This is a genomic window from Mycolicibacterium peregrinum (assembly GCF_001665625.1).
GTDB classification, from domain to species: Bacteria; Actinomycetota; Actinomycetes; order Mycobacteriales; family Mycobacteriaceae; genus Mycobacterium; species Mycobacterium peregrinum_B.
In genome coordinates this window covers 57,672-114,819 of record NZ_LZSY01000021.1, presented here as the reverse complement: position 1 = coordinate 114,819, position 57,148 = coordinate 57,672, and the positions used below count along the sequence as shown (strand labels likewise).

Below are 57,148 nucleotides of genomic sequence, written 5' to 3'. Positions count from 1 at the left end.
CCAGCGCGCGCCGATACAACGGGTCGAAATTTCGCGCCGCGGCCACGCTCTCGACTGCGCTCACCAGGTCTGCCCGGCAGGCCGGTGAATGCAGGACCGGCCACTGGTCGGCGATCTCGTCGACCATCGTGTGGTTGAGTCCGTCGATCGTCGTCCTCGACGCGGCCAGGTCGGGTGCAGTCACCGGCGCGGTCGCCGGATCCAGTTTCCATTGCGAGAACAGGCCGTACTCCACGGCGACGGTCGCGTCGATCTGATCCCGGAACACGTCACGCACGTAGGCCGGGTCGAGGTGGCGGCTGTCGGCCTCGGCGGTCGTGGCCTCGATGACCTGTTGTTCGCGTTTCGGGTCCTCGATCAGTCCACCGGTACGGAACTTGTTGGCGGCCACCGGGTCCGCCGTCTGCAGTCGCTGCGCGGCGGCATCGACGAGCGGCTGCAGCGGGCTGGGTTCCTGCGCCCGGGCCGGCGGCGCGATGGACAGAGCCATCAGTATCAGCGCTCCGGCCGCCGCGATTCGGAACATCAGAGCTTCGCGAAGCAGGCGTCGTCAGAACCGTCGTTGGGAATGGACGCGTTCTGACTGGAGAACTTGCCGACCACTCCGGTGTCGGTCACCAAGACGCTGTCGGCGTGGATCCCTAGCGGGTAGGCGTCGTTGAGCTTCGTCATCAGAGCGTCGAGCGCCGTCTGCACGGTCTCCTTCTCGAACGGACCACTGACGTCGGTGATCTGCAGGTCCAGGTTTCCGTCGTTCACCACGGGCTTGGCGGTCACCTTGGTGTCCCCCACCGCCTCCATGGTGATGGTGCCCGCAGCGGGGTCCGTGCTCACATCGGTCACCAAAGAGCCGACGCCCGGCAGGTTCTCGGCCACCGTGTCCTTGATCCCGGCCGCCGTCCAGGTCAATGTGGCGTTCAACGATCCGATGGTGCCCTTGGAGTCCGAGGTGCCCTGCAACCTGATGTCGGACAGCGCCACATCCGCGGTCATCCCCTTGGCGGCCTGCACCTGTTTGCCGCCGGTCTCCACGGAGATGTTGGTGTAGTGCCCGGTGATGTGCTGCCACAGGAACGGCGGGTTCACCCCGAAAGAAACCGAGGCGTTGTCCTCCACCACACATTCGGCGACCGAGACGAGCAGGGAGCTCGCCTTGTGACGGGCGAACAGTTCGCCGCCGGTCAGCCCGATCACCACCAGGGACACCGCGATGACGACGATGAGGATTATCGCCTGCGGACTACGCCATTGCGACGAGCGTTTCGCCGGTTGTGGCTCCTCCGGTGCAGCAGGCGGCTTGGTCGGCGGTGGTCCCGCCGGCCGGGCCGCCGCCGGTGGGCGGGGCTTTGTGATCTTCTCGGTCGCGGCTTCAGGGGGCTGACGGCGCGCCCGGATCTGCTCGGTCGCAGGCTCGGGCGGCTGAGGACGGGCCCGGAGCTGCTCCGTCGGCGCCTCGGGCCGGCCGGGACGAGGCAGCCGCCGGGTGGCCGGGTCGGGCGGCGGCACAGGGCCCCGGCCTCGCCGGCCGGGTTCGCCGGGGCGTTGCGGCGGTGTCGGCATCACCGCAATTCTGCCTCATCACCTACTGCGTCAGACGTGTGGCACGCCTGTGGGTTCGCTCCTCATTCCTGGTTCGCTGCCACCGCCGGCGCCACCGCGTCCGGCTTTTGTTGCAGGTCAGCAGGATTTGCAGTGGCCGCTGCCGAAATCGACAGAGCCGCGGTCACCAGGCAGGCCACTGTGTACCAGAGGCTCCCGGTGGGGTCGCCCGCAGCGGTGAGGCCGTCGACAGCGCCGAAGTAGGCCGGCAGGGCCGTCAGCCACAGGACGGTCATGACGGCCAGGTACACCGCCGCGTAGCGCAGGATGAGCGGATTGGAGTACCGCACGGTCGCAGGATCGCGGTCCTTGCGCAGGCTCGACCATTGACCGAACAGCACCGGGATCGCCACCAGGACGAGCACCACGAGTTCGGCGGCGTAGATGAACCCACCGACCGTGGTACTCCCCGAGATCGACGTACCCACGGTGGCCGGCAGGGGCAGCACGGCGGTTCCGATCGAAGCCAGGACACCGACGACGATGGTGCGTCCCACGATCTGCAGCCCGGTGAAGGTCTTGCCGTCCTGGACGTGCCGGCCGACGAACAGCTGCACACAGAACGCCAGCGACATCGGCCACAGCGCAGCGAACACCACGACGCTGGGCAGCGGTACCGAATCGAAGAACGGCTGGTTCATCGGATGATCCAGCGTCCACTCCCACCACCGGAGCTGCGGCCCGATGTGGTCGAAGATCTCGTAGAACGCGTGGTGGACGAACCCGACGCAAATCGCACCGATGAGCACACCGCGGCGGCGGAAGACCCCGAGGATCCGGACGATCTCGTAGGCCACCGTCGCCATCATCGGATAGATCGCGACGATGTAGAGCGGCAGCCGGCCCCACAGGAAGTCGACGGTGAACACGTTGTGCGCGAACATCGTGTCGACGTGCTCGGCGATCCCGAATGCGCCGGGGAAATACAGCGGCGGTTCGATGATCAGCAGGTACGCGATGGCGCCGAACCAGAGCACCAGGTTGGTCGGATCGTTGTGCCGGCGCAGCCGCACGATTGCGTACACCAGGGCCAGCACCGCCCCGACGATCACGGTGAGCTCGAGCACCGGCAGCGTCCAGTTCTCCAGCCCGAACGGGTTGCGGAACTCGACCAGACCGCCTGCGGTGTCACATGAAAAGCCCAGGCGCTGCGCCAAACCCGAGAATGTCGGAGTACACAGATCAGACATCGGCCGTGCTCGCTTTCTGCGCCGTGGCATCACCTGCGGTGTACCACTGGGTGACCTCGTAGCCGTCCTCGTAGCGCTGGAACCACTCGTCGGCCAATGCCGGCAGTTTCTCGTGGGCCGGATTGTGGCCCGGGACCTGGCTGCGCACGACACCGGTCAGGGCGGTCAGCATCTCGCGCACCGGCAGATGCGCGAACGCGTTCGCGACCGGCCCGTCATACGGGGTCTTGGTGAACGGAAGCTTTTGCAGCAGAGCCTTTCTCCGCGCCTGCATACCGAACATCGACACCGCGTCGATCTGGCGCTCTTCCAGCGGAACGTGCTTGTTGAAGCCTTCGGTGGCGATCTTGAGCACCGCCCAGACGTGTTTGAAGATCGACGGCGCGACCCGCATCCGGTACCACGGATCGTCGGCCACCGCGTCATAGATGATCAACGCCGAGCTGCGGTGCTCGACCTCTTCGACGAAGTGCCACAGGAACAGTGAGGCCACCCGGTCGTCCCCCGGAGCGAACAGCGTGTCGTCATGGTCGAGCATCAGCTTGAACACCGGGGTGAACGTCGCCTCCAGGTCGGCGGTGTAGGCCAGCCGGTATTTCAGCGGCGTCTCGGCAGTCAGGTCGTCGAATGCCTTGACCACGTCGTCGAGGGTCTCCTTGAGACCCGGGTAGGTCTTGATCAGGCCCTTGGCGTGCTGGCGGTGGGCCATCGCGTGCTGGCCCTCCTGCCGGACGAAGGCCTGAGCCTCCTCGGCCACCTCCGGGTCGGTGATGAATGGCATGGCCTCGGTGATCATGTGGCCGATCATCTTCTCGAAGGCAATGGCCAGGAACGACACCGCGTTGGCCATCGACGAGAACGCCGGGTTGGTCTCGTTCCACAGGAAGGGGACGCGGTGGTCCGCGAACGCGAACCTCATCTTCCGCACGATCAGATCCGTCATCGGTGCCACCTCAGCTCGTCCAAAGTAATCATACAAACAACGCCGTCTTTGTATGATTACTACACGCGGCTGCGGCCCGTCAACGGCGGGTGGCGATATCCTGCAGGAATGTGGCTGGCCAGGAATCCGGACCGTGGCGCGTAGGCGCGGGTGGGACGGGCGACCGCCCGGCAGCGACGAGGAAGCCTCCGAACGCATCGTGGCCGCCGCTGTGCAGCTGATCGCCGAGACGGGGACCGGGATCAGCATCGCCGACGTCGCGGCATCACTCGGCGTCATCCGCCAGACCGTGTACCGCTACTTCCCCACCGCCGAAGCACTGATGCACGCGGCCGCGATCGCCTCGGTGGAAGGCTTTCTCGACCGGCTCGCCGAAAGCGTGCGAGGGATCACCGATCCCGCCGAGGCGATGACCGAGGGCGTCATGTTCACCCTGGAGGAAGTCACCCGGATACCGCATCTGCGGATCATGCTGTCCGGACCGCAGGCCGCCGCGAGTTCGGTCAACGTCGCCTCCGGCGAAGGTCAGGCCTTCGGCATGCGGATGATCACCCGGTTCGACGTCGACTGGGCGAAGTACGGATACGACGAATCCGCGCTGCGCGAGCTCGTGGAATTCACCCTGCGCACGATGCTGTCCTTCTTCATCGCCCCCAACGAACCCGGCCGCAGCCGAGAAGAACTGCGGCGCTTCCTCAGACGCTGGCTGGGCGGCGCAATTCTGGCTCAGCCGACCGATGGCGCGCAATGACCTCGCCGAACACCGCCGGGATCAACCGGTTGAAGATATCGGCGCGCTCCCACTGCAGGAAGTGGCCGGCACCCGGAACCACCAGCGGCCCAATGCGATTGAGAAACGCCCGCTCGGTGCGGGGCACGAAATCCTCGCCGACCACATGATCTTCGGGTCCGTACAGCACCAGGGTGGGCACCTCGACCGCAGCCATCAGCGGGATCTCGGCCATGGCGCGGCCGTAGGCGAGTTGATACGACGCCCACCCCGCCCGTAGCCGCGCTTCGTCGGCGAACGGCTCGGTCATGAAGTCCACCTCGGACTGGGTGAACGCGTAGGCCGAGCCCCACAGCCGGTTGGTATACATCGCCGCCACCCACTGCCTGCGAGCTTCCGGAGTGGGCAGCATCGCGGCGAGCTGGTCGGGGAAGGCGCCCTGCATCCAGCGGTAGTCACCGGTGGGATCGGCTGCGCCGCCGACGAACCCCGGATGTTGGGTGCCGATTCCCGAGTAGTCGACTCCCATGGGCGGCACGGTGTTGAAAACACAGAAGTGAGTGACGAATCCGGGATACCGGTGGATCAGGTCGGTGCTGACGACGGCTCCGACATCGCTGGCCGCGATCAGGCAGGACTCGTGGCCCAGTTGGTCGTGGACCAACGCATACAGGTCGCGGGAGTACGTGACGATGTCGTGCTGATCGTCGGGCGGGATCGCACTGTCGCCCATGCCGCGCAGGTCCGGGACGATGACCTCGAAGCCGGCTGCGGCCAAGGCCTCGATGTTGCGCCACCAGATCCGCTTCGTCTCGGGGTACCCGTGCACCAGCAGCAGGGGCACACCGCCGACGCCCTCGCGGACGTACGCCAGCGAAACCCCTTCGGCGACAGCGGCAGTGTGGATTCTGAACGCGTCAGCGGCCGGCGCCGCAGGCTGGGCCGGGCGCTGACGCGGGTCGTAACGGAAATCCGCCATGACGAAAGACCCTACTGATCAGCGGGTCCCACGCACCAGACGACCCGGACGGGCCCCGGTGTCCACCCCGTGCCTGCGGGTGACCGTCCCGCTGACGATCGTCGCGTCGTAACCGCTTGCCCCCTGCACCAACCGTTTTCCGCCGGCAGGCAGGTCATAGGCCATTCTCGGCGCATGCAAGGTCAGGCCATCCAGGTCGATCACGTTGACGTCGGCCTTCTTGCCCACACTGATCACGCCGCGGTCCGACATACCGTAGAGCTGCGCGGTGTCGTGCGACTGCTTGCGGATCACGTACTCCAGCGGCAGCTTCTCGCCACGATGACGGTCACGGGCCCAGTGCGTCAGCAGGAACGTCGGGTACGAGGCGTCGCAGATCATGCTGCAGTGCGCGCCGCCGTCGGACAGACCCAGCACGCCGGCCGGATGCGTCAGCATCTCGCGGATCGCATCGTGATTGCCGTCGGAGTAGTTGAACATGGGGTACATCAACATGGCACCGGCATCGGCCTCGAGCATCAGGTCATACATCGCGGCCAGCGGGTCCATGCCGCGCTGCTTGGCGATCGCCGCGACGGTGCGCTCGTCGGTCGGCTCGTAATCCGGCGGTTCACCGATGTGGTACAGGCGGTTTGCCGCATTCTGCGCCAGCATGAACATGCCGTCGAAGAGCTTGCTGGGATCGATCGGCAGGTCTTCCTCGGCCAGGATCGCCGCGCGTACCTTGGGGTCGGCGAGCCGCTCGGCGAGTTCCTCGCGCGTGCATTCGGCCTGCAGTCGCCGGTAGGTCGGGCGGTGGGTGAAGGCATGGTGACCGGGGAAGCCCAGCAGCATGCCGAATGGCCGCGCCGCCACCTGAGGGAACAACCGGCTACCCGCTTTGTGCGCGGCCGCCGACAGGTCAAGCTGCTCGCGCCACAGGTTGGGGTCGGCGTCGACCTGGATCAGGGCGAAGCTCAGCGCACAGTCGATCTCCTCGCCGAGCCGACGCATCCAGTCGAGTTCCTTCTTGGGTGCGACGATGTCCTCACCGGCGGCACCTTGGGGAGCCAGCTCGAAGACCGCCGCGCCACCGGCCGCGGTGGCCCGGCCCAGCGCGAACAACTCGTCCTCGGCGGCGAAGGTTCCGGGCACCGGCTCGCCGTCCATGGCGGTGTGCGCGATGGTGCGCGACGATGAAAAGCCAAGCGCTCCAGCTTCGATGGCCTCCTGCACCAGTTTGGCCATGGCCTTGATGTCATCAGGTGTCGCCGCTTCGTTGCGGGCGCCGCGCTCCCCCATCGCGTACGCCCGGATGGCGCCGTGGGCGATCTGGGTGCCCATGTCGACGGCCAGCTCACGCTTGCCGATCACGTCCAGGTATTCGCCGAACGTCTCCCAACCCCAGGTGATGCCCTCGGTGAGCGCCGTGCCGGGGATGTCCTCGACGCCCTCCATCAGGGAGATCAGCCATTCCTCCTGGCCGGGACGCACCGGTGCGAAGCCGACACCGCAGTTGCCGGCCACCACGGTCGTGACGCCATGGTTGCTGGACGGTTCGAGCACGGCGTCCCAGGAGACCTGGCCGTCATAGTGGGTGTGAATGTCGACGAAGCCGGGGGCGACGATCTTGCCTGTGGCGTCGATGGTTTCGGCGGCGTCGCCGGCCAGTGCCGGGTCTTCGGCGCCGCGCCGATGCACCTCGACGATCTTTCCGTCCTTGATCGCGACGTCGGCGGTGAACCGGTCCGCACCGGTCCCGTCGACGACCGTACCGCCCGTGATTTTGAGATCGAACACGTTTTTGCTCCCTTGAGGCGTGGAGGCCGCTACGGTCGCAATGTAACACCGTTACATTGCGACGTCCCGAGATTCTCCTTCTCAGTGGGAGGTGCCCCATGACCCACAGCTCAACTGACACACACCCGCGGGCTGATGCGATCGGCGAACCGCCGGCACGCCCCACCCGGGTGCCGGCCGAACGCTATACCTCGCCCGCGTTCGCGCGCCTCGAAGTGGAACGGATGTGGCCGCGGGTGTGGCAACAGGCCTGCACGGTCGATCATGTGGCCGACCCCGGCGACTACTTCGAATACCGTTGCGGCCCCTACTCGGTGCTGATCGTCCGCGGGGACGACGGGGAGTTGCGCGCCTTCCAGAACGCGTGCCGCCACCGCGGCAACACCCTGTGCACCGGTGCCGGCTCCTCACTGCGGGAACTGAAATGTGGCTACCACGGCTGGACCTGGGATCTGGCCGGTGTGCTCAAACGGATTCCTAACCGCAAGGGGTTCGGGTCGGTGCACATGTCCGAGTTCCCGCTGGCGCCGGTGCAGGTAGACACCTGGGAACGGTTGGTCTTCGTCAACCTCGACCCTGCAGCGATGCCGCTGGCCGACTACCTGGAAGCGGTCCCCGGAGACATCGCGTGGTGCGGGCTCGGCGACTTCCGTTGCTACGCAACGATGACCATCGATGTCGACGCCAACTGGAAGACCATCGCCGACGGGTACAGCGAGACCTACCACGTTCAGACCTTGCATCCCGAGCTGCACCGGTGCATGGACGACGTCTACGCACCCCAGACGATCTGGGGCCACACGGGCAAATCCGAATCGCTGTACGGAGTGCCGAGCCCACGGCTGTCCGGCGCGCTGAGCGACGAAGAGGTGTGGGACGCCTACGTGTACACCCAAGGCGCGCTGATGGGCGTCGCCGAGGGCACCCCGTTCCCGTCGGACCGGCAGTCCCCCGGCCAGTCGGTGGCCGACGTGATCGCCTCGCAGATCAGGGAATTCGCAGCAGGACGCGGCGTCGACATCAGCTGGGCCAGCACCGATCAGGTGATGTGCCTGCACCAGTACAACATCTTCCCCAACCTGACCCTGCTCGCCAGTGCCGATCACCTGACGGTGATGACGTCGTTGCCGGGATCGGATCCAGACCGCGGGCAACTGGTGATGACGCTGATGGCCCGCATGCCGGCCCATGCTCCGCGGGTAAACCCGACCGACGTCCGGATGGGCGCCGAGGAGGCGCACCCCGGCGCGGTGATGAGCCAGGACATCGCCGTGCTCACCGGCCTGCAGCGCGGATTGCACCAGCCGGGCTTCACCCACCTCGTCCTGTCCGCCGAGGAGCGCAGAATCATCAACATGCACCGCAACCTTGAGCGCTACCTCGACCTGCCGGACGCCGAGCGCATCGCCGAGGCGGAAGCCGGCAAATGAGTCCGAAACCGAAGCCGATCGACGCCGACGTCATCCTCGATGCGGCAGCCGATCTGATCGAGAAAGACGGGGTGGAAGCGTTCTCGATGCGGGGGCTCGCCGAGCGCATCGGCGTGGCCGTCACGTCCATCTACTGGCACGTCGGGGGCCGCGACGCCCTCTTCGACAGTCTGGTCGACCGTCTGCTGACCGAGATGGCCGGCCTGCCCATGCAGGGTGACAGCCCCGTGAATCGAATTGCCGCACTGGCCCGCAACCAGCGCAGCCTGCTGATCCGGCACCAGCATCTACTGGCGATCGCCCACGAGCGGGACCGCACCCCGACCTTGTTCCTGCCCGTACAACAGCGGCTCGCCGCCGAACTGGCAGAGCTGAATGTCACCGGAACACGGGCCGCACTGGTGCTGCGCGCCGTGCAGGTGCACGTGATCTCGTCCGCGGTGATGCAGTTCTCGGCGGTCCGCGGCCCCCGGCATCAGGAGGAGGATCCGTCCCTGTGGACCGCCGACTGGCCCGATCAGGCGCTCGTCGCCGCCCTGCAGTCTCCCACCGACTACGACGCGGTGTTCGAGTACGGCCTCGACGCCCTGCTGGCACCGCTGAGGCCGGTCAACGGCCGGGTCAGGGCAACACGGTCTTCATCAGCATGACGTTGTAGGCCGACCACAGCGACAGGTTGTAGTACAACTCCTTGCCCGTCGACCACGGATGCAGATACGGCGCGTAGATGCCGCCAGGGATCTGCGACGACGGCGCGATCAACTGCTCAGGCCCCCACGGGCCCTGCGGCGCCGGCGCGGTCCGCATCACCACATCGTTCATCCCGTTGCCGTACAGCACCAGGTACTGCTTGAGATACGTGTTGTACTGGGCCGACATCTCGCTCACGGGACCAGGGATCACCGGCGTCGCCGCGGCCGGGTTGCCCGGTACCCAGGCGTTGTTGTCCGCGTTCCAGTACTCGTACTTGGTGAGGTCCGGGATGAGTCCCGGAGCCACCCGCGCGATATAGGCCGAGCCGCCGCGTCCGTTCGGCGTGCCGAACGTGTAGATGTACGGATCACCGGGACCCGGTTTGAGGAACGCACCCATCTGGAAATTCTCGTTGCCTCCGCCGGGCGGCCGGATCGTCCCGGGGTACACACCCCAGTTCTCACCGTTGTCCGGCGACATCGCGATCGCCGAGAAGTTGGTCGACCACGCGCCGGGACTGTCCCAGTTCCGGATCGACATGAAGTTCAGATATTGATTGCGCCCGACCGAGATTCCCGCCGTCGGGATGATGCCCGTCTCCTCTGGCGCCCGGCCGATGCTGTTGATGATCTGCTTGGAGATGCCCTGGCGCCACACCGGAGAACCGGAGTACTTGTTGGCCACCACACCATCGGGCACGGCGACGGTATTCGACAGCGATCCGTCCTGACTGCGGAACAACGCGTTGTACCGCCACTGTTTGCCGGGAATACCGCAATAGCCGTTGGTGTCGCCGAAGGCCATCAGCACCTGCCGGTTCACCGGATCCCCGTTGTCCCACATGATTCCGAGGTCAGTTCCGGTGATGGCGAAGCGTTTGATCGTCTGGTTGGGGCTGTCGGGACCGGTCACCCAACCCACGATCGACGTGCCAGGAGGCGCACCCGGGGCTGGTTGGGCCGCTGGAGCCGGAGCCGGCTGAGGCGCCGCGGGAACCGGGGCCGGCTGAGCCGCATTCGGGACCGGCTGAGCGCCACCAGGATTGGGTGCCGGCACGACGGCCGCTTTCTGCCTGACCTGTCCGGAGTTCGGCATCAGCGCCTTCAGAAGGGCCAGTGGCAACTGCCCGAGCTTGGGCAGCGGAGCCCGGTCGTTGGCCCCGGCGGGCATATGCCCGATCGGGCGGTTGAGCGGGGCGAGCCGGGACGGCTTGGGAATCTGGAAGGCCTGGTTCGGGAGAGGTTGCGCGGCCGCAGCGGCGCCTTCGCAGGGTTCGGCCGATGCCGATGGCGCCACCCCGACGGCGACGACGAGTCCTATTGCGGCCGCCGCTGCCATCGTCGAAGCACCTCGAGGACGTCGCGACATGTCACACCTTCCCAATGCAGGGACGTCGACATGACGTCACAGTTGGCTGATGTGACGTTAGTGATCAATGGTGTCGATGTGACCAGTGATGCACCGATAGGTATCGTCCCGTGACCGTGTCGCAACCGACCCGGCGTGTTGCTTTCGACCGGGAAATTCGATGTCAACCGCGCGGTACCGCCCGGCGCACCCACGAACACTCCCCACGGGCGAGCGTTCCGCACTACGGTGGGAAGTGGTGGAACTATCGAAACGAGCGAGAGGGATCACCATGGCAGGAACATTCGATCCGAAAAAGGGCGGCAAGTTCGAGCCCACCACGAAGGCCAAGCCGCCGCCACCTCCACGGCCCGGCGGCAACAAGAAGTAATTAGGCGAAACTGCCCACGTGCGAGCGCTTTCAGCTCACACGTGGGCAGTTCCGTTTGCAGATCAGCTACAGACTTGAACCAACCGGAAAGGCCCGGTGGCACATACCGACGGCGGACCGTATCCGCCATAACCCCAACCAGCCCCGTAGGCAGGAGGCGGGGGCGGCGGCGGACGTGTTCGATTTCGACTTCCACCAATTACGTTAGATCCGCTTATTAAGTCTGGGCTGTGTAGGCGCTTTGTGTGTTTCCGTCCTGCTGCAGAGACGCCAGGCGTCGCTTCGACGCTGCCGACTGGATGACCTGAGGCCACCAGAACCAACGGCCCAGCAGCGCGGCAATGGCAGGGGTCATGAACGACCGCACGATCAGCGTGTCGAACAGCAGGCCGAGCGCGATCGTGGTGCCCACCTGCGCCATGACCTTGAGATCACTGAACGCGAATGACGCCATAGTGAAGGCGAACACCAGACCCGCCGAGGTCACCACCGAACCGGTGCCCGCCATCGCCCGGATGATGCCGGTCTTCAGGCCACCGGACAGCTCTTCCTTGAAGCGGGACACCAACAGCAGGTTGTAGTCGGACCCGACTGCCAGCAGCAGGATGACCGACATCGCCAACACCATCCAGTGCAATTCCAGGCCGAGGAGGTGTTGCCAGACGAGAACGGACAGCCCGAATGAAGCGCCGAGCGACAGCAGCACCGTGCCGACGATCACCGCTGCCGCCACCACGCTGCGCGTGATCAGCAGCATAATGATGAAAATCAGTGACACCGCGGCGATTCCGGCGATCATCAGATCGTAGAACGACCCGTCCTTCATGTCCTTGTAGGTGGCCGCGGTACCCGCCAGATAGATCTTGGAACCCTCCAGCGGCGTGCCCTTGAGTGCTTCCTTGGCCGCCAGCTTGATCGGCTCCACATGGTTGACGCCCTCCGGCGTCGCGGGATCGCCCTCGTGACTGATGATGAACCGCACCGACTTTCCGTCGGGTGAGATGAAGTTCTTCATGCCGCGCTTGAAGTCCTTGTTGTCGAAGGCTTCCGGCGGAAGATAGAACGTATCGTCGTTGCGCGCCTCGTCGAAGGCCTTCCCCATCGCTGTCGAATTCTCTTGCATGGCAGCCATCTGATCCTGCTGGCCGGCCTGGGTGGCCCGCTGCGTCAGCATCATGGTCTTCATGGACTTCATCGACTCGATCTGCTCGGGCATCAACGCGGCCAGCTGCGGCATCAACGTGTCGAGGTGCTCGAGGTCAGGCACCAGTTCCTGGACGTCGTCGGTCAGGGGGTCGATCCCGTCGAGGGTGTCGAACATCGCCCGGACCGACCAGCACAGCGGAACGCTGGAGCAGTGCGGTTCCCAGTAGAGGTAGTTGCGCAGTGGACGCAGGAAGTCGTCGAAATCGCCCAGATGGTCCCGCAATTCGGCAATGTCGAGAGTCATCGTCTTGGTCTTGGCGACCATCGAGTGGGTGATGTCGGCCATCTGCAGGGTCAGCTGCGACATCCGCTCCATCGTGTCGATGGTCTTCTGCATCTCGTCGGCCTGAACCAGCATGTCAGCCATCCGGTCCTGGTTGTACTTCCGGTTCATCGTGTTGGTGGTGCCCTGGCGGCTGAGCAGGAACGGGATGGACGTGTGCTCGATCGGCCGGCCGTTGGGTCGGGTGATGGCCTGCACCCGGGAGACTCCGGGGACCCGGACGATCCCCTTGGCGATCTTGTCGATGACGAGGAAGTCTGCGGGGTTTCGCAGGTCGCGGTCGGTCTCGATCATCAGCAGTTCCGGATTCATCCGCGCTGCGCTGAAATGCCGTTCGGCAGCCTGATATCCGACATTGGCGGCCAGATCTGACGGTAGGTACTTGCGGGCGTCGTAATTGGTCTTGTAACCCGGCAGCGTGAGCAGGCCGATGAGGGCCAGGCCCAGCGTCGCGGCCAGAATCGGGCCGGGCCACCGGACCACCGCGATGCCGACCCGGCGCCAGCCGCGCGACCGGATACTGCGTTTGGGCTCGAAACGCCCGAACCGGCTGCCGATCACGATGACTGCCGGGCCCATCGTCAGCGCGGCGATCACCGCGACGAATGTGCCCACCGCACATGGCACTCCCATGGTCTGGAAGTACGGCAGGCGGGTGAAGCTCAGACACAGCATCGCGCCGGCGATCGTCATACCGGACCCGAGCACCACATGGGAGGTACCGCGGAACATCGTGTAGTACGCGGTTTCCCGGTCTTCACCGGCGCCACGCGCCTCTTGATAGCGACCGATCGCGAAGATCGCATAGTCGGTTCCCGCCGCGATGACCATCAACGTCAGGAGATTGACCGCGAAAGTGGACAAACCGATGATGTCGGTGTGCGCCAGGAACGCCACGATGCCGCGGGCCGCACCGAGCTCCATGAAGACCATCAGCAGCACCAGGATCATGGTGGCGATAGAGCGGTAGACGATCAGCAACATCACCGCGATCACCACGAGCGTGATGGCGGTGACCCGCGCGACGCTCTTGTCGCCCGCGTGGTGCTGATCGGAAACCAGCGGCGCTCCGCCGGTCACGTACACCTTGATCCCGGCCGGCGGCGACGACTGGTTGACGATGTCGCGCACCGCGGCCACCGAATCGTTGGCCAGCGTTTCGCCCTGGTTGCCACGAAGGTAGACCTGGACGTAGGCGGACTTGCCGTCATTGCTCTGTGCGCCCGAGGCCGTCAGCGGATCGCCCCAGAAGTCGGCCACATGTTGCACGTGGGCGGTGTCGGCCTCGAGCTTGTCGACGATGCCGTCGTAGTAGTGGTGTGCGTCGTCGCCCAGGGGTTGCTCGCCTTCCAGCACCACCATGGCGTTGCTGTCGGAATCGAACTCCTGGAAGTCACTGCCGATCTTGCGCATGGCGATCATCGCCGGAGCGTCTCTGGCACTCAGACCGACGGTGTGCTCCTCGCCGACCTTCTCCAGCGGCGGGACGAGAGCATTCGTCAGGACCGTCAGGGCCACCCAGCCGAGCAGGATCGGCACGGCCAGCACGCGGATGAAGCGGGCGATGCCCGACCTGTCCGGTCCCGTGCTCGTTTCCGTTGCCTTGGTCTGCACAACCCGCCCCTTCGATCAGGCCACTGTCGCCCGGTGGGACAGGTCGCAAGCGATACACATTCGCAGTCGCGCGTAATATACCTAGCCTGTCAAAGTGTCAGTGTCAATAATCACTTCGCGGGTCCACTGACAGCTACCTCACAGCTACGCCGCATCCGCTCCCACGGCCAGGTCATCAACGCCCACACGATCAGCACGATGACGACCTCGGCCAGCAGATACACCGGCCAGGGGCCCAGCACATCCAGCAGTGACGCGGTGGGCGGCTTCCTGTTGAGGTAGCCGTAATTGGCCCCGGTGATCGCGTTGAAGGCGAAGGTGACGGCTCCCCACGCGAGCGTCGCGATGACCGCGAAGCGGTAGTCACGCCACCGTGGTCGCATCCCTCGCCCCCAGGTGAGATAGATGGCCGCCCACACGACGAGCACGTGGAGCGCGAAGAACGTGAGGAACAGGTGATGGGGGAAGTCCGGAGCACCGTCTTTTGCCGTGCCGATGTCCGGCGTGATCAAAGCCTGTGAACTCAGGACCAGGCCCCAGAAATAGGTGAGGACGAAGGCCCAATGCCGTTGCGACCACAGGGCATACGCGGCTGCCAGTTCGGCCAGGTCGCACAACTGGAGCGGCACCGAGTTGTCGATGGTGGGGTCGGTCAGCTTGTAGGCCAACGCCACGAGAAAAGCCGCGATGAGCGCAACCGCCAGGACACGGCTAAGGATTCGGGCCTGCGCTTGCGTCTGCCGCCGGCCGATCACGACCAGCAGCACCGCGCCGAGGACGAACACCGCCAGCACCACCAGGTGCGACGGGCCGTACGCCGAGAACTCGCGTTGTGCACTGGACAATTCGATCAACTCCCCCGTTTCATCGCAGGGAACGATTACCCATGATCGCAGGTGGGGACGCGTCTCTGCGCTGAAAACGAAGAAGGGCCGCATCTCTGCGGCCCTTGCCTCGTGGACTACCTAGACCCACCCGATTCCGGCAGGCGGTGCGGACGGCGCGGGTGTCGACGAATCGGACCCGGGTGGCTGCGTTCCGTATCCGGGTGTCGCCGGGCTGTACCCCGGCGCTGGGGCGTACCCCGGTTGCGGACCGTGCAGCGACGTGTCTGGGCCGGTGCCCGGCAGTGGGCCATACACCGGCGTCGGACCGGACCCTGGCAACTGGCCGAACTCAGGCAGCTGACCGTAATCCGGCAGCGCGGGACCGTACCCGGGCAGCGACTGTCCCGAGCCGGCGAGCAGCTTCGACGCGATGAATGATGCCGCCTGGGTGGTGTACACGGGGACGTAGCCCTCGGTGTGCCCGCTCCATTCGTTGCCCTGGCCCTCGTGACAGATCGGATCCATGGGGTTGCACAGGTCGATCGCCTTGGACCCGTACAGTGCGCTCTGGGTTGCTATCGATTGCTTGGTTCGGGTGCCCACGTCACCGAAGGTGGTGATCGCCACGACGTTGTCGGCGTATTCACGCGGCAGCGAATCGCCCCACGTGATGTTGCCCAGCGGGTTGCCGGCCACGATGTTGATCACACTCGCGCCCTGCGAATAACCGCCCAGCACGATCTTGGTGTCGGGACAGGAGGACAGCGTGGACTTGATGTGGGAAATCGCGTCTTTGGCGCCGTCGCCGCCGTGCAACTGCAGCTTGCTGGCCTTGTAGTTGACCCCGTAGGAGTCGATCTTCATGCCGGCGGTCTGCTTGCGCAGCGCATCGACGAGAGCATCGCCGACCCGGCCCATACCGGCCGGCTCGTCGGTGCCACGCGCGAAGACGACCTCCGCATCGGCGCAGTCGGCGGCCGCCGCTATTGGCGGCGCGGTCAGACCGACGAGTGGGATACCGGAGGTGAGAAGTGCAGCAGCGCCAAGCCCGACCCAGCGACAACCTGACCGCGCACTGCCCTGCTGAGGGCCACGTTTGCGGTGAGAAAACATGCCTCAATCTAACCCGTAACCAGGACAAGTGGACTCATGTGTGGGGCCGGCCGGCCCGGACTGCGTGGTGAAAGGGTGGTGACAGAAAAAGAAACAGGTCAGGGATTAGATCCCTGACCTGCATCTTCTCGGTGGAGCTAACTGTCATGTTCACAGTGTCTTCCGTGCCATCTGTGGGCCGCTAGTTCCGCATCGCCGAGATCGAGTGTCGTCCAAGACGAAGCTGATCTGCTGATCACGTCTCGTTGTCCTCCGCTAGACCGGGCTCGCTGAAAAATAGCCCAGATAGCGGCGGGCGGCTGTGAGACTGCTGATCTTCCTGCGCGGCCCAGGAGGCTAGGAAAGTCAGGCCTTCGTGGCTGGGAGTACCGGGTTCTGCGCTCCAGACGACGAGCTGTTGGCTGGGGTCTGTGGTGACGGTGAGCGTTTCCCAGTCCAGAATCAGTTCACCCACGAGAGGGTGGCGGATCTTCTTGATGCCGCTGGTCTGTGATGCGACGTTGTGCGCGGCCCACCATCGGCGGAAGTGCGCGTCGTTGATGGAGAGCTCGCCGACGAGTTCGCTCAAGCGCGGATCGTTGGGAGTTTGCGCTGCCTCCATGCGCAGGAATGCGACACATTCGGGCGCGACACTTTCCCAGTTTGCGTAGCGTGATCGCATCTCGGAGTCGGAGAAGACCAGACGGGCGTAGTTTCGTTGCTTGGCCGGGATCTGGGAGAAGTCGGTGAGCAGCGCGGCCGCTAGCGGGTTCCAGGCCAAGATGTCCATGCGGCGGCCGAGAATGATCGCCGGGAATTCCAGTGCGTCGAGGAGTCGTCTGGTTTGCGGCCGGATCTTTTGTTGATCTGCCCGACGTGGAAGTGCATTGCTTCTCCCCGCAAGTCCGAACAGATAGTTGCGCTGGTCATCGGCGAGACGCAGCACCTCGGCGAGAACGGTGAGAACGGGCGCGGACGCTGAGAGTCGACCTTGCTCCACCCGGGTGTAGTACTGGACGCTGATCGAGGCCAGCTGTGCGACCTCCTCGCGGCGCAGTCCCGGGACACGTCGGTGTGTTCCGTCCTCGGGCAGGCCCACGGCGGCCGGCGTCAACGCATTCCGTCGGGACTTGAGAAACTGCCCGAGTTCGCTGCGGATGGCGTGGTCGCTCATTTAGACCACGCTACTGCTGGTATTGGTGCAGCGCGGGAGAGTGTCAGGACAGCAGCGCCGACAAGGGGGTAGAGATTTTTACCCTGCATCACGCCCTGCCTGGGTAGTTAGCGTGGGTATACGGAGAGCGATCAAAGCTCGCATCGAGCATGTTGCGCCAGCTTCGATACGAGTACCCAAGGCGCCAACCCAGGAGGTGTCACCCCATGGAAACCGTGACTTTCAAGAACAAGAATGTCGATGTAGCGGCAGATATCCACTTTCCGCCCGATTTCGATCCGGCCCGCAAATACCCGGCGATCGTCAGCGCCCACCCGGTCGGCAGCTGCAAGGAGCAGACCTCGGGATCCGTATACGGCAAGGCGTTCGCCGAGGCCGGCTTCGTGGTCCTCGCGTTCGACGCGGCATTTCAAGCCGGTAGCGGCGGCGAGCCGCGCCAGCTCGAGGATGCGACCTGGCGCGTGGAGGACTTCCGTTGTGCGGCCGACTATCTGGTCACTCTCGACTACATCGATGAGAACCGCATCGGCGTGTTCGGCATGTGTGCCGGCGGCGGCTACACCTGGGCGGCTGCGATGACAGAGCGGCGGTTCAAAGCGGTGGCGACCGTGACCGGAGTCAACTTGGGCCGGTTGCTGCGCCAGGGCGACATGTCCCCGGACGCGGCCATCAAGACGCTGGAAGCCATCGCGGCGCAGCGCACCATCGAGGCTCGTGGTGGCGAGCAGCGCCTCGACAGCTCTCTGCCGCCCTCGGTTGAGAAGGCGAAGGAGCTGGGGCTCGTCCCGCCTCTGCACATCGATGTCGCCGAGGCAACCGAGTATTACAAGACACCGCGAGGTGCACACCCGCACGGCACGAACCTGTGGTCCTTCGCCTCCCTGGCACCCACGGTCTGGTTCGACGCCTACCACCTCGCAGACAAACTATTGACACAGCCGCTACTGCTCGTCGTGGGTAACAAACCAGGTGAATTCGGCGCCTACCGGGACGCGTACACCGTCTTCGACCTCGCCGCCTCACAGGACAAGGAACTCCTCGTGATCCCGGACGTGTCCCACTACGACCTGTACGACAAGCCCGAAGCGGTCGGACCGGCCCTCGAAGCACTCATCCCGTTCTTCACCAAGCACCTCTGACCGTCACCCACATCCGACCCCCGGCGGGCCTCGCGACGCGCTCAGAATCCAGGTTGGGGAGCACGCAGTGTTACGCCCGCATGGGCGCTTCTCTGGACGACGACTATCCGCATACAGAGACCTCCTTGCCGACTGTGCATCCAGTGGTACTCCACGGGTATGACACTTTTTGCTGTCGGCAAGGAGGTCTCGAATATGAAGTTATCTGGGTACTACTGGTGGAGCTGCCGGGAATTGAACCCGGGTCCTACGGCATGTCCTCGAGGCTTCTCCGTGCGCAGTTCGCTGTGCCTCTACTCGGATCTCTCAGTCACGCGAACAAGCCGAGATGACGATCCCAGTCGCTGTTTGATGTCCCCACGGGTTCCGCGACCGAACCCGTGGGTGGGTCCCTCTAGCTGATGCCAGGGTCCGGGCCGAGGGCGCTCCCGGTCTGACAGACACGCAGTCGCTTAGGCAGCGAGTGCGTAGTCGCGCTGATTGGAATCGGCGCTTAATTGGTTGCAACGACGCTTACGGTGGTCTCTTGCCTGCACCGGCACGCTTCCCTTGATTCGATGCGCGAAGTCGAAACCGATCAGCCCCTCGCATCCCTGCCGAATCTCGGCAGGACAGTCAATGGTACGCCAGACCCAACGGCGAACGCCAAGTGATTATTCCGGCGAGTCTTCGTGTCGGCCGCGACCGCCGAGCGCGCGCAAATTGCCCACCAAATACGGCGTGTCGGGCACCAGACGCGCACGCTCGCGGTGCAACGAACTACGACATGCCCTTGGCGCGGCGGCCCAACTCGCGGGTGATCTCGCGGTCGGCGTCACGCTTGGCGAGATCGTGGCGTTTGTCGTGGGCCTGCTTGCCGCGGGCCAACGCCAGCTCGACCTTGACTTTGCCGTCGGAGAAGTACATCGACAACGGCACGAGCGTGAGGTTGCCGTCGCGGATCTTGCCGATCAGGTTGTCGATCTCCTTGCGGTGCAACAGCAGTTTGCGGTTGCGCCGCGGCGCGTGGTTGGTCCAGGTGCCGTGGTGGTACTCGGCGATGTGCACGTTGCGCAGCCAGATCTCACCGTCGTCGACGGTGGCGAACGCGTCCGCCAGCGAGGCCTGGCCTTCACGCAGACTCTTGACCTCGGTACCCATGAGCGCGATGCCCGCCTCATAGGTATCGAGGATCATGTAGTTGTGCCGCGCCTTGCGATTGCTGGCCACAATCTGCTTATTGCCGGCGGGGCTGGACTTCTTGGTCGCCACTAGTTCACGACTACCTTCGTATGTAGAGCCGCAGCGTCACGTACGCGGTAATCCCGGACATCGCCAAGCCGAGGAACAGCATCCATGGTGCGCTGAAGTAGAGCACGTCAGCGTAGTCGACCCTGGCAATCAAATTCGACTGATAAAACTGGTCGAGCGCCTTCTCGAGGAACACCGCTCGCACGACTATCAGGCCCACGATGGCGATCACCACACCGATCAAGGCCGCGATCATCGCCTCCACGAGGAACGGCAACTGGGTGTACCAGCGGGTCGCACCGACCAGGCGCATGATGCCGATCTCGGTGCGCCGCGTATACGCGGCCACCTGGACCATGTTGGCGATCAGCAGCACCGCACCGACCGCCTGCACCAGCGCCACCGCGAACGCGACGCTACTGAGCCCGTCGAGCACGGCGAACAGCCGGTCGATCAGGTCCTTCTGGTTGAGCACGTTGAGCACACCGGGCTGACCCTGCATTGCCTTGTCGAATGCCTCGTGCTGCTCAGGGTCGTTGAGCTTGACGATGAACGACGCCGGGAACGCGTCCTTGCCCGCGACATCCTTGTATTGCGGGAACTTCTTGATCGCATCGTCGTAGGCCTGCTCGCGATTGAGGAAGCTCAACGAGCGCACGTCGTCGCGGTCGTCGATCATGCGGTACAGCGCCTTGCACGCTTCTTCGTCGCAGTTCGGGTCGTTGGCCGAGATGTCGTCGGTCAGGAACACCTGGCTCTCGACGCGGTCCAGGTAGATGTCGCGGGACTGATCGGCCAACCGCACCACCAGCAGACCGCCACCGAACAGGCCGATGGAGATGGCGGTGGTCAGGATCATCGCCACCGTCATCGTGACGTTGCGACGAAGTCCGGTCAGAACTTCATTGACAAGAAAGCCGAAGCGCACTTAGCGATCCATTCCGTAGACGCCGCGCTGCTCATCACGGATCAGCCGGCCGAGTTCGAGTTCGACGACCCGTTGGCGCATGGAGTCGACGATGTGATGGTCGTGGGTGGCCATCAGCACCGTGGTGCCGGTCCGGTTGATCCGTTCCAGCAGGTCCATGATGTCCTTGCTGGTCTCCGGATCCAAGTTTCCGGTGGGCTCGTCGGCGATCAGGACCAGTGGGCGGTTGACGAAGGCCCGCGCGATGGCGACGCGCTGCTGCTCGCCACCGGACAGTTCGCTCGGCAACCGATTGGCCTTGCCGGACAGGCCGACCATCTCCAGCACATCCGGGACCACCCGGTTGATCACCTCGCCACGCTTGCCGATCACCTCGAGCGCGAACGCCACGTTCTCAAACACCGTCTTCTGCTGTAACAGGCGGAAGTCCTGGAACACGCAGCCGATGACCTGACGCAGGCTCGGCACGTGCCGGCCGGCGAGCTTGTTGACGTGAAACTTCGACACCCGGATGTCACCGGAGGTGGGCGTCTCGGCTGCCAACAGCAGTCGCATGAACGTCGACTTGCCCGAACCCGACGGGCCGATCAGGAAGACGAACTCACCCTTGTCGATTTTCAACGAGACGTCATCGAGCGCTGGGCGCGCCGAAGACTTGTAGTGCTTCGTCACGCGGTCGAGGGTGATCATCACGGCACGCCAGTGTAGCGGGGCGGAACTATCCGGCAGGTCAGGCTATCGCGGCAATGTCGGGGCCACCGACTCCTGGCCGGGTAGCGGCTGCTCGGCAGGCGGGGCCGGCGCAGGCGCAGGCCCCAATGGCAACGTGATGGGCGGGAGCAGTCCCGGACCGTCCGGATCGAACACCGTCGTCCGCGGAGCACCCGGTGAGGGCGTGGTGGTGGTACTGGTCGACTCTCCGGGCACCGGCTCGGTCGGAGTGGTGGTCTCCGTCGTCGTCGGTGTGGTCGTCTCGGTCGTCTCCGGCGTCTCCGTCTCCGTCGTCGGCGTCGTCGAACGAGGGGTCTGCAGCTTGGTGCGCGGCACCCAGGTGTAGTCGGGATCGGGCACGAACCCAGGCGGGACCACCTGGGTGTCAGGCGACTGCGGCGCGGTCTGCTTGGGCCGGTACTCCTGCTGCAACCACGACAGCGCGATGAACGCCACGATCAGCACCACCGTCGAGGTGCGAACCCGACCCAGCCTGCTGCGCCAGAGTCTGTTGGCCGCGTCGGTCAGCTTGGTGAAGTCGGGTTTCACTTCTTCGACTCCTGAGCCGATGCCGGAGGCGCGGCGACCGTCTCGGCGACGGCTGCCGGATGGATGACGTCCCCGGCGGCGGCGACCGACGCGCCTGACGAGGCCACACCGGCCCGGCGCAGCGCGCGCACAACCCGTATTCGCAACCGCCTGCCCACCTCGAACTGTTTGCCCGGCAGGGTACGGGCGACCATCCGCAAGTTCACGGTGTCGACTCCGAGGCTCTCGATGCCCATCAATTGCGGCTTGTCGAGCAGCAGCTTGGACAGCTCGCCGTCTTCGGCGGCCTTCTCGGCGACATCGTTGAGCACGTCGTTGACCATGTTGAGATCGACCGTGGACGGTATCGGTATGTCGACGACCGACCGTGCCCAGTCCTTGGACAGGTTCAGCGCCTTGACGATCTGCCCGTTGGGCACGGTGTACATCTCGCCTTCGGAGGACCGCAGCTTGGTGACCCGCAACGTGACGTCCTCGACCGTGCCCTCGGCCTCATTGGCCGCAGCGATGGTCAGTCGGACCAGATCACCGAACCCGTACTGCTTCTCTGTGATGATGAAGAAACCGGCGAGCAGATCCTGCACGATCCGTTGCGCGCCGAAACCGAGGGCGGCACCGAGCACCGCAGCCGGGGCGACCAGGGAGGCGATCGGTACCGCGAGCGCATCGGTGACCTCGACGAGCACGATGATGAACAGGACCGCCACCGACACCCAGGAGATCACCGAGGCGACAGCCTGCCGGTGCTTGGCGCTCTCCGAGCGCACCAGCTGGTCGCTCTCCTGATATTCGGCGTCGATCCGGCGCACCACCCGCTGCGCGGCCCAGTTGATGAACCGCGCGGCGAGCAGGCCGCCGATCAACAACAGGGCGATGTGCAGTCCGGTGGTCAGGATCCACACGCCGATCTCGCCGACCCAGAAATCGTGCCAGCGGTCGGCGAGAGGAAGGGCGAGCACGGTATCAGTCATCGTCAATCAGTCGTCTTCATCTTTTCTGTTGCGCCATCTGATCCCTGCTTCCAGGAATCCGTCGATGTCTCCATCCAGCACGGTGGCCGGGTTTCCGACCTCGTACTCGGTGCGCAGATCTTTCACCATCTGATAGGGGTGCAGAACATAGGACCGCATCTGGTTGCCCCACGAGCTGCCGCCGTCGCCCTTGAGCGCATCCATCTCGGCGCGCTCCTCCAAACGCTTGCGTTCCAGCAGCCGGGCCTGCAGCACGCGCATCGCCGCGACCTTGTTCTGCAGCTGCGACTTCTCGTTCTGACAGGTCACCACGATGCCGGTGGGGATGTGGGTGAGCCGGACGGCGGAGTCGGTGGTGTTGACCGACTGCCCGCCGGGACCGCTGGAGCGGTACACGTCGACGCGTAGGTCGCCTTCGGGGATCTCGATGTGGTCGGTGGTTTCCACCACCGGGAGCACCTCGACGTCGGCGAACGACGTCTGGCGGCGGCTCTGGTTGTCGAAGGGGCTGATCCGCACCAGCCGGTGGGTGCCCTGCTCCACCGAGAGGGTGCCGTAGGCGAACGGGGCGTGCACGGCGAAGGTCGCGCTCTTGATCCCGGCTTCCTCGGCGTAGGACGTGTCGAACACCTCGACCGGGTAGTCGTGCTTCTCGGCCCAGCGGATGTACATCCGCATCAGCATCTCGGCCCAGTCCGCTGCGTCGACGCCACCGGCGCCGGAGCGGATGGTGACGACGGCCTCGCGCTCGTCGTATTCACCGGAGAGCAGGGTGCGGACCTCGAGGGTCTCGATCTCCTCGCGAAGCTTGGCGAGTTCGGCGTCGGCCTCGGCGACTTCTTCTTCACCACCCTCTTCGGCGGCGAGCTCGAACAGCACCGGCAGGTCGTCGACACGCTGACGCAGGTCCTGCACCCGGCGCAATTCACTCTGCGCGTGCGAGAGCTCACTGGTGACCTTCTGGGCGCGCGACTGGTCGTCCCAGAGGTTCGGATCGGAGGCCTGCTGCTCGAGCATGTCGATCCGCTGGCGCAGGCCATCGATGTCGAGCACCCGCTCCACGGTCGTCAGGGTGGTGTCGAGTGCGGCTACGGCGGCTTGGCGGTCTGGATCCACGAATGTTCAGGGTACCCGGCGGCATTTCGGCGGCAGTTCTCTCCGACTGGCGGCAGCGCAGACGATCTGTGTTTAAAGTCGGTTGGTACCCGGCCCGGCACGCCATCGGCTGGGTCTGTGACGGTTTTTCCGCTCGTAAGAAGGCAGGGTATGCGCCCATATCACGTAGCGATCGTCGGCTCCGGCCCTTCGGGATTCTTTGCTGCCGCATCGTTGCTGAAGTTCGCCGATCTACCCGACTCCGATCGCGACGTGCGAGTCGACATGCTCGAGATGCTGCCGACTCCGTGGGGGCTGGTGCGCTCGGGAGTGGCGCCCGACCATCCGAAGATCAAGTCGATCAGCGCCCAGTTCGACAAGACCGCAGCCGATGCACGCTTCCGGTTCTTCGGAAATATCAAGGTCGGTGAGCACGTCACCCCGGCCGAGTTGGCGCAACGCTACGACGCGGTCGTCTACGCCATCGGAGCGCAATCCGACCGGGCCCTGCACATCCCCGGCGAAGAGCTGCCCGGCAGCGTGGCCGCAGTCGATTTCGTCGGTTGGTACAACGCCCATCCCCATTTCGACGGCATGGCGCCCAACCTGGCTGGCGGGCGGGCCGTGGTCGTCGGCAACGGCAACGTCGCGCTGGACGTGGCGCGCATTCTGGTCAGCGACCCGCAGGCCCTGGCCAACACCGACATCGCCGACCATGCGCTGGCCTCGCTGGACACCCGCGGGGTGGAAGAGGTCGTCGTGATCGGACGCCGGGGCCCGCTGCAGGCGACCTTCACCACGCTGGAACTGCGCGAGCTGGGCGACATGGAAGGTCTGGGCGACGTCGACGTCATCCTCGACCCGGCCGATTTCGCCGACATCACCGACGAAGACCTCGAAGCGGCGGGCAAGACCGTCAAACAGAACATCAGGGTGCTGCGGAAGTACGTCGACGAGCCGCCTCAAGAATCCAAGCGGCGCATCGTGTTCCGCTTCTGCACCTCCCCCATCGAGTTACACGGCGAGGACCGGGTCGAGTCGATTGTGCTGGGCCGCAACGAACTTGTCCGCGACCCGAACGGACGCGTGGTGGCCAAGGACACCGGCGAGCGCGAGGAACTGCCGGTCCAGTTGGTCGTGCGGGCGGTCGGCTACCGCGGCGTGCCGACCCCGGGGCTGCCGTTCGACGAACGCTCCGGCACGATCCCGCACACCGACGGCCGAATCGACGGCAGCCGTAACGAATACGTGGTGGGCTGGATCAAGCGGGGACCGTCCGGGGTGATCGGCAGCAACAAGAAGGACTCGCAGGAGACCGTCGACACCCTGCTCGACGACCTTGCGACGGCCGGCGTCGACGAGCGCGGTTCAGAGTACGACGTCGAACTGGCCGAATGGCTGTTGGAACATCAACCGAAGCTCGTCACCGGTGAACACTGGCAGCTGATCGACGCGCACGAGCGTGCGTCCGGCGAGACGGTGGGCCGGCCCCGGGTGAAACTGGCGAGTGTGGCCGAGCTGCTCCGTATCGCCCACGCCTGATCAGGCCGGTGGCGGCTCCGCGGGCGCAAAGGCCCACTTGTCCGGGTTACCCGGCGAATAGACCACGGGTAACAGCGCCCCCATGGTCGGCCACTCGTTGACGTCGACGGCCATGCGCTGATACACGACGTGCTCGTTGACCGTCGGGCCGGTGATGACACCGGTGATGGTGACGAACTGCTCCCCCGTCTCGTCAGGACGCGGACTCACCCCCGTCACCAGCAACGTGCCGTGCGCCAGTTCACCGCGAATTCCCCGACGCGCCATGATCCGTGGCGCCAACAGCAGCACCAGCGCGCCGACGAGCAAGAGGAGTATGCCGATTTCCCACACCAGGCCATGGTAGGACTTTCGGCATGAGTTCCACCTCGGATGACTTGACGCTGGCCCTCGAGTTGGCCGATCAGGCCGACACACTGACCATGGACCGCTTCGGCGCCCTGGACCTGCGCATCGAGACGAAACCCGACCTGACCCCGGTCACCGACGCCGACCGCGGCGCCGAGGAAGCGTTGCGCGCATCGCTGGCCACGGCTCGCCCCGACGACACGGTGTTCGGTGAAGAGTTCGGTGGGACAACGACATTGACCGGACGCCAGTGGGTGATCGATCCGATCGACGGGACCAAGAACTTCGTCCGCGGCGTCCCGGTGTGGTGCACATTGATCGCCCTTCTCGAAGACGGCGTCCCGACTCTCGGCGTGGTGAGTGCACCGGCCCTGGCCCGGCGCTGGTGGGCGGGCCTGGGGCAGGGCGCGTTCGGTTCGTTCGCCGGGACGACCCGCAAACTGTCGGTGTCAGGCGTCGCCGATCTCGCCTCGGCAAGCTTGTCGTACTCGGACCTCACCACCGGCTGGGACGACCGCCGGGACAACTTCGTCGCACTGACCGACGCGGTGTGGCGGGTCCGCGCCTACGGCGACTTCTGGTCGTACTGCATGGTGGCCGAGGGCGCGGTGGACATCGCCTGCGAACCCGAGGTGAAGCTGTGGGACATCGCCCCGCTCGACATCCTCATCCGCGAGGCCGGCGGCACTTTCACCAGCGTCGACGGCGCCCCCGGTCCGCACGGCGGCAGTGCGTTGGCCACGAACGGCCTGGTGCACGCCGCAGTGCTGGACCGGCTCGCCGGCAACTGAGCTCACGGCTGGAGCACGTACTTCCCACGCACTCCGCCCTTGGCGACGGCGCGGTGCGCGTCGGCGGCCTGATCCAATGGCAGCACCGCATGCACCCGCGCCGGCAACTGGCCGGACGCCGCTCGGGCGAGGAGGTCGGCGAGCCGGGTGCCGTCGGGGTGAGCGACGACAGCGGCAATTGTGACGCCGCGCTCCGCCGACAGTTGCGCACTCGGCTGCACCCCGACGAACTGCCCGCCGTCGCGGACCAGCGCGAGAGCCGCCTGCTGCAGTGCACCAGCGTCGGCGACCGCATCCCAGCCCGGCTCCGCGTCGGCGGCGAAGCCGGCTCCCAGGCCACGGACGAACTGCTCGTCGCGCTCGCGGGCCAGCCCGGTCACTTTCCAACCGCGCTCCTGGGCGAGCACGACGAGGTATCCCCCGACCGCACCCGCGGCGCCGGTGACCAACAGCCGAGCCCCACCGTCCGGTGCATCGCCGAGCAGATCGAGGATCTGCGCCGCGGCTAATCCGTTGAGCGGCACCGTAGATGCCGCGATCAAGTCCAATTCGTCCGGCACGACAGCAACGTCGGCCGCCGACACCACCAGTTGCTCGGCGTGGGTGCCGTAGTCCCGGTCGAATCCGGCCACGACACCGGCCACCCGCGTTCCCACAGCCAGATCTACACCTGCCCCGACAGCCTCGACGGTGCCTGCGAAATCCCAGCCGAGTCCGGTCCAGTTCGGTTGATCGACCAGGCCTAGGTCGTGGAACACCCCGGCTGCCACGCCGAGGTCGACGGGGTTGACCGCCGCGGCGGCGACCTTCACCCGGACCTGGTCGGGACCCGGTTCGGTCAGCGGCACATCGACGATTTCGATCGAGTCCGGGCCGGCCGGGGTAGGGACGACTGCGATGCGAAATGTGGGAACGGACATGTTCATTCACTCCTGGGTCTTGTGGTGAGGTGTTGACTACTCCACGATGGATGGGTAACTCTCCAATGGGAAGTACGCACTTCCAGGTGCGTAACTCACCGGGACCGATGGGAGCCGACGTGCCGACGACAACCGCGGCCCAGAAACGGGCCCGAGCAAAGATGGAATACGACGCGTTCCTGGCGAACTGCCCCAGCCGCCAGCTGCTCGACCGCATCAGCGACAAGTGGGTAGCGCTGATCCTGGCGGCGCTCGGGGGCGACGGCCCACGACCGGAAGCCGGCGAATCCGGCGAACCACGTCCGATGCGCTACTCCGAACTCTCCCGGCGCCTGGCCGGGGTCAGCCAGAAGATGCTCACCCAGACGCTGCGATCCCTCGAACGCGACGGCCTGCTCACCCGGACCGTGACCGCAAGCGTGCCGGTCACAGTCACCTACGAGCTTACCGACCTGGGCTTTTCCTTGCAGCGATTGATGATCGGGGTCAAGTCGTGGGCCGAGGCGCACATGGACGAGGTGCGCACAAACCGCGAGCAGTACGACCAGCTCTCGGCCGCCGAACCCTGATCTGTGGCGCTGTGAAGTTGGTAACAGATGCCGTACCTTACTCCGGAGTAAGATACGGTCAGATGCGTCGCTACGACCAGCAGAGGCAGCTGACATGACCAACACCCTGCCGTCCAAGAACGGCACCCCATCCCGTCCCTCCAGCTCCGGCCGGCAAAGCGCGGTCGGACTGCACAAGCACAAGCGGACAGCGACCGACATCGGGTTGGCGCTGATCACGCCCATCGTCGGCCAGGAATTCCTGGACCGTTACGGCCTGCGCGATCCGCTGAACCGCGGCCTGAAATACGGTGTCAAGCAGGTGTTTTCGACCGCGGGCGCGGCCACCCGCCAATTCCAGCGGATCCAGGGGCTCGGCAAGGCACCCACCAGGCTGAAGGCCAGTGGGGCCGACTACTTCGACCTGACCCCCGACGAAGACCAGCAGATGATCGTCGAGACGGTCCGGGAGTTCGCCGGGGAGATCCTGCGACCCGCCGCGCACGACGCCGACGAGGCCGCGGCCTACCCCGCAGACCTCATTGCCAAGGCCGCTGAGCTGGGCATCACCGCCGTCAACGTGCCCGAAGACTTCGACGGCATCGCCGAGCACCGCAGCACCGTCACCAACGCGCTCGTCGCCGAGGCCCTGGCCTACGGCGACATGGGCCTGGCACTGCCGATCCTGGCGCCGGGCGGCGTCGCCTCGGCCCTGACCCACTGGGGTAGCGCCGACCAGCAGGCCACCTACCTCAAGGAATTCGCCGGCGAGAACGTGCCGCAGGCGTGTGTGGCGATCGCCGAACCGCACCCCCTGTTCGATCCCACCGCACTCAAGACCACTGCGGTTCGTACCCCCAGCGGCTATCGCCTGTCCGGTGTCAAGTCGCTGGTTCCGGCCGCCGCCGACGCCGAATTGTTCATCGTGGCAGCGCAATTGGACGGTAAGCCGGCGTTGTTCATCGTCGAGGCCTCGTCGCCGGGGCTCACGGTCAAGGCCGATCCGAGCATGGGCATCCGTGCGGCCGCCCTCGGTCAGGTCGAGCTCGACAACGTGGCGGTGCCGCTGAGCAACCGCCTCGGCGAGGACGAGGCCACCGACCAGGACTACTCAGAGGCGATTGCCCTGTCCCGCCTGGGCTGGGCCGCCCTGGCCGTCGGCACCTCGCACGCGGTGCTCGACTACGTCATCCCCTACATCAAGGAACGCACGGCCTTCGGTGAGCCGATCGCGCACCGCCAGTCGGTGGCCTTCATGACCGCCAACATCGCCATCGAACTCGACGGCCTGCGGCTGATCACCTGGCGTGGCGCCGCCCGCGCCGAGCAGGGACTGCCCTTCGCCCGCGAGGCGGCACTGGCCCGCAAGCTCGGCACCGACAAGGGCATGCAGATCGGCCTGGACGGCGTCCAGCTGCTCGGCGGTCACGGTTACACCAAGGAACACCCGGTCGAGCGCTGGTACCGCGATCTGCGGGCCATCGGCGTCGCCGAGGGTGTCGTAGTTATCTAGCCATCGATCCGAGCTGAAAGACTAATCATGGCAATCAATCTGGAAATGCCCCGCAAGCTCCAGGCGGTCATCGAGAAGGGCCACCAGGGCGCTGCGGAGATGCTTCGCCCGATCTCGCGCAAGTACGACCTCGCCGAGCACGCCTACCCGGTCGAGCTGGACACCCTGGCCACCCTGTTCGAAGGCATCTCGGAAGCCAAGACCATCTCGTTCGCCGGCGCCGAGGCGTTCCGCGACGACGCCAATACCAAGGGCGAGAAGGTCACCGTCAACGGCGCCAACATGTCCGCGCTGCTCAACGCGCTGGAGATCAGCTGGGGCGACGTCGCCCTGCTGCTCTCGGTGCCGCGTCAGGGCCTCGGCAACGCCGCCATCTCCTCGGTGGCCACCCCCGAGCAGCTCGATCGCCTCGGCAAGGACGTCTGGGCCGCCATGGCCATCACCGAGCCGTCCTTCGGATCGGATTCGGCGGCAGTCACCACCACCGCGGTGCTCGACGGCGACGAGTATGTGATCAACGGCGAGAAGATCTTCGTCACCGCGGGTTCGCGGGCCAGTCACATCGTGGTGTGGGCGACGCTGGACAAATCGTTGGGCCGGGCGGCGATCAAGTCGTTCATCGTGCCGCGCGAACATCCCGGGGTCACCGTCGAGCGCCTTGAACACAAGCTGGGCATCAAGGCATCCGACACCGCGGTGATCCGCTTCGAGAACGCGCGCATCCCCAAGGACAACCTCCTGGGCGATCCGGAAGTCCACGTGGAGAAGGGTTTTGCCGGGGTCATGGAGACCTTCGACAACACTCGGCCGATCGTGGCGGCCATGGCCGTCGGTATTGCCCGCGCCGCGCTGGAGGACCTGCGGGCGATCCTCACCGACGCCGGTATCGAGATCTCCTACGACAAGCCCGCCCACGCGCAGAGCGCCGCGGCCGCGGAGTTCCTGCGCATGGAGGCCGACTGGGAGGCCGGCTACCTGTTGACGGTGCGCTCGGCATGGCAGGCCGACAACAGCATCCCGAACTCCAAGGAAGCCTCGATGGGTAAGGCCAAGGCCGCCCGCGTGGCCAGCGACATCACCCTCAAGGCTGTCGAAATGGCGGGTACCACCGGCTATTCCGAGCAGACCCTGCTGGAGAAGTGGGCCCGCGACTCCAAGATCCTCGACATCTTCGAAGGCACTCAGCAGATTCAGCAGCTGGTGGTCGCCCGCCGCCTGCTGGGCCTGTCCTCGGCCGAATTGAAGTAGTTCGTCCCCCTGCCGGTTTCTCCCGGCGAGCAGACACAAAAGTGCCCGGTTTCCATGGAAACCGGGCACTTTTGCGTCTGCTCGGCCATCGGGCTAGGCCAGTGGTAGATCGAGCGCAGACCCACACATAGCGAAATCGCCCAGAACACTTGGTGTTCTGGGCGATTTCGTTTTCGCGTGTTGTCCGGCTTAGCCGAGCACCCGCTGCAGGTCCGGAACCATGGCCTGCAACTGCTGGCCCCAGTAGGCCCAGTTGTGGGTACCGGAATCCGGGAAGTTGAACACACCGTTGGTGCCACCAGCAGCGATGTAGTTGTCCTGGAAGGTGCGGTTGGTCTTGATGGTCAGACCTTCGAGGAAGGTGGCAGGCAGGTCGCCGCCGCCCAGCTCGTTGGGCTGGCCGTTACCGCAGTAGATCCAGAGCCGGGTGTTGTTGGCAACCAGCGTGGGGATCTGCACCATCGGGTCGTTGCGCTTCCAGGCGCTGTTCGGGTCCTCGGTCGGGCCCCACATGTCGTTGGCCTTGTAGCCGCCGGCATCACCCATGGAGATGTTGATCAGGAACGGCCACCAGCCCTCGGAGGGGTTCAGGAAGCCCGACATCGAACCGGCGTAGATGAACTTGTCCGGGTGGTAGGTCGCCAGGATGAGTGCGGCGGAGCCGGCCATGGACAGGCCGATCGCGGCGTTACCGTTCGCCGCGACGTCGCGGTTCGCGGCCAGCCACTGCGGCAGCTCGCTGGTCAGGAAGGTCTCCCACTTGTACGTGGTGCAACCGGCCTTACCGCAGGCCTGGTTGTACCAGTCGCTGTAGAAGCTGGACTGACCACCGACCGGCATGACCACCGACAGGCCGCTGTTGAGGAACATCTCGAACGCGTTGGTGTTGATGTCCCAGCCGTTGAAGTCGTCCTGAGCACGCAGGCCGTCGAGCAGGTACACCGCGTGCGAACCCGGCCCACCACTCTGGAACTGAATCTTGATGTCGCGGCCCATCGACGGCGACGGGACCATCAGGTACTCCACCGGCAGACCCGGCCGGGAGAATGCTCCCGCGGTCGCCGACCCGCCGGTCACTCCGATCAAGCCAGGCAGCAACAGCGCTGCCACAGCCGCCACCGTCATGCGGCGTGCCCAATGGCCACGAATCTTGTCAATGAAGGTCATACTGCGAATCCATCCGTTTCCGGTCAACTACGCCATTTGCGCGATCAGCGATAAGCATCGCCAAGCGACACCGCAGCGACCGAGTCACTGCACTGTCACGCCCGCTCGTCTGAGCCGGTGCCTCTGATGAGCGGACCGAAGAATTCAGTTGTTGCGCCATGAGTAAATCACGGGCCCATGACGGGGGAAAACCCGCGGCGCGCCGCCGAACTGCACGTCTGGGGATTTCAAAAAGTGATTCTGACTTTATCTATTACGCGCCGGCAGTCGATCTACCTGGGAAAACGGTTCGACACTCGCGACCGCGCGGACGGCGGACGATGAACACCGATACGCATCTGTTCACAACTGGTGTCCAGAGGGTTATCCGATCGTCGCCAACCAGTTTTCGAAATGCCGGGCCGGGGCCTTAGGGACAGCCCCCAAAGGGGCCATACAAAAAAGTATGGTAACTTTCGGCCATGACCTCGCCCCCCACCACGGACCGCGTCATCACCGCCGAATTCGTCGCTCGACTGGCCGATCGGGCCGGTGAAGCCGAGGAGTTGCGCCGGCTTCCCGACGCGACGGTGACCGACCTCGTCGACTCCGGCTTCACGGAACTCCTGGTGCCCGCCCGCTATGGCGGTCAGCAGGCTGATTTCCCGGCCATCCTGGATCCGGTACGCCGGATGGCCCACGGATGCACGTCGAGCGCCTGGACCATCGGCTTCCTGGCCCTGCACAACTGGATGCTGGCGCTGTTCGGCGAGCAGGCCCAGGACGAGGCCTTCGCGAGCCGCCCGTTCCTGGCGCCCGCCCCGCTCGCGCCGACCGGGCGCGGACTGCCGGCCGACGGCGGCATCCGCCTCACCGGCCGGTGGTCCTGGGCCACCGGCGTCATGCACGGCAACTGGATCATCGTCGCGGCACTGTGCAGACCCGACGACGCGCTGTATCCGGCACTGGCACTGCTGCCGATCAGCGATGTGGCCGTGGCCGACGTGTGGCACACCGACGGCATGCGGGCCACCGGTTCCAACGACGCCATCGCCACCGACGTGTTCGTCCCGGAGCACCGACTGGTGAAGGTGCTCGACATCTATTCCGGTACCGCACCCGGCGCCGGTCTGCACGACAGCAGCGCCTACCGCTGGCCGATGGTGCCCGCACTGGCACTTCTGGCGGCGATGCCGGCATTGGGCAGCGCCGAGCGGGTCACCGAGATCTATGCGCAACGCCTCGGCGAACGTGTGCTGCCCTACGAGGGCGTCATGCAGAAGGACAAGCCGATCGCGCAGGCCCACTTGGCCGGGGCGCAGGTCCGGGTGCGCGCTCTGCGCGCCCTGCTCGCCGACACGGTCGGCGAGATAGAGGCCATCGTGGCGACCGGCGACGCAGTGGACAAGCCGGTTCGCGCGCAGGCCCGTCTGGCGGCTGCACACATCGTCTCCGAATCCAAGGCGGTGATCGGCGATCTGATGGGCGCGGGCGGAGCCAGCATCCATTTTCTTTCGAGCCCGTTGCAGCGGTTCAAACGCGACGTCGACGTGCTGTCCGGCCACGTGGTGTTCGACTACGACACCAGCCGCGAGTTGGCCGGTGCGCTGGCGCTGGGGATGAAGATCCCCCGTACATCCATGATCTGAGCGAGCCGATCTGACGGAAGAGATTGATGAAGACCCTGTGGATCGAGGCCAGCCCGAAGGGGGACGACGCGTTGTCCTCCCAGTTGGCGCTGGCCTATCTGGATGCCGCCGACGCGGTCGGCGAGGTGGAGCGCCTCTCGGTGTGGGACGACGATGTGCTGCGGTTCGGCCGGGATGCGGCGATCGCCAAGTTCGCTCAGCTGTTCGGCGAGCCGATCACCGAGGATCAGCACGCGGTGTGGCAGCAGGTGCTCGCCGAGATCGAACGGGTGCGTGGCTTCGACCGGCTGGTGGTGTCCTCCCCCATGTGGAACTGGCATGTGCCGCATGCCCTCAAGGCGTGGATCGACGTCATCGTGCAGCCGGTGGCCAGCTTCACCCTCAACGAGCGTGGTGAACACGTGGGCACCCTCGGTGAGGGAAAACCGTTGCAGCTCATCCTGACCCGCAGCAGCGCCTACGATGGGCGCCACCCCGAACTGCAGGATTTCCAGAAGCCGTATCTGGAGTATGTGTTCGGGATGCTGGGCTACCGCGTCGACACCCTGGTGGTGGAACCCACCACCAGGTGGACGCCTGCCGAGCGGGAACAGATGCGTGGCGAGGCCGTCGCCCGGGCACGTGCCGCAGCGCACATCGCCGGGGCCTGACCCGCGCTCAGGTCTGGGCGGGGCTACTCGCCAAGACCTCGGTGATCGCCTCACAGAACGCGGGCAGGTCACCGGGGGCGCGGCTGGTGATCAGGTTGCCGTCGACGCAGACCTGCCGATCCACCACGGTGGCGCCGGCGTTGCTGAGATCCGTGCGGATACTCGGATAGCTGGTCAGTGTGCGGCCGCGCACCACATCCGCCTCCACAAGGGTCCACGGACCATGGCAGATGGCTGCGACGGGCTTGCCCGACTGCACGAAATCGCGGACGAACGCCACGGCGTTCTTGTCGAGCCTCAACTTGTCCGGATTCACGGTGCCGCCGGGCAGGATCAGCGCGTCGAACTGGTCGACCTTCGCCTCGGCGACCGTGCGGTCCACCGGGAACGTGCCTGCGGGTTCGAGGTCGTGATCACGGGCCTGGATTTCGCCGACTTTGAGCGACAACAGTTCGACGTGACCGCCCTCGTTCTCGACCGCGTCGCGGGGTTGCTCGAGTTCGATGCGCTCCACACCGTCGGCGGCAAGGATTCCCACCCTGCGGCCTTCCAATTCCTTTCGCATGCGAGTCCTTTCGTTGACACCGACGTGCAGCAGCGGGCGTGGACGCCCATCAAGGGCTACCCCGGCGAGTCAGACCCAAAACGCGACAGATCGTTGCCTTGTCACCCCTTGTCAGCCGCCGTAATGAAAAGTAAAGTCACTTTCAGTTTTTGCCCCGCACCTTCAGGAGTCGAGCATGGAATCATTCGTCCACCTGCGTAAAGGCAAGACCCCGAAGCGGGTGCATGCCGACCTCGACGGCCTCAAGGACGACGAACTCGGCCGCGGCGGCTTCGTCGGCCGCACCGCCAACATGTACCGGCGCAACGACCCCACCGCCTACCGCACCGTCGGCCCCCTGCGCCCCACCGATGTCTTGTCCAGTGAGCTCAAGCCCAGCGACGCCACCGACGCGCACGGCGGTCCGCTGCTGATGTTCTCCAACGCGGACTGCCAGGTGCTGCTGAGCCGCCGTAGCGAGGAGATGCCGTTCTTCGTCCGCTACGTCGACGGCGACCTGCTGTTGTTCGTGCACAAGGGCGCGGGCCTGCTGGAAACCGAATTCGGCCCACTGCGCTACCGCGAAGGCGACTGGGTGTACATCCCGAAGGCCTGCACGTTCCGTCAGGTGCCGGACAGTGGAGAGGACGGAGCGAGTACTTTCCTCATGGTCCAGGCCACCGACGATTTCCGGGTCCCGCCGGCGGGCACCCTGGGCCGCCACTTCCCCTTCGACCCGGCGCAGGTCACCATCCCCGAACCGCAACCCATCGACGATGACGGGCGGGACGAGTACGAGGTGCGCCTCATTCATGACGGCGGTCCGACTTCGCTGTTCTACCAACACAATCCCCTTGACGTGGAAGGCTGGCGGGGCGACAACTTCCCGTTCACCTTCAACATCGAGGACTACACCGTCATCACCTCCGAGAGCGTGCACCTGCCACCGACGGTGCACCTCTTCATGCAGGCCACCGGTGTGTACGTGATGAACTTCCTACCCAAACCCGCCGAGAGCGTGCCGGGCACCGAACGCACTCCCTGGTACCACCGCAACGTCGACTACGACGAGATCGCGTTCTTCCACGGCGGAACCCTCTACGGCATCCCGATGCCGCCCGGTCTGGTTTCCCATGCACCGCAAGGCGTTCACCATGGGGCGCCCGAGAAGGCGCGCGAACGCGCGCGCCGCAAGTTCGACGACTACGACCGGGTCGACTGGTCGGTGATCGCCATCGACACCCGCCGTCGTCTCATCCCGTCCGCTGAAATCCTCGCCAACGACCTGGGGCAACACTAGACATGACTGCAACCACCGAAGCACCTGTGAAGCACGAGTACGACCGCATCCCGTACCTGGTTGCCTACCAGAACAACTCGTCGGTGCGCGACGTGTACGGCGGCGTCGCCGAGCTGGTCGTACTCGAGAGCTACCTGCTGCGCCCCAAGAAGCCGTCCGACACCGTGTTGGTGTTCATGCACCCGATCGGCGGCGGCGCCTACCTACCGATGATCAACGCGCTGGCCCGCGCCGGCCACCACGTCATCTACTGCAACAGCCGGTTCCGTGGCACCGACTCGGCCCTGCTGATGGAGAAGGTGGTCGAGGATCTCGGCGAGTGCATCAAGGACGCGAAGAACCGACTCGGATACGACAAGGTGGTGCTGGCCGGCTGGAGCGGCGGCGGATCCCTTTCGGTGTTCTACCAACAGCAGGCGCAGAACCCGACGGTGACGGCAAGCCCCTCTGGCGACGGGCCCGATCTGACCAAACTGGGCTTGATCCCGGCCGATGGAATCATGCTGCTCGCGGCCCATATCAGCCGGCACGGCACCATGACCGAATGGATGGACGCGTCCATCCTCGATGAGAACGATCCCTCCAAGCGCGACCCGGAACTGGATCTCTACAACCCGGAAAACCCCAATCAGCCGCCTTACACCGCGGAGTTCCTGGAGCGTTACCACCAGGCCCAGATCGCCCGCAACCGGCGGATCACCAAGTGGGTCAAAGAAAAACTCGCCGAGCTCAAGGCCGCCGGACGTCCCGATGACGAATTCGCATTCGTCGTGCACGGCACCATGGCCGACCCGCGCTGGCTGGACCCGACCGTCGATCCCAACGATCGTCAGCCCGGCACGTGTTATCTGGGTGATCCGCAGGTGGTCAACATGAGTCCGGTCGGACTGGCGCGTTTCTGCACTCTGCGCAGCTGGCTGTCGCAGTGGAGCTATGACGATGCCAACGGTGACGCCGTCAAGGCCGGGCCGGACATCGCGGTCCCCGCGCTGGTGATCGGCAACCTGGCCGACGACGCGTGCACGCCGAGCCACACCCGTCGGCTGTTCGAGGCGATCGGGCATTCCGACAAGGAGATGCACGAGATCCCCGGTGCCAACCATTACTACTCGGGTCCGGATCAGCGCGGCACCCTGCGCCAGGCCGTCGCAATCAGCACGGATTGGCTGCACCGGCACGGATTCGGCGGGCAGGAGCGAAGCGACCGGGCACCGGAGCAGTCACTATGACGACCGGACCTCTCGACGGCATCAGGGTGATCGAACTCGGCACTCTGATCTCCGGTCCGTTCGCCGGCAGGCTGCTGGGCGACATGGGCGCCGAGGTCATCAAGATCGAACTGCCGGCCACCCCGGATCCGCTGCGCACCTGGGGACAGGCCGAGCTCGACGGGCACCACTTCTTCTGGACCGTGCACGCCCGCAACAAGAAGGCCGTCACCCTGGACCTTCGCACCGCCAAGGGCCGCGAGCTTTTTCTGGACCTGGTCGAGCGGTCCGACATCATCGTGGAGAACTTCCGGCCCGGCACCCTGGAGAAGTGGAATCTGGGCTACGACGTTCTGCGAGAACGCAACAAGGGCATCATCCTGGTGCGGGTGTCGGGGTATGGGCAGACCGGGCCCGATGCCGGCAAGGCCGGTTACGCCTCGGTGGCCGAGGCCTCGAGCGGACTGCGCCACATGAACGGGTTCCCCGGCGGTCCCCCACCGCGGCTGGCCCTGTCGCTGGGCGACAGCCTGGCCGGCATGTTCGCCGCACAGGGCGCGCTGGCTGCCCTGTACCGGCGGACCGTCACCGGTGAGGGTCAGGTCGTCGACACCGCGCTGACCGAAAGTTGCCTGGCAGTGCAGGAATCCACCATCCCCGACTACGACGTCGGCGGTGTGGTCCGCGGACCGTCGGGCACCCGGCTGGAAGGCATCGCGCCGTCGAACATCTACCAGAGTGCCAACGGCAGCTGGGTGGTGATCGCGGCGAACCAGGACACCGTGTTCCGCCGGTTGTGCGCCGCGATGGGTAGCCCCGAGCTGGCAACCGACGACAGGTTCTCCAATCATGTTGCCCGGGGCCGCAATCAGGATGAGCTGGACAAGATCATCGGTGATTGGGCAGCCAAACGCGAGCCAGACGACATCATCGAGACCCTGTCACAAGTCGGGGTGATCAGCGGGCCGATCAACACCGTCGCCGAGGTCATGCAGGACCCGCAACTGCAGGCCCGCGGCATGCTGGCCGACCATTGGGACGAGCGCGTGCAGCGCAACGTCAAGGGCCCCGGCGTCGTCCCGGTGCTCTCCGAGTCACCTGGCACGATCCGCAACGCCGGCTCGGCCCGGCCAGGCCAGCACAACGACGAGGTGTACGGCGACCTGCTCGGGCGCAGCGCACAAGACCTGGAAACCCTGCGTGCAGAGGGGGTGCTGTGACATGAACCTGCCCGAGAAGGTCGACATCCGCGAGGTGTGTCTACGCGACGGCCTGCAGATCGAGGCGCCGATTCCGTTGTCCGCCAAGGTTGCAATCCTTGAGGCCATCGTGGCCACCGGGGTACGTGAGGTGGAGGCGACGGCATTTGTCTCACCCTCGAAAGTGCCCGCATTGGCCGATGCGGCCGAACTCGCCGAGGAACTGCACAAGTTCCCCGACGTCGAGTTCTCCGCCCTGGTGGCCAGCCCCAACGGCGCCAAACGCGCCATTGCCGCGGGGCTGGGCTCGATCGAGTACGTGGTGTCCGCCTCCGACGCCCACTCCCAGGCCAACGTCGGACGCACCTCGGCCGAGGCCACGGCGCAGATCGCCGAGATCGTGGCCATCGCGGCAGACAGCAACACCTCGGTGGAGGTCATCATCGCCACCGCGTGGGACTGCCCGTTCGACGGCCCGACCGATCCGCAGCGGGTGCTCGACATCGTTTCGTCCGCAGTCGGTTTCGGCGTCAACCGGATCGCCATCGCCGACACCATCGGCACGACCACCCCGCGTCGGGTGAGCTCTCTGATCGCTCAGGTCCGGCCGCTGACCGGGGGCCTGCCACTGGGTGCGCACTTCCACAACACCCGCGGCGCGGGTCTGGCCAGTGCCTACGCGGCGGTGCAATCCGGGGTCACCCGCTTGGACGCATCGGTCGGCGGGCTGGGCGGCTGCCCGTTCGCCCCGGGAGCCAGCGGCAACATCGCCACCGAAGATCTGGTCTACCTGTTGCGCGACAGCGATATCGCCGTCGACGTCGACCTGTCGGCCGCGATCGACGCCGCACGTGTCGCACAGGAAGCCGTGGGCCACGAGCTTCCCAGTGCCCTGCTGCACGCAGGCGACCGGATCTTGAACTGAGGCGTCGATGACCGCTGCCGAGCTGGGCACCAAAGGCCGCCAGACCCGATCGGCGATCGAGCTCGCCGCGCGGAAACTTTTTGCCGAACGCGGTTTTCACGGCACCACGCTCTCGGATATCACCTCCGCCGCGGGCAAGAGTCCAGCAGTGTTCTACCGGTATTTCACCGACAAGGAGGATCTGCTGGCGGCGCTGGCCGAATCCTTCCTGCACGACGTCGTCGAGCCGTCGGGGCTGAACCTGCACCTGCCGGACTCTCCGGAGGACACCGAGTTCTTCACCACGGTCGTCACCGGCTACTGGAACATCTTCAAACAGAACATCGGCATCATGATCGCGGTTGCCCAGTTGGCTGCGACGCAGCAGCGATTTGCCGATGTGCAGAACAAGTTCCGGCGGTTCGGTGTCGACATCGTCATCGCCTCGGTGCACCACGCGCAGGACCAGGGCCACGCCCAGGGCCTACAACCGGAACACGTGGCGGCAGCCATCGCCTTGCTGTTCGAGAACTTCACCACGGTATTCGTCGGTCATTCCGGTCTCGGCATCGAGATCAGCGACGCCGAGGCCATCACGACCTTGTCCACCATCTGGAAGAGAACCCTGTACGGCTTCTGACCCGAGAAAGAGAGATCACCGTGGATTTCGCTTTGCCCGAGCATCTTTCAACCGTGCTCACCGAGATGGACGAGTTCATCGAGGCCGAGATCAAGCCGCTTGAGCGTGAGCACATGCAGTACTTCGACCAGCGCCGCGAATATGCCCGCACCGACTGGGAGAACGGCGGAGTGCCCGCCCGGGCCTGGGAGGACCTGCTCGACGAGATGCGTCGGCGTGCGGATGCGGCCGGGTGGCTGCGGTACGGCCTGCCCGCCCGGTTCGGTGGGCGTGACGGCAGCAACCTGGACATGGCGGTCATCCGGGAACACCTGGCGCACAAGGGGCTGGGGCTGCACAACGATCTGCAGGACGAGTCCTCGATCGTGGGGAACTTCCCTCAGGTGATCATGATGGACCGCTTCGGCACCGAGGCCCAGAAGGCGGACTGGGTCGAGGCGATGCTCACCGGCAAGCGTTCCATGGCGTTCGGATTGACCGAACCCGACCACGGTTCGGATGCCACCTGGTTGGAGACGACGGCAGTAGCCGATGGGGACGGCTGGATCATCAACGGGCGCAAGCGGTGGAATACCGGAGTGCACCGGGCCACCCATGATCTGATCTTCGCCCGGACGTCGGGCAGTGCCGGATCAGCTCAGGGAATCACCGCATTCCTCGTGCCCACCGACGCGCCGGGATTCACCGTCCCGTTCTACTGGTGGACGTTCAACATGCCCACCGATCACGGTGAGGTCGAACTGAAGGATGTACGCGTGCCGGCCGACGCGGTGCTCGGCGAGATCGGCCGCGGTCTGGAGGTCGGGCAGACCTTCCTGCACGAGAACCGCATTCGTCAGGCGGCCAGCAGCCTGGGCGCCGCCCAGTTCTGTATCGACCGTGCCGTGGACTACGCCAACCGGCGGATGGTGTTCGGCAAGCCGCTGGCAGTGAACCAGGCCGTGCAGTGGCCACTGGTGGAATTGCAGACCGAGGCGCAGATGGTCAGGCTGCTCGTCCGTTATGCCGCAACGCAACTGGACCAGAACCACCATATGGAGGTGTCCGACAAGGTGTCGATGGCCAACTACCGCGCCAATCGGCTGGTGTGTGAGGCCGCCGACCGGGCCATGCAGGTGCACGGCGGCATCGGATACAGCCGTCACGAACCGTTCGAGCACATCTACCGCCACCACCGGCGGTACCGGATCACCGAGGGCGCCGAGGAGATCCAGATGCGTCGGGTGGCGCAGCGGTTGTTCGGGTTCGGCAAGGCAAAGCGGTGACCAGCCCCGCCTTGCTCACTCCCCGACTGGTCGACGTCCTCACCCCGGTGCTCGGCGCCGAGGTCGCCGTCGAGAATCTGCGCGAGCTGACCGGCGGCGCCAGCCGCACCACGTGGTCGTTCGATGCGGTCACGGACTCGGCCCGGCGTGCCCTGATCCTGCGGACCGGCGCACCTGACGAGGTGCACGCCGGCATGGAGCTGGAGGCCGGCGCCCAACAGGCTGCGGCCCGGGCCGGGGCGCCGGTCCCCCACGTGATCGTCGCCGACAATTCCGTTGCCGCCCTGGGCGATCCGTTCCTGATCTGCGACTTCATCGGTGGCGAGACCATCGTGCGGCGTATTCAGCGCATGCTCGACGACGCCGGCCGGTCCCGGCTGCTCGCGCAGTGCGCGCAGGCGCTGGCCGCCATCCACCGGGCCGAACCGCCGGCGCTGGCCGGCCTCGTGGAGCTCGACCAGATTTCCCAGTGGCGCGGGCAGCTCGACGAGATGGGCGATACCACCGCCACTTTCGAATGGGCCTTTCGCTGGCTGGAAACCAACCGGCCGCCCGCGTCACCGCTGCGGCTGGTGCATGGCGACTTCCGGATGGGCAACCTGATCGTGGACGACTCGGGTCTGGCCGCGGTACTGGACTGGGAGTTGGTGCACCTCGGCGAGGTGTACGAGGACCTGGCCTGGTTCTGCATCCGGGCCTGGCGGTTCGGCGCGCCGGGCGACCTCGGCGCCGGTGGGCTGGGCAGCATCGAGTCCTTCCTGAGCGCCTACGAGCAAGCCGGCGGGCAGGCGCTGGACCGATCGGCGATCCGCTGGTGGCTCGTGCTCGCCACCCTGCGCTGGGGCGTGATCTGCCGCTATCAGGCCGAGCGCCATCTGAGCGGGCAGACCCGGTCGGTGGAGCTGGCGACCATTGGCCGTCGGGTCTGCGAGACGGAGTGGGATCTGTTGGGTCTGCTGGACGGGAGCAGCTGGTGATCAACCTGTACGGACGGCCGACCGCAGCCGAGCTGGTGGCTGCGGTCGCGGAGTTCCTCGACACCGAGGTGCGCGACAGTGAGTCGGTTGCCGCTCCGGTCAAGTTTCAGGCCCGGGTTGCGGCCAATGCGCTGCGCATGGTCGAACGCGAACTGCTGGCCGCCGAAGCCGTCCCGGTCGCCGAAGCCGCACTGAGCGGCGTCGGCTTCACCGACGAGGCCTCACTCGCGGCGGCGATCCGGTCCGGGCAGCTCGACGACCGAGCCGACGACGTCACCGCCTGCCTGCGCGTCCTGGTGCGTCAACGGCTCGCCGCCGCACATCCGGGCTACGACGAGCCGTGAACCCGTCAGAGCCTGCGGACCCGGGCCAGCCACGCCGGCTCGTCGACCCGGGCCCCGACCGGCTCGCCGATCGCCTCGGCATGCGCGGCACCCACCACGCCGCGGTATGTCGTGGTCTCCAGAGATTCCAGGTCCCAGCCTTCGGAGAAGGCCTGTCGGATGATCTCCTCGCTGACCTGGGGTCCGAAACCGCGGCCCGCGTCGGACAGCGCCAATACGTGCACCGTCGCACCCGGCCGGCACACCCGGTGCAGAGCGGCCACATAGCGGGGCCGGTCGGCATCGTCGAAGACGTGGAACAGCGCGCTGTCGACGATGGTGTCGTACCGCGGGCCCTCCGCCTCACCGAGCCGGGTCGCATCGGCGACGGCGAAGTGCGCGTCGATACCCTGCTGCGTCGCGTTCTCCCGGGCCTGGGCCACGGCATGTTCGGAGAAGTCGATGCCGAGTACGTCGTACCCGAGCCGGGTCAGCAGCATGGTGTGTTCACCGGCGCCGCAGCCGACATCGAGCACCTTGCCGCCCAGAAGGCCGGTGCGTTCCAACTCGACGATGGCCGGTTGCGGCTCGCCGATGACCCATGGCGCGGTACGGGACTCGTAGGCTTCGTCGAACAGCGAATGTGCGGGCGTGGAGTTCATGATTCGAGTCTGAAACCTGAATGACTGTTGAGGTCAAGCCCTACCCGAGGAGCCGATGATGTCCCCTACCGAAGTCGAAGTCGTCGACGGCGTCGCGCACCGATTGTTCGACGCGATCGAGCGCGGAGACAAGGCCGCGGTGGCCCAGCTGTGGGCCGACGATGTGTCGGTCTGGCACGCCGGCGACGCCAAGGACAACGACCGCACCCGTGCTTTGAAGGTCATCGACTGGTTCATCAACGCGACCACCGGGCGCCACTACGAGGTGCTCGATCGACAGTTCTTCGACGGCGGATTCGTCCAACAGCACGTCTTACACGCCGGCGCCCCCGACGGCACGTTGATCGCACTGCGGGTGTGCATCGTGATCAGAGTGGGTACCGACGGTCTTATCCACCGCATCGACGAATACTTCGATCCGAAGGACATCGCGCCGTTGTTCGCCTGAACCGAGCTGCTCACCCGATCCGAGCGAAAATTGGAGGTTTCATGGCCACGACCAGCGACATCCTGACCGTCAGCGCCGGGAACTGGATCCTGGTTCCAGACCGATCCAAGGTGACGTTCAGGAACAAGACGATGTGGGGCCTGACCACCGTCACCGGGCAGTTCACCGAATTTCGCGGTGAAGGGTCCGCCGGCGCCGGAGTGAGCGGCCAGGTGGTGATCGAAGCGGCATCTGTTCGCACCGGCATCGGGAAGCGGGACAACCATCTGCGGTCTGCCGATTTCTTCGATGCCGAGGGCCATCCGAACATCACGGTGCAGGTGACAGGTTTGGAGCCATCCGACGACCGGGTGCGGCTGACGGCGGTCCTGACCGTCCGCGGAGTGTCGAAGCCCGTCGAATTGCCCGTCGATGTGGAGGCACTCGACGACGGCGCGCTGCAGTTGTCAGGTCAGTGCGAGGTCCAACGAGACGACTTCGGCGTGTCGGGCGACATGCTCGGGATGGTCGGTCCGACGACGATCCTGTCGGGTGAACTCGTGTTCACCCGAGTCTGATGCCCTGCAACAGAATTCGCTGAGTTGACCGGCCTACGGCACCGCGCGCAGTAGCATCGGCAGCATGGCCGGCCCCGCGCCGCTGCGCCTCCTGGTGTACAGCGACAACCCGCGCACCCGCGAACAGGTACGACTCGCACTGGGCAAACGCGTGCACCCGGAACTGCCCGAACTCGAATACGTCGAGATCGCCACCGCACCGATGGTGGTCGCACAGATGGACGCCGGCGGTATCGACCTGGCCATTCTCGACGGGGAGGCCACCCCGGCCGGGGGCATGGGAGTGGCCAAACAACTCAAGGACGAGGTCGCGAACTGCCCACCGATCCTGGTGCTGACCGGGCGACCCGACGACGCGTGGCTGGCTAGCTGGTCACAGGCCGAAGCGGCGGTCCCGCACCCGATCGATCCGATCCGGTTGGGTGACGCGGTGGTGTCGTTGCTGCGCGCTCCGGTCCGATAACTTTTCCGCGAATTACCCTGTTGCCGTTGACTTTCGCGGCATGGCTACGGCCGCAGCGACACGCTGCCCCGATATGAAACGATACTAACCAAAATGTGTGGCACAGGCCGCAAACCTCGCTAGGCTGTGGGTTAGCTCACATCGACAGCCCACCCGAGGGAGCGATAAGTGGCATGAATTTATATACGCCCATCCTGGTTCTCGGAGCGATCGCGGCCGCGTTCGCCGTGGTTTCCGTGGGAATCGCGCTCGTGATCGGCCCGCGGCGCTACAACAAGTCCAAACTTGAGGCCTACGAATGCGGTATCGAACCGATGCAACCCGGGGCTGCAGGGGTGACCGGCCAGCGTATGCCGATCCGGTACTACCTCACGGCGATGTTGTTCATCGTGTTCGACATCGAGATCGTCTTCCTCTACCCGTGGGCCGTGGCCTTCGACAACCTCGGGCTGTTCGCGCTGGTGGAGATGTTGCTGTTCATGCTCACGGTGTTCGTGGCTTACGCCTATGTCTGGCGGCGAGGGGGCTTGAATTGGGATTAGAGGAACGTCTGCCCGGTGGGATCCTGCTGTCGACGGTGGAGGCCGTCGCGGGTTACGTGCGTAAGGGGTCGTTGTGGCCGGCCACCTTCGGTCTGGCCTGCTGCGCAATCGAGATGATGTCCACAGCCGGGCCGCGTTTCGACATCGCCCGGTTCGGGATGGAGCGGTTCTCGGCGACACCGCGGCAGGCCGACCTGATGATCGTGGCGGGCCGGGTCAGCCAGAAGATGGCACCCGTACTGCGCCAGATCTACGACCAGATGGCCGAGCCCAAATGGGTGCTGGCCATGGGGGTTTGTGCTTCCTCCGGCGGCATGTTCAACAACTACGCAGTGGTGCAGGGCGTCGATCATGTGGTGCCGGTGGATATCTACCTGCCCGGCTGCCCACCGCGGCCGGAAATGCTCCTGCACGCAATCCTCAAGTTGCACGACAAGATTCAGCAGATGCCGCTCGGCGTCAACCGCGAGGAGGCGATCCGAGAGGCCGAGCAGGCAGCGTTGGCCGTCACACCGACCATCGAGCTCAAGGGGCTGTTGCGGTGAGTACAGCCAACGGAAACAGCGAGGGCGCCGAGGTGATCGGGACGCGTCGAGGCATGTTCGGCGCCTCGGGCACCGGCGACACGTCGGGTTACGGCCGCCTGGTCCGCTCGGTCGCATTGCCCGGCAGTTCCCCTCGGCCCTACGGCCAGTATTTCGACGAGATCGTGGACCGGCTCGGCGAGATCCTCGGTGAGGAACGCTATGCGGTGTCCATCGAGCGCGTGGTGGTCTACCGCGATGAGCTCACCCTGGAGGTCAGCCGGGTCCAGCTGCCCGCGGTCGCCAGTGTGCTGCGCGACGATCCGCAATTGCGGTTCGAGCTGTGCTTGGGCGTGAGCGGGGTGCACTATCCCGACGACACCGACCGTGAACTGCACGCGGTGTACCCGCTGATGTCGATCACCCACAACCGCCGGATTCGGTTGGAAGTCGCAGCGCCCGATGCCGATCCGCACGTGCCGTCGCTGTTCACCATCTATCCGACCACCGACTGGCACGAACGCGAGACCTACGACTTCTTCGGCATCGTGTTCGACGGTCACCCGGCGCTGACCCGCATCGAGATGCCCGACGACTGGGTCGGCCACCCTCAGCGCAAGGACTATCCGCTGGGCGGCATCCCGGTCGAATACCACGGCGCGCAGATCCCGCCGCCCGATCAGCGGAGGTCCTACAACTGATGAGTACCGAATCCCCCGTCGTGGTGGTCGGCGGTCAGGACTGGGACGACGTGGTGGCCGCGGCCCGTGAGCATGCCGGCGAGCGCATCGTGGTGAACATGGGTCCCCAGCATCCGTCGACCCACGGTGTGCTGCGGCTGATCCTGGAGATCGAGGGCGAGATCATCACCGAAGCCCGTTGCGGCATCGGCTATCTGCATACCGGCATCGAGAAGAACCTGGAATACCGCAACTGGACGCAGGGTGTCACCTTCGTCACCCGGATGGACTACCTCTCGCCGTTCTTCAACGAGACCGCGTACTGCCTGGGCGTGGAGAAGCTGCTCGGCGTCACCGACGATATCCCCGAGCGCGCCAGCGTGATCCGGGTGATGCTGATGGAACTCAACCGGATCACATCGCATCTGGTGGCCCTGGCCACCGGCGGTATGGAACTCGGCGCGATGAGCGCGATGTTCTACGGGTTCCGGGAACGCGAAGAGATTCTGCGCGTGTTCGAGTCGATCACCGGGCTGCGGATGAACCACGCCTACATCCGTCCGGGCGGGCTGGCTGCCGATCTGCCCGACGGCGCGCTCGGTGAGGTCCGGGCGTTGCTCGACCTGTTACCGAACCGCTTGCAGGACTTGGAGGATCTGCTCAACGAGAACTACATCTGGAAGGCCCGCACGGTCGGTGTCGGGTATCTCGACCTGACCGGATGCATGGCGCTGGGGATCACGGGCCCGGTGTTGCGCTCCACCGGTCTGCCCCACGATCTGCGTCGCGCGCAGCCGTACTGCGGTTACGAGAACTACGAGTTCGACGTCATCACCGATGACCGCTGTGATTCCTACGGCCGGTACATCATCCGGGTCAAGGAGATGCGGGAGTCGCTCAAGATCGTCGAGCAGTGTGTGGACCGGCTCGAGAAGATGGGCGACGGTCCCGTGATGATCAACGACAAGAAGCTGGCCTGGCCCGCCGATCTCAAGGTCGGCCCCGACGGTCTGGGCAACTCCCCCGAACACATCGCCAAGATCATGGGCCACTCGATGGAGGGGCTGATCCATCACTTCAAGCTCGTCACCGAGGGCATCCGGGTACCGGCCGGGCAGGTCTATGTCGCGGTCGAGTCCCCGCGCGGCGAGCTCGGAGTGCACATGGTGTCCGACGGTGGCACCCGGCCGTACCGGGTGCACTATCGCGACCCCTCGTTCACGAATCTGCAAGCGGTGGCGGCGATGTGCGAGGGAGGCATGGTCGCCGACGCGATCGCCGCGGTGGCGTCGATCGATCCGGTGATGGGCGGGGTTGATCGATGAGCGCTTGCGCGAAGAGGAGACAGCACGGATGACTGACGTATTCATTCAACTGGGGCAACGCCCCGATGAAGCGGGCCCGCCGATCAACGGGCCCGCGGCATATCCGGATGAGGTGACGGCGCGGCTCACCGCCGACGCCGAGCAGATCATCGCCCGTTATCCCGAAGCCCGCTCTGCGCTGTTGTCGTTGCTGCATCTGGTGCAGGCCGAGGACGGTTGCCTGACATCGGCCGGAATCGGTTTCTGTGCCACGCTGTTGGGCCTGACCGATGCCGAGGTGGCCGCGGTCGCCACGTTCTACTCGATGTACCGGCGCACGCCGACGGGCGAATACCTCGTCGGGGTGTGCACCAACACGTTGTGCGCGATCATGGGCGGCGACGCGATACTCGATGCCCTGCAGGATCATCTGGGCATCCATGCCGGGGACACCACGGCCGATCGCCGGGTCACTCTCGAACACATCGAGTGCAATGCCGCCTGCGATTACGCACCGGTGGTGATGGTCAACTGGGAGTTCTACGACAACCAGACCCCGTCGTCGGCGCGGGATCTCGTCGACGGCCTGCGCGGCGGAACGCCGCCGGCCCCGACCCGCGGTGCACCACTGTGTACCTTCCGGGAAACCGCCCGGACCCTGGCCGGTCTGACCGACCCGCACACCCCGGGAGGTGCCCCCGGCACAGCCACGCTTGCCGGTCTGCGGGAAGCCAGGAAACGCGGCATGTCCACTCCCGAAGCGGGAGGCCCGATCTCGTGACCGCGCTGACCCCGGTACTGAGCCGATTCTGGGATGAACCAGAACCGTGGACGCTGGACACCTACCTCCGCCATGACGGTTACCGCGGGCTGCAGCGCGCCCTGGCGATGGGGCCCGACGACGTGATCGCGCTGGTCAAGGACTCCGGACTCCGTGGACGCGGCGGCGCAGGTTTCCCGACCGGCACCAAGTGGTCGTTCATCCCCCAGGGAGAAGACGGTCCGGCCGCCAAGCCCCATTACCTCGTCGTCAATGCCGACGAATCAGAACCCGGTACGTGCAAGGACATTCCGCTCCTGCTGACCACACCGCACTTTCTGATCGAGGGCATCATCATCGCGGCGTACGCGATCCGGGCCCGCCACGCGTTCATCTATGTCCGTGGCGAGGTGGTGCCGGTCTTGCGCCGGCTGCAGGCCGCGGTCGCCGAGGCCTATGCGGCGGGATATCTGGGCACCGACATCCTCGGCTCCGGATTCGACCTGGAACTGACCGTGCACGCCGGAGCGGGCGCCTACATCTGCGGCGAGGAAACCGCGCTGCTGGATTCCCTGGAGGGCCGCCGCGGCCAACCACGACTGCGCCCACCGTTTCCCGCCGTCGCGGGCCTCTACGCCTGCCCGACAGTGGTCAACAACGTCGAGTCCATCGCCAGCGTTCCCCCGATCATGGTCAACGGCGTGGACTGGTTCCGGTCGATGGGATCGGAGAAATCCCCTGGCTTCACGCTGTATTCGCTGTCGGGCCACGTCAACCGGCCCGGACAGTACGAAGCGCCGCTGGGCATCACCCTGCGCGAACTACTCGACTATGCCGGTGGCGTCCGCGACGGGCACACCCTGAAATTCTGGACTCCGGGCGGATCGTCGACACCGCTGCTGACGACCGAACACATCGATGTGCCCCTGGATTACGAGGGCATGGCCTCCGTCGGATCCATGCTGGGCACCAAAGCGCTGCAGATCTTCGACGAGACCACCTGCGTGGTCCGGGCAGTACGACGCTGGACACAGTTCTATGCGCACGAATCCTGCGGCAAGTGCACACCGTGCCGCGAAGGCACGTACTGGCTGGCCCAGATCTACGCCCGCCTGGAAACCGGTGCGGGCACCCGAGCCGATATCGACAAACTGCTCGACATCGCCGACGGCATCTTCGGAAAGTCGTTCTGCGCGTTGGGTGACGGTGCGGCCAGCCCGATCATGTCCTCGATCAAGTACTTCCGTGACGAGTACGTGGCACACCTGGACGGGGGCTGCCCGTTCGATCCGCACGCCTCGACGTTGATGGCGACCGAAGGGGCGGGTGCGTAGATGTTTCTCACCGCGAGCAGACACAAAGTCGCACTTTTACCGGGCGCGCCGTGCGAGTTCGCGTCTGCTCGCGCAAGGAAAGGGGGCCGTGCATGACGCTGGCCGAGCCGACCAAGGACACCCCGCCGGTGGAAATGGTGTCGCTCACCATCGATGGCGAACAGATCAGTGTCCCCAAGGGCACGTTGGTGATCCGCGCCGCCGAACTGATGGGTGTCCAGATCCCGCGGTTCTGCGATCACCCGCTGCTCGACCCGGTGGGGGCCTGCCGGCAGTGCCTCGTCGAGGTCGAGGGTCAGCGCAAGCCGATGGCCTCGTGTACCACCACGGTCAGCCCAGACATGGTGGTGCACACCCAGTTCAGCTCCGAAGCTGCCGACAAGGCCCAGCGCGGTGTGATGGAACTACTGTTGATCAACCACCCGCTGGACTGCCCGATCTGCGACAAGGGCGGTGAATGTCCCCTGCAGAACCAGGCAATGTCCAACGGCCGCCCCGAAACCCGGTTCGAGGACGTCAAGCGGACCTATCCGAAGCCGATCAGTATCTCCGCGCAGGTGCTCCTGGATCGCGAACGGTGCGTGCTGTGCGCCCGTTGCACCCGGTTCTCCGCACAGATCGCCGGCGACCCGTTCATCGAACTGTTGGAACGTGGTGCGCTGCAACAGGTGGGCATCGCCCCCGGCGAACCGTTCCAGTCCTACTTCTCCGGTAACACCGTGCAGATCTGCCCGGTGGGGGCGCTGACCGGGACGGCCTACCGCTTCCGGGCCCGGCCATTCGACCTGGTGTCCAGCCCCAGTGTCTGCGAACACTGCGCGTCGGGATGTGCCCAGCGCACCGATCACCGCCGAGGCAAGGTCATGCGGCGCCTGGCCGGTGACGATCCCGAGGTCAACGAGGAGTGGAACTGCGACAAGGGTCGGTGGGCGTTCACCTATGCCACGGTCGGAGATCGGATCACGACGCCGTTGGTCCGGGAGAACGGCGCGTTGCGCCCGGCATCGTGGTCAGAAGCGCTGACGGTGGCCGGGGCGGGCCTGCTGGCTGCCGCGTCGAGCACCGGTGTGCTGGTCGGCGGGCGCTGCACCGTGCAGGATGCCTACGCCTACTCGAAGTTCGCCCGGATGGTGCTGGGCACCAATGACATCGACTTCCGCGCCCGGCCGCACTCCCTCGAGGAGGCCGATTTCCTGGCCCGCATCGCCGGACAACCGATGACATTGCGTTACGCCGAACTCGAAAAGGCACCGACCGTGCTGTTGGCCGGGTTGGAGCCCGAAGAGGAATCCCCGATCGTCTTCCTGCGACTGCGCAAGGCCGCCCGTAAGAACGGCCAGCAGGTGCTCTCGGTGGCACCGTTCGCCAGTCGCGGGCTGACCAAGATGGCGGGCACGCTGATCCCCACGGTCCCCGGGGCCGAGGCGGATGCACTGGCCGCGCTGGAGACCGATGAGCGACTGCGAGGACCAGGGGCAGTGATCCTGGTCGGTGAGCGACTGGCCACCTCACCCGGCGCATTGTCGGCCGCGCAGCGCCTGGCCACGGCAACCGGGGCCCGGTTGGCGTGGGTCCCGCGCCGGGCCGGCGAGCGCGGCGCCGTAGAGGCCGGCGCCCTGCCGAACCTGCTGCCCGGGGGTCGCCCCGTCACCGACGCCGACGCGCGAGCCCAGACGGCCACGGTGTGGAACACCGCCGAACTGCCCGGCACCACCGGACGCGACACCAACGCCATCCTGGCCGCGGCAGCTGACGGACAACTCGCCGCGCTTCTGGTCGGCGGCGTCGAGGTCACCGACCTGCCCGACCCGGCCATGGCGCTGGCCGCGCTGCGCGCCACCCCGTTCGTCGTCAGTCTCGAACTGCGCGAGAGCGAGGTCACCGAGCTGGCCGATGTGGTGTTCCCCGTGGCGCCGGTGGTGGAGAAGGCCGGCGCATACGTGAACTGGGAAGGCCGGATTCGCCCGTTCAAGCCGGCGTTGCCGACGAACGCGATTCCCGACCTGCGGGTACTGCACTACCTCGCCGACGAGATCGGCGTCGACCTCGGGCTGACCGACGCCGACGCCGCCGACGGCGAGCTGGCCCGACTCGGCACCTGGACCGGAGCCCGCACCGCGGAGCCGTCGGCGACACCCGAACCACATCCGACGCCCGGGCCCGGCGAGGCGGTGCTGGCCAGCTGGCGTCTGCTGCTCGACGCCGGACGCCTGCAGGACGGTGAACCCTATCTGGCCGGCACTGCGGTCAGCCCGGTGGCGCGGCTCTCGCCCGGTACCGCCGCTGAAATCGGTGTGGCAGCGGGAGATCCGGTGACCGTGAGCACCGACCGCGGATCGGTCACCTTGCCACTCTCGGTCACCGAGATGCCCGACCGGGTGGTCTGGCTGCCCACTAATTCCCCCGGATCGGCGATCCATCGGCAACTCGGGGTAACCGCCGGCGCTTTGGTGTCGATCACGCGGGCCTCGATCGGGCAGGTCGACGCATGACCTACCCCGACCCCACCCTGTTCGGTCACGACCCGTGGTGGTTGATCCTGGCCAAGGCACTCGGGGTGTTCGTCTTCCTGCTGCTGACCGTGCTGGCGGCGATCCTCATCGAACGGAAGGTGCTGGGCCGCATGCAGATGCGGCCAGGTCCCAACCGCGTCGGACCCTGGGGTCTGCTGCAGTCGCTGGCCGACGGCGTGAAACTCGCTCTCAAAGAGGGCCTCACCCCGGCGGGTATCGACAAGCCCATCTACCTACTGGCCCCGATAATCTCGGTGATCCCGGCGTTCTTGGCCTTCGCGGTGATCCCGATGGGCGGCGAGGTTTCGGTGTTCGGTCACCGCACGGCTCTGCAGTTGACCGACCTGCCCGTGGCGGTGCTCTACATCCTGGCTGTCACCTCGATCGGGGTGTACGGCATCGTGTTGGCCGGTTGGGCGTCGGGGTCCACCTATCCCCTGCTGGGCGGTCTGCGTTCCAGTGCTCAGGTGATCTCCTACGAGGTCGCGATGGCCCTGTCGTTCGCCGCGGTGTTCCTATACGCGGGCACCATGTCCACCTCCGGCATCGTCGCGGCCCAGGACCGCACCTGGTATGTGTTCCTGCTGCTGCCCTCGTTCGTGGTGTACGTGACGTCGATGGTGGGTGAAACCAACCGGGCGCCTTTCGATCTGCCCGAGGCCGAGGGCGAACTGGTCGGTGGGTTCCACACCGAGTACTCGTCGTTGAAGTTCGCGATGTTCATGCTCGCCGAATACGTGAACATGACCACCGTGTCGGCCCTGGCCACCACGATGTTCCTCGGCGGCTGGCACGCGCCGTTCCCGTTCAACCTGATCGACGGCGCCAACAGTGGTTGGTGGCCGCTGCTGTGGTTCACCGCCAAGGTGTGGACCTTCCTGTTCTTGTACTTCTGGCTTCGGGCCACCCTGCCCCGGCTGCGCTACGACCAGTTCATGGCGTTGGGCTGGAAGGTGCTCATCCCGGTGTCACTGGTCTGGATCATGGTCGTCGCCGTCACCCACAGCCTGCGTGAACACGGCTACCACAACTGGGCCACCGGCCTGGTGACCACCGCGGTCGTGGTGGTGGCGATCCTGGCCGCTGCACTGTGGAAAGCATTGCGGGGCAGAACTGTTCAGCCGATACCGCAGCAGAGCGCCGGCGCCTACCCGGTACCTCCGCTGCCGAATGCTGGAAAGGAGGCTGTCGATGCCTAAGATGCCCAAGTTCGTCGACGCCCTGGCCGGATTCGCGGTCACCTTCGGATCGATGTTCAAAAAGCCGATCACCGAAGAGTATCCGGAGAAACCGGGACCGGTCGCACCGCGATATCACGGCCGTCATCAACTCAACCGTTACGCCGACGGCCTGGAGAAGTGCATCGGCTGCGAATTGTGCGCCTGGGCCTGTCCGGCCGACGCCATCTTCGTCGAAGGCGCCGACAACACTGCCGACGAACGCTTTTCGCCGGGCGAACGCTACGGCCGGGTGTACCAGATCAACTATCTGCGCTGCATCGGGTGCGGATTGTGCATCGAGGCCTGCCCGACCCGGGCGTTGACGATGACCAACCAATACGAGATGGCCGACGACAACCGGGCCGATCTGATCTGGGGGAAGGACAAGCTGCTGGCCCCGATGCAACCCGGGATGCAGGCGCCACCCCACGACATGGCGCCGGGCAGTACCGACGACGACTACTACCTCGGCCGGATCACCCCGCTTTCCCAGGACGCCCAGTGAGTCCCGACGTCCTGATACTCGCCGCTGAACATTCTGCGCGGACGTCGACATCGGAGGCGGTGCTGTTCTGGATCCTCGGGACGGTCGCGGTGCTCGGCGCCATCGGCGTGGTCGCCGCACCGAAAGCGGTGTACTCCGCGGTGTTTCTGGCCTGCACCATGATCGCGCTGGCGGTGCTCTATATCGCCCAGGACGCCTTGTTCCTCGGCGTGGTGCAGGTGGTGGTGTACACCGGCGCGGTGATGATGCTGTTCCTGTTCGTGCTGATGCTCATCGGTGTCGACCTGGCCGAATCCTTCGCCGAAACGATACGCGGCCAACGCATTGCGGCACTCGCGGCGGGCACCGGCTTCGGCATCCTGTTGATCGCCGGGATCGGCAGCGTGTCTGTCAGCGGGTTCACCGGGCTGGCCCAGGCCAACAGCGGTGGCAACGTGGAAGGACTGGCGGCCCTGATCTTCACCCGGTACCTGTGGGCATTCGAGCTGACCAGCACGCTGCTCATCACCGCCGCTCTCGGCGCGATGGTACTGGCGCACCGAGAGCGCTTCGAGCGCCGCAAAACCCAGCGAGAACTGGCCGTCGAACGGTTCCAGGCCGGAGGTCATCCGACGCCGCTGCCCAATCCCGGTGTCTACGCACGGCATAACGCCGTCGATGTCCCGGCCCGACTGCCCGATGGCTCCGATGCGGCGTTGTCGGTGAGCGCCATCCTGCCGCAGCGCACGATCAGTAACTCGGCCAACGGGGAGGGGTGATGCGATGAATCCCGACAACTATCTCTACCTGTCGGCGCTGTTGTTCACCATCGGCGCTTCGGGAGTACTGCTGCGGCGCAATGCCATCGTGATGTTCATGTGCGTCGAGCTCATGCTGAACGCCGCCAATCTGGCGTTCGTGGCGTTCTCCCGCATGCACGGTCATCTCGATGGTCAGGTGGTGGCGTTCTTCACCATGGTGGTGGCCGCCTGCGAAGTGGTGATCGGCCTGGCCATCATCATGACCATCTTCCGTACCCGCCATTCGGCCTCGGTCGACGACGCCAGCCTGCTGAAGCACTAAGGGCGACATGACACTACCTGTGTGGCTTCTGATCGCACTCCCGGCCGCCGGAGCAGCGGTGCTGCTGTTGAGCGGCCGACGGTCCGACCGGTGGGGGCATCTACTGGGTTGCGCGACCGCGCTGAGCGCCTTCGCCGTCGGAGCGGTGCAGTTCAGCCAGATGCTGGGCCGCCCCGACGAGGGCCGGGCGGTCGCAGAATCCCTGTTCTCCTGGGTGCCGGTGGCCGGCTTGCAGGTCGATTTCGGCCTGCAACTCGATCAGCTGTCGGTGTGCTTCGTGCTGCTGATCACCGGCGTGGGGTCCTTGATCCATATCTACTCCATCGGGTACATGGCCGAAGATCCTGATCGGCGAAGGTTTTTCGCGTACCTGAATCTGTTTCTGGCGGCCATGCTGCTGCTCGTGCTCGCCGACAACTACCTGGGCCTGTATGCCGGGTGGGAAGGCGTGGGCCTCGCCTCGTATCTGCTGATCGGGTTCTGGTCGCACAAGCCGTCGGCGGCCGCCGCAGCCAAGAAGGCGTTCGTCGTCAACCGGGTCGGCGACATGGGTTTGGCCATCGCGCTGATGATCATGTTCGCCACCGTCGGGTCGATCTCGTTCGCCGGGGTGTTCGGCGCCGCACCGGCATTGAGCGAAGCCACGTTGACCGCGATCGGCCTCCTGCTGTTGTTGGGCGCCTGCGGCAAATCGGCCCAGGTGCCGCTGCAGTCCTGGCTCGGGGACGCGATGGAGGGTCCGACCCCGGTGTCGGCGCTCATCCACGCCGCGACGATGGTGACCGCCGGCGTCTACCTGATCGTGCGGTCCGGGCCGATCTTCGACCTGGCTCCGGGAGCTCAGACCGGTGTGGTCGTAGTCGGCGCGGTCACGCTGCTGTTCGGCGCGATCATCGGCTGCGCCAAGGACGACATCAAGAAGGCGCTGGCCGCGTCGACCATGAGCCAGATCGGCTACATGGTGCTGGCCGCCGGCCTCGGGCCCGCCGGGTACGCGTTCGCGATCATGCACCTGCTCACGCACGGATTCTTCAAGGCCGGCCTGTTCCTCGGGGCGGGGTCGGTGATGCACGCGATGAACGACGAGGTGAACATGCGCCGCTACGGCGGTCTGCGCAAGGTCCTGCCGATCACGTTCGCCACGTTCGGACTCGGCTATCTGGCCATCATCGGGGTCCCGCCGCTGGCCGGCTTCTTCTCCAAAGACAGCATCATCGAGGCGGCGCTGGGCGCCGGCGGCGTACGCGGGGTGATCCTCGGTGGCGCGGCCATCCTGGGTGCCGGGATCACCGCGTTCTACATGACCCGGGTGATGCTGATGACGTTCTTCGGCGAAAAGCGTTGGGATGAGCAGGCGCATCCGCACGAGGCGCCGGCCGTGATGACCTGGCCGATGATCCTGCTCGCGGTCGGCTCGGTGGTCTCCGGCGGCGCGCTGGCGATCGGTGGCACGCTGTCGCACTGGCTCGAGCCGGTTGTCGGCGCTCACGAGGCGCACCATGCGATCCCTGCGTGGGTGGTCACTGTGGTGGTGCTGGCCGTCGTCGCGGTCGGCATCGCGGTGGCCTACCGGATGTATGCGCAACGGCCGGTTCCGGCCGAGGTGCCCGACGGCTCGGCGCTGACGGTGGCGGCCCGGCGCGACCTGTACGGCGACGCTTTCAACGAGGCGGTGTTCATGCGAGGTGGCCAGACCTTGACGGCGGCCCTGGTGACCGTCGATGACAAGGTGGTCGACGGCACCGCAGGTGGCCTGGCGGCGCTGGTCAGCCGAACATCGGACGGGTTGCGCAAGTTGCAGACCGGCTTCGCCCGCTCCTATGCGCTCTCCATGCTGGGCGGGGCGGCCCTGGTGGTGGCGACGATCCTGGCGGTGCGACTGTGGTGAGCACATTTCCGTGGCTGACGGCGTTGTGGGCCACCCCGACGGTGGGAGCCGCCGTGGTGATGCTGCTGCCC

The 57,148-nt window shown here is 65.7% G+C and carries 57 protein-coding genes and 1 other RNA gene (2 of these 58 only partly in view); 35 read left to right on the top strand and 23 right to left on the bottom strand.

Features of this window, described 5'->3' with window-relative positions:
• The 4 genes from A5779_RS03585 to A5779_RS03570 all read right to left on the bottom strand — a co-directional run.
• A protein-coding gene (locus A5779_RS03585) for a chorismate mutase (protein ID WP_064879026.1) crosses the window boundary here: on the bottom strand, window positions 1-526 show its 5' portion. Its footprint begins 29 nt before the window's first position; only the first 526 of its 555 coding nucleotides appear in the window; the start codon lies at window positions 524-526; the stop codon falls past the left edge of the window.
• Window positions 526-1,560: an LmeA family phospholipid-binding protein gene (locus tag A5779_RS03580; protein ID WP_064879024.1), complete on the bottom strand. Its 1,035-nt coding sequence runs from the start codon at window positions 1,558-1,560 to the stop codon at window positions 526-528. Before A5779_RS03580 ends, A5779_RS03585 begins: the two co-directional genes overlap by 1 nt.
• Before the next feature lie 62 nt (window positions 1,561-1,622).
• Window positions 1,623-2,789, bottom strand: a complete 1,167-nt coding sequence (locus tag A5779_RS03575; protein ID WP_064879021.1) for a hypothetical protein — start codon at window positions 2,787-2,789, stop codon at window positions 1,623-1,625.
• Window positions 2,782-3,732 (bottom strand): metal-dependent hydrolase, encoded by a 951-nt coding sequence (locus tag A5779_RS03570; protein ID WP_064879147.1) that lies wholly within the window; start codon window positions 3,730-3,732, stop codon window positions 2,782-2,784. Before A5779_RS03570 ends, A5779_RS03575 begins: the two co-directional genes overlap by 8 nt.
• A gap of 133 nt (window positions 3,733-3,865) precedes the next feature.
• On the opposite strand from A5779_RS03570, the gene A5779_RS03565 reads away from it, so the two are divergent.
• A complete protein-coding gene (locus A5779_RS03565; protein ID WP_064879018.1) occupies window positions 3,866-4,483 on the top strand; it encodes a TetR/AcrR family transcriptional regulator in 618 nt (205 codons plus the stop codon).
• On the opposite strand, the gene A5779_RS03560 is transcribed toward A5779_RS03565, so the two are convergent.
• Window positions 4,428-5,441, bottom strand: coding sequence for an alpha/beta fold hydrolase (locus A5779_RS03560; protein ID WP_064879015.1), 1,014 nt, complete (start codon window positions 5,439-5,441; stop codon window positions 4,428-4,430). The two genes, A5779_RS03565 and A5779_RS03560, sit on opposite strands and share 56 nt — an antisense overlap.
• A gap of 18 nt (window positions 5,442-5,459) precedes the next feature.
• Window positions 5,460-7,220, bottom strand: a complete 1,761-nt coding sequence (locus A5779_RS03555; protein ID WP_064879012.1) for an N-acyl-D-amino-acid deacylase family protein — start codon at window positions 7,218-7,220, stop codon at window positions 5,460-5,462.
• Window positions 7,221-7,318: 98 nt separating this feature from the next.
• Here A5779_RS03555 and A5779_RS03550 point away from each other — a divergent pair, with 98 nt between their 5' ends.
• Window positions 7,319-8,650, top strand: coding sequence for an aromatic ring-hydroxylating oxygenase subunit alpha (locus A5779_RS03550; RefSeq protein ID WP_064879009.1), 1,332 nt, complete (start codon window positions 7,319-7,321; stop codon window positions 8,648-8,650).
• A complete protein-coding gene (locus A5779_RS03545; RefSeq protein WP_064879007.1) occupies window positions 8,647-9,300 on the top strand; it encodes a TetR/AcrR family transcriptional regulator in 654 nt (217 codons plus the stop codon). Before A5779_RS03550 ends, A5779_RS03545 begins: the two co-directional genes overlap by 4 nt.
• On the opposite strand, the gene A5779_RS03540 is transcribed toward A5779_RS03545, so the two are convergent.
• The 5 genes from A5779_RS03540 to A5779_RS03520 all read right to left on the bottom strand — a co-directional run bounded on the left by A5779_RS03540 (window position 9,272) and on the right by A5779_RS03520 (window position 17,277).
• On the bottom strand, window positions 9,272-10,681 hold the full coding sequence (locus tag A5779_RS03540) for a glycoside hydrolase family 183 protein (protein WP_082448917.1): 1,410 nt from the start codon (window positions 10,679-10,681) through the stop codon (window positions 9,272-9,274). The two genes, A5779_RS03545 and A5779_RS03540, sit on opposite strands and share 29 nt — an antisense overlap.
• Window positions 10,682-11,298: 617 nt before the next feature.
• The gene (locus tag A5779_RS03535; RefSeq protein WP_064879004.1) at window positions 11,299-14,184 is read right to left on the bottom strand and encodes an MMPL/RND family transporter; all 2,886 of its coding nucleotides are present in this window, start codon (window positions 14,182-14,184) and stop codon (window positions 11,299-11,301) included.
• 110 nt (window positions 14,185-14,294) lie between these two features.
• The gene (locus A5779_RS03530) at window positions 14,295-15,029 is read right to left on the bottom strand and encodes a YwaF family protein (protein WP_064879146.1); all 735 of its coding nucleotides are present in this window, start codon (window positions 15,027-15,029) and stop codon (window positions 14,295-14,297) included.
• A gap of 120 nt (window positions 15,030-15,149) precedes the next feature.
• On the bottom strand, window positions 15,150-16,124 hold the full coding sequence (locus A5779_RS03525; protein ID WP_064879001.1) for a cutinase family protein: 975 nt from the start codon (window positions 16,122-16,124) through the stop codon (window positions 15,150-15,152).
• Between the two features lie 235 nt (window positions 16,125-16,359).
• Window positions 16,360-17,277, bottom strand: coding sequence for a helix-turn-helix domain-containing protein (locus A5779_RS03520; protein ID WP_064878999.1), 918 nt, complete (start codon window positions 17,275-17,277; stop codon window positions 16,360-16,362).
• 206 nt (window positions 17,278-17,483) lie between these two features.
• Here A5779_RS03520 and A5779_RS03515 point away from each other — a divergent pair, with 206 nt between their 5' ends.
• Window positions 17,484-18,416, top strand: coding sequence for an alpha/beta hydrolase (locus A5779_RS03515; protein ID WP_064878997.1), 933 nt, complete (start codon window positions 17,484-17,486; stop codon window positions 18,414-18,416).
• 216 nt (window positions 18,417-18,632) lie between these two features.
• On the opposite strand, the gene ssrA is transcribed toward A5779_RS03515, so the two are convergent.
• The 7 genes from ssrA to prfB form a co-directional block, all read right to left on the bottom strand.
• Window positions 18,633-19,001, bottom strand: a transfer-messenger RNA (tmRNA) gene (gene ssrA / locus A5779_RS03510).
• Window positions 19,002-19,175: 174 nt separating this feature from the next.
• The gene (gene smpB / locus A5779_RS03505; RefSeq protein ID WP_064878994.1) at window positions 19,176-19,667 is read right to left on the bottom strand and encodes an SsrA-binding protein SmpB; all 492 of its coding nucleotides are present in this window, start codon (window positions 19,665-19,667) and stop codon (window positions 19,176-19,178) included.
• Between the two features lie 10 nt (window positions 19,668-19,677).
• A complete protein-coding gene (gene ftsX, locus A5779_RS03500) occupies window positions 19,678-20,574 on the bottom strand; it encodes a permease-like cell division protein FtsX (protein ID WP_064878993.1) in 897 nt (298 codons plus the stop codon).
• Window positions 20,575-21,264, bottom strand: a complete 690-nt coding sequence (ftsE, locus tag A5779_RS03495; RefSeq protein ID WP_055112280.1) for a cell division ATP-binding protein FtsE — start codon at window positions 21,262-21,264, stop codon at window positions 20,575-20,577. It abuts the gene before it with no gap.
• Between the two features lie 45 nt (window positions 21,265-21,309).
• The gene (locus tag A5779_RS03490) at window positions 21,310-21,834 is read right to left on the bottom strand and encodes an Rv3103c family proline-rich protein (protein ID WP_064878990.1); all 525 of its coding nucleotides are present in this window, start codon (window positions 21,832-21,834) and stop codon (window positions 21,310-21,312) included.
• Window positions 21,831-22,805 (bottom strand): mechanosensitive ion channel family protein, encoded by a 975-nt coding sequence (locus A5779_RS03485; protein WP_064878987.1) that lies wholly within the window; start codon window positions 22,803-22,805, stop codon window positions 21,831-21,833. The genes A5779_RS03490 and A5779_RS03485 overlap by 4 nt, the downstream gene beginning before the upstream one ends.
• Before the next feature lie 6 nt (window positions 22,806-22,811).
• Window positions 22,812-23,921 carry a peptide chain release factor 2 gene (gene prfB / locus A5779_RS03480; protein ID WP_064878984.1) on the bottom strand — a complete coding sequence of 370 codons (1,110 nt, stop codon included), beginning with the start codon at window positions 23,919-23,921 and terminating at the stop codon, window positions 22,812-22,814.
• A 150-nt stretch (window positions 23,922-24,071) separates the two neighbouring features.
• On the opposite strand from prfB, the gene A5779_RS03475 reads away from it, so the two are divergent.
• Window positions 24,072-25,442: an FAD-dependent oxidoreductase gene (locus A5779_RS03475; protein WP_064878981.1), complete on the top strand. Its 1,371-nt coding sequence runs from the start codon at window positions 24,072-24,074 to the stop codon at window positions 25,440-25,442.
• Here the strand turns inward: A5779_RS03475 and A5779_RS03470 are convergent, their stop codons facing one another.
• The gene (locus tag A5779_RS03470; protein WP_064878978.1) at window positions 25,443-25,775 is read right to left on the bottom strand and encodes a hypothetical protein; all 333 of its coding nucleotides are present in this window, start codon (window positions 25,773-25,775) and stop codon (window positions 25,443-25,445) included.
• A gap of 23 nt (window positions 25,776-25,798) precedes the next feature.
• Here A5779_RS03470 and hisN point away from each other — a divergent pair, with 23 nt between their 5' ends.
• Window positions 25,799-26,581, top strand: coding sequence for a histidinol-phosphatase (hisN, locus tag A5779_RS03465; protein ID WP_064878974.1), 783 nt, complete (start codon window positions 25,799-25,801; stop codon window positions 26,579-26,581).
• Window positions 26,582-26,583: 2 nt separating this feature from the next.
• Here hisN and A5779_RS03460 read toward each other — a convergent pair whose 3' ends face one another.
• On the bottom strand, window positions 26,584-27,501 hold the full coding sequence (locus A5779_RS03460; protein WP_064878972.1) for an NADP-dependent oxidoreductase: 918 nt from the start codon (window positions 27,499-27,501) through the stop codon (window positions 26,584-26,586).
• A gap of 119 nt (window positions 27,502-27,620) precedes the next feature.
• Between A5779_RS03460 and A5779_RS03455 the strand changes: the two genes are divergently transcribed.
• The 3 genes from A5779_RS03455 (at window position 27,621) to A5779_RS03445 (ending at window position 30,810) form a co-directional block, all read left to right on the top strand.
• On the top strand, window positions 27,621-28,070 hold the full coding sequence (locus tag A5779_RS03455) for a winged helix-turn-helix transcriptional regulator (protein ID WP_064879145.1): 450 nt from the start codon (window positions 27,621-27,623) through the stop codon (window positions 28,068-28,070).
• Window positions 28,071-28,164: 94 nt separating this feature from the next.
• Window positions 28,165-29,562 carry an acyl-CoA dehydrogenase family protein gene (locus A5779_RS03450; RefSeq protein WP_064878970.1) on the top strand — a complete coding sequence of 466 codons (1,398 nt, stop codon included), beginning with the start codon at window positions 28,165-28,167 and terminating at the stop codon, window positions 29,560-29,562.
• Between the two features lie 27 nt (window positions 29,563-29,589).
• A complete protein-coding gene (locus tag A5779_RS03445) occupies window positions 29,590-30,810 on the top strand; it encodes an acyl-CoA dehydrogenase family protein (RefSeq protein WP_064878967.1) in 1,221 nt (406 codons plus the stop codon).
• 189 nt (window positions 30,811-30,999) lie between these two features.
• On the opposite strand, the gene A5779_RS03440 is transcribed toward A5779_RS03445, so the two are convergent.
• Window positions 31,000-31,977, bottom strand: coding sequence for an esterase family protein (locus A5779_RS03440; protein WP_064878964.1), 978 nt, complete (start codon window positions 31,975-31,977; stop codon window positions 31,000-31,002).
• 461 nt (window positions 31,978-32,438) lie between these two features.
• Between A5779_RS03440 and A5779_RS03435 the strand changes: the two genes are divergently transcribed.
• Together A5779_RS03435 and A5779_RS03430 are read left to right on the top strand one after the other, a co-directional pair.
• Entirely contained in the window at window positions 32,439-33,605 is a 1,167-nt protein-coding gene (locus A5779_RS03435) for an acyl-CoA dehydrogenase family protein (protein WP_064878962.1), read from the top strand.
• Window positions 33,606-33,631: 26 nt separating this feature from the next.
• Window positions 33,632-34,255 carry an NAD(P)H-dependent oxidoreductase gene (locus tag A5779_RS03430; RefSeq protein ID WP_064878959.1) on the top strand — a complete coding sequence of 208 codons (624 nt, stop codon included), beginning with the start codon at window positions 33,632-33,634 and terminating at the stop codon, window positions 34,253-34,255.
• 7 nt (window positions 34,256-34,262) lie between these two features.
• Here A5779_RS03430 and A5779_RS03425 read toward each other — a convergent pair whose 3' ends face one another.
• On the bottom strand, window positions 34,263-34,820 hold the full coding sequence (locus tag A5779_RS03425) for a type 1 glutamine amidotransferase domain-containing protein (protein ID WP_064878955.1): 558 nt from the start codon (window positions 34,818-34,820) through the stop codon (window positions 34,263-34,265).
• A gap of 175 nt (window positions 34,821-34,995) precedes the next feature.
• On the opposite strand from A5779_RS03425, the gene A5779_RS03420 reads away from it, so the two are divergent.
• From A5779_RS03420 to A5779_RS03385, 8 genes are read left to right on the top strand one after another with little or no spacing between them, the layout of a single operon-like run.
• On the top strand, window positions 34,996-36,099 hold the full coding sequence (locus A5779_RS03420) for a homogentisate 1,2-dioxygenase (protein ID WP_064878952.1): 1,104 nt from the start codon (window positions 34,996-34,998) through the stop codon (window positions 36,097-36,099).
• Between the two features lie 2 nt (window positions 36,100-36,101).
• The gene (locus A5779_RS03415; protein WP_064878950.1) at window positions 36,102-37,328 is read left to right on the top strand and encodes an alpha/beta hydrolase family protein; all 1,227 of its coding nucleotides are present in this window, start codon (window positions 36,102-36,104) and stop codon (window positions 37,326-37,328) included.
• Window positions 37,325-38,527: a CaiB/BaiF CoA transferase family protein gene (locus A5779_RS03410; protein WP_064878947.1), complete on the top strand. Its 1,203-nt coding sequence runs from the start codon at window positions 37,325-37,327 to the stop codon at window positions 38,525-38,527. Before A5779_RS03415 ends, A5779_RS03410 begins: the two co-directional genes overlap by 4 nt.
• A 1-nt stretch (window position 38,528) precedes the next feature.
• Entirely contained in the window at window positions 38,529-39,431 is a 903-nt protein-coding gene (locus A5779_RS03405) for a hydroxymethylglutaryl-CoA lyase (RefSeq protein ID WP_064878946.1), read from the top strand.
• A 7-nt stretch (window positions 39,432-39,438) separates the two neighbouring features.
• Window positions 39,439-40,050 carry a TetR/AcrR family transcriptional regulator gene (locus tag A5779_RS03400; protein ID WP_055112240.1) on the top strand — a complete coding sequence of 204 codons (612 nt, stop codon included), beginning with the start codon at window positions 39,439-39,441 and terminating at the stop codon, window positions 40,048-40,050.
• Between the two features lie 20 nt (window positions 40,051-40,070).
• Window positions 40,071-41,315, top strand: coding sequence for an acyl-CoA dehydrogenase family protein (locus A5779_RS03395; protein ID WP_064878943.1), 1,245 nt, complete (start codon window positions 40,071-40,073; stop codon window positions 41,313-41,315).
• Window positions 41,312-42,292, top strand: coding sequence for a phosphotransferase family protein (locus tag A5779_RS03390; protein ID WP_082941510.1), 981 nt, complete (start codon window positions 41,312-41,314; stop codon window positions 42,290-42,292). The genes A5779_RS03395 and A5779_RS03390 overlap by 4 nt, the downstream gene beginning before the upstream one ends.
• Entirely contained in the window at window positions 42,289-42,636 is a 348-nt protein-coding gene (locus A5779_RS03385) for a DUF6285 domain-containing protein (RefSeq protein ID WP_064878940.1), read from the top strand. Before A5779_RS03390 ends, A5779_RS03385 begins: the two co-directional genes overlap by 4 nt.
• 5 nt (window positions 42,637-42,641) lie before the next feature.
• Here A5779_RS03385 and A5779_RS03380 read toward each other — a convergent pair whose 3' ends face one another.
• Entirely contained in the window at window positions 42,642-43,277 is a 636-nt protein-coding gene (locus A5779_RS03380) for a class I SAM-dependent methyltransferase (protein WP_064878938.1), read from the bottom strand.
• A gap of 58 nt (window positions 43,278-43,335) precedes the next feature.
• Between A5779_RS03380 and A5779_RS03375 the strand changes: the two genes are divergently transcribed.
• From A5779_RS03375 to A5779_RS03300, 16 genes are all read left to right on the top strand, one after another.
• Window positions 43,336-43,725, top strand: a complete 390-nt coding sequence (locus A5779_RS03375; RefSeq protein WP_064879141.1) for a nuclear transport factor 2 family protein — start codon at window positions 43,336-43,338, stop codon at window positions 43,723-43,725.
• Window positions 43,726-43,766: 41 nt separating this feature from the next.
• Window positions 43,767-44,282 (top strand): YceI family protein, encoded by a 516-nt coding sequence (locus A5779_RS03370; protein ID WP_064878935.1) that lies wholly within the window; start codon window positions 43,767-43,769, stop codon window positions 44,280-44,282.
• A gap of 64 nt (window positions 44,283-44,346) precedes the next feature.
• Window positions 44,347-44,745, top strand: coding sequence for an Rv3143 family two-component system response regulator (locus tag A5779_RS03365; protein WP_064878932.1), 399 nt, complete (start codon window positions 44,347-44,349; stop codon window positions 44,743-44,745).
• Between the two features lie 173 nt (window positions 44,746-44,918).
• The gene (locus tag A5779_RS03360; RefSeq protein ID WP_064878929.1) at window positions 44,919-45,287 is read left to right on the top strand and encodes an NADH-quinone oxidoreductase subunit A; all 369 of its coding nucleotides are present in this window, start codon (window positions 44,919-44,921) and stop codon (window positions 45,285-45,287) included.
• Window positions 45,278-45,832 (top strand): NuoB/complex I 20 kDa subunit family protein, encoded by a 555-nt coding sequence (locus A5779_RS03355; RefSeq protein ID WP_036388633.1) that lies wholly within the window; start codon window positions 45,278-45,280, stop codon window positions 45,830-45,832. Before A5779_RS03360 ends, A5779_RS03355 begins: the two co-directional genes overlap by 10 nt.
• A complete protein-coding gene (locus A5779_RS03350; protein WP_064878927.1) occupies window positions 45,829-46,512 on the top strand; it encodes an NADH-quinone oxidoreductase subunit C in 684 nt (227 codons plus the stop codon). Before A5779_RS03355 ends, A5779_RS03350 begins: the two co-directional genes overlap by 4 nt.
• Entirely contained in the window at window positions 46,512-47,816 is a 1,305-nt protein-coding gene (gene nuoD / locus A5779_RS03345; protein WP_064878924.1) for an NADH dehydrogenase (quinone) subunit D, read from the top strand. Before A5779_RS03350 ends, nuoD begins: the two co-directional genes overlap by 1 nt.
• Window positions 47,817-47,844: 28 nt before the next feature.
• Window positions 47,845-48,576, top strand: coding sequence for an NADH-quinone oxidoreductase subunit NuoE (gene nuoE / locus A5779_RS03340; RefSeq protein WP_110776842.1), 732 nt, complete (start codon window positions 47,845-47,847; stop codon window positions 48,574-48,576).
• Window positions 48,573-49,889, top strand: a complete 1,317-nt coding sequence (gene nuoF / locus A5779_RS03335; RefSeq protein ID WP_064878921.1) for an NADH-quinone oxidoreductase subunit NuoF — start codon at window positions 48,573-48,575, stop codon at window positions 49,887-49,889. Before nuoE ends, nuoF begins: the two co-directional genes overlap by 4 nt.
• Before the next feature lie 92 nt (window positions 49,890-49,981).
• The gene (locus A5779_RS03330) at window positions 49,982-52,381 is read left to right on the top strand and encodes an NADH-quinone oxidoreductase subunit G (protein WP_064878920.1); all 2,400 of its coding nucleotides are present in this window, start codon (window positions 49,982-49,984) and stop codon (window positions 52,379-52,381) included.
• On the top strand, window positions 52,378-53,601 hold the full coding sequence (gene nuoH / locus A5779_RS03325) for an NADH-quinone oxidoreductase subunit NuoH (RefSeq protein ID WP_064878917.1): 1,224 nt from the start codon (window positions 52,378-52,380) through the stop codon (window positions 53,599-53,601). Before A5779_RS03330 ends, nuoH begins: the two co-directional genes overlap by 4 nt.
• A gap of 1 nt (window position 53,602) precedes the next feature.
• Window positions 53,603-54,127 (top strand): NADH-quinone oxidoreductase subunit NuoI, encoded by a 525-nt coding sequence (nuoI, locus tag A5779_RS03320; protein ID WP_064878914.1) that lies wholly within the window; start codon window positions 53,603-53,605, stop codon window positions 54,125-54,127.
• Complete coding sequence (locus tag A5779_RS03315) at window positions 54,124-54,885, top strand: NADH-quinone oxidoreductase subunit J (protein ID WP_064878912.1); 762 nt, start codon at window positions 54,124-54,126, stop codon at window positions 54,883-54,885. Before nuoI ends, A5779_RS03315 begins: the two co-directional genes overlap by 4 nt.
• Window positions 54,886-54,889: 4 nt before the next feature.
• Window positions 54,890-55,189: an NADH-quinone oxidoreductase subunit NuoK gene (gene nuoK / locus A5779_RS03310; RefSeq protein WP_064878910.1), complete on the top strand. Its 300-nt coding sequence runs from the start codon at window positions 54,890-54,892 to the stop codon at window positions 55,187-55,189.
• 7 nt (window positions 55,190-55,196) lie between these two features.
• Window positions 55,197-57,077, top strand: coding sequence for an NADH-quinone oxidoreductase subunit L (gene nuoL, locus A5779_RS03305; protein ID WP_064878907.1), 1,881 nt, complete (start codon window positions 55,197-55,199; stop codon window positions 57,075-57,077).
• Window positions 57,071-57,148: the start of an NADH-quinone oxidoreductase subunit M gene (locus A5779_RS03300; RefSeq protein ID WP_064878905.1), read on the top strand. It continues 1,512 nt past the right edge of the window; 78 of the gene's 1,590 nt are visible here — the first part of the coding sequence; its start codon is at window positions 57,071-57,073; its stop codon lies off the right edge, out of view. The genes nuoL and A5779_RS03300 overlap by 7 nt, the downstream gene beginning before the upstream one ends.

Excerpts from the sequence above, each read along its gene's own strand:
- A5779_RS03580 (WP_064879024.1), bottom strand. The coding sequence starts at position 1,560 with ATGCCGACACCGCCGCAACGCCCCGGCGAACCCGGCCGGCGAGGCCGG.
- A5779_RS03575 (WP_064879021.1), bottom strand. The coding sequence starts at position 2,789 with ATGTCTGATCTGTGTACTCCGACATTCTCGGGTTTGGCGCAGCGCCTG.
- A5779_RS03570 (WP_064879147.1), bottom strand. The coding sequence starts at position 3,732 with ATGACGGATCTGATCGTGCGGAAGATGAGGTTCGCGTTCGCGGACCAC.
- A5779_RS03560 (WP_064879015.1), bottom strand. The coding sequence starts at position 5,441 with ATGGCGGATTTCCGTTACGACCCGCGTCAGCGCCCGGCCCAGCCTGCG.
- A5779_RS03550 (WP_064879009.1), top strand. The coding sequence starts at position 7,319 with ATGACCCACAGCTCAACTGACACACACCCGCGGGCTGATGCGATCGGC.
- A5779_RS03545 (WP_064879007.1), top strand. The coding sequence starts at position 8,647 with ATGAGTCCGAAACCGAAGCCGATCGACGCCGACGTCATCCTCGATGCG.
- A5779_RS03540 (WP_082448917.1), bottom strand. The coding sequence starts at position 10,681 with ATGGCAGCGGCGGCCGCAATAGGACTCGTCGTCGCCGTCGGGGTGGCG.
- A5779_RS03525 (WP_064879001.1), bottom strand. The coding sequence starts at position 16,124 with ATGTTTTCTCACCGCAAACGTGGCCCTCAGCAGGGCAGTGCGCGGTCA.
- A5779_RS03520 (WP_064878999.1), bottom strand. The coding sequence starts at position 17,277 with ATGAGCGACCACGCCATCCGCAGCGAACTCGGGCAGTTTCTCAAGTCC.
- A5779_RS03515 (WP_064878997.1), top strand. The coding sequence starts at position 17,484 with ATGGAAACCGTGACTTTCAAGAACAAGAATGTCGATGTAGCGGCAGAT.
- ftsE (WP_055112280.1), bottom strand. The coding sequence starts at position 21,264 with ATGATCACCCTCGACCGCGTGACGAAGCACTACAAGTCTTCGGCGCGC.
- A5779_RS03485 (WP_064878987.1), bottom strand. The coding sequence starts at position 22,805 with ATGACTGATACCGTGCTCGCCCTTCCTCTCGCCGACCGCTGGCACGAT.
- A5779_RS03475 (WP_064878981.1), top strand. The coding sequence starts at position 24,072 with ATGCGCCCATATCACGTAGCGATCGTCGGCTCCGGCCCTTCGGGATTC.
- hisN (WP_064878974.1), top strand. The coding sequence starts at position 25,799 with ATGAGTTCCACCTCGGATGACTTGACGCTGGCCCTCGAGTTGGCCGAT.
- A5779_RS03460 (WP_064878972.1), bottom strand. The coding sequence starts at position 27,501 with ATGTCCGTTCCCACATTTCGCATCGCAGTCGTCCCTACCCCGGCCGGC.
- A5779_RS03450 (WP_064878970.1), top strand. The coding sequence starts at position 28,165 with ATGACCAACACCCTGCCGTCCAAGAACGGCACCCCATCCCGTCCCTCC.
- A5779_RS03445 (WP_064878967.1), top strand. The coding sequence starts at position 29,590 with ATGGCAATCAATCTGGAAATGCCCCGCAAGCTCCAGGCGGTCATCGAG.
- A5779_RS03440 (WP_064878964.1), bottom strand. The coding sequence starts at position 31,977 with ATGACCTTCATTGACAAGATTCGTGGCCATTGGGCACGCCGCATGACG.
- A5779_RS03435 (WP_064878962.1), top strand. The coding sequence starts at position 32,439 with ATGACCTCGCCCCCCACCACGGACCGCGTCATCACCGCCGAATTCGTC.
- A5779_RS03430 (WP_064878959.1), top strand. The coding sequence starts at position 33,632 with ATGAAGACCCTGTGGATCGAGGCCAGCCCGAAGGGGGACGACGCGTTG.
- A5779_RS03425 (WP_064878955.1), bottom strand. The coding sequence starts at position 34,820 with ATGCGAAAGGAATTGGAAGGCCGCAGGGTGGGAATCCTTGCCGCCGAC.
- A5779_RS03420 (WP_064878952.1), top strand. The coding sequence starts at position 34,996 with ATGGAATCATTCGTCCACCTGCGTAAAGGCAAGACCCCGAAGCGGGTG.
- A5779_RS03415 (WP_064878950.1), top strand. The coding sequence starts at position 36,102 with ATGACTGCAACCACCGAAGCACCTGTGAAGCACGAGTACGACCGCATC.
- A5779_RS03410 (WP_064878947.1), top strand. The coding sequence starts at position 37,325 with ATGACGACCGGACCTCTCGACGGCATCAGGGTGATCGAACTCGGCACT.
- A5779_RS03405 (WP_064878946.1), top strand. The coding sequence starts at position 38,529 with ATGAACCTGCCCGAGAAGGTCGACATCCGCGAGGTGTGTCTACGCGAC.
- A5779_RS03400 (WP_055112240.1), top strand. The coding sequence starts at position 39,439 with ATGACCGCTGCCGAGCTGGGCACCAAAGGCCGCCAGACCCGATCGGCG.
- A5779_RS03380 (WP_064878938.1), bottom strand. The coding sequence starts at position 43,277 with ATGAACTCCACGCCCGCACATTCGCTGTTCGACGAAGCCTACGAGTCC.
- A5779_RS03375 (WP_064879141.1), top strand. The coding sequence starts at position 43,336 with ATGTCCCCTACCGAAGTCGAAGTCGTCGACGGCGTCGCGCACCGATTG.
- A5779_RS03370 (WP_064878935.1), top strand. The coding sequence starts at position 43,767 with ATGGCCACGACCAGCGACATCCTGACCGTCAGCGCCGGGAACTGGATC.
- A5779_RS03365 (WP_064878932.1), top strand. The coding sequence starts at position 44,347 with ATGGCCGGCCCCGCGCCGCTGCGCCTCCTGGTGTACAGCGACAACCCG.
- A5779_RS03360 (WP_064878929.1), top strand. The coding sequence starts at position 44,919 with ATGAATTTATATACGCCCATCCTGGTTCTCGGAGCGATCGCGGCCGCG.
- nuoD (WP_064878924.1), top strand. The coding sequence starts at position 46,512 with ATGAGTACCGAATCCCCCGTCGTGGTGGTCGGCGGTCAGGACTGGGAC.
- nuoE (WP_110776842.1), top strand. The coding sequence starts at position 47,845 with ATGACTGACGTATTCATTCAACTGGGGCAACGCCCCGATGAAGCGGGC.
- A5779_RS03330 (WP_064878920.1), top strand. The coding sequence starts at position 49,982 with ATGACGCTGGCCGAGCCGACCAAGGACACCCCGCCGGTGGAAATGGTG.
- nuoH (WP_064878917.1), top strand. The coding sequence starts at position 52,378 with ATGACCTACCCCGACCCCACCCTGTTCGGTCACGACCCGTGGTGGTTG.
- nuoI (WP_064878914.1), top strand. The coding sequence starts at position 53,603 with ATGCCCAAGTTCGTCGACGCCCTGGCCGGATTCGCGGTCACCTTCGGA.
- nuoK (WP_064878910.1), top strand. The coding sequence starts at position 54,890 with ATGAATCCCGACAACTATCTCTACCTGTCGGCGCTGTTGTTCACCATC.
- nuoL (WP_064878907.1), top strand. The coding sequence starts at position 55,197 with ATGACACTACCTGTGTGGCTTCTGATCGCACTCCCGGCCGCCGGAGCA.